51 protein-coding genes and 4 tRNA genes (1 of these 55 cut by a window edge) are annotated in these 57,671 nt (G+C 52.3%); 34 read left to right on the forward strand and 21 right to left on the reverse strand.

Features of this window, described 5'->3' with window-relative positions:
* Positions 1-150 precede the first annotated feature (150 nt).
* Positions 151-1,356, reverse strand: a complete 1,206-nt coding sequence (locus HY394_04635) for a hypothetical protein (protein ID MBI4053299.1) — start codon at positions 1,354-1,356, stop codon at positions 151-153.
* 302 nt (positions 1,357-1,658) lie between these two features.
* On the opposite strand from HY394_04635, the gene HY394_04640 reads away from it, so the two are divergent.
* Entirely contained in the window at positions 1,659-2,402 is a 744-nt protein-coding gene (locus HY394_04640; GenBank protein MBI4053300.1) for a class I SAM-dependent methyltransferase, read from the forward strand.
* Here HY394_04640 and HY394_04645 read toward each other — a convergent pair.
* Both HY394_04645 and HY394_04650 read right to left on the reverse strand, forming a co-directional pair.
* The gene (locus HY394_04645) at positions 2,392-2,964 is read right to left on the reverse strand and encodes a phosphotransferase (GenBank protein MBI4053301.1); all 573 of its coding nucleotides are present in this window, start codon (positions 2,962-2,964) and stop codon (positions 2,392-2,394) included. The genes HY394_04640 and HY394_04645 overlap by 11 nt on opposite strands.
* 6 nt (positions 2,965-2,970) lie before the next feature.
* A complete protein-coding gene (locus tag HY394_04650; GenBank protein MBI4053302.1) occupies positions 2,971-3,954 on the reverse strand; it encodes a sodium:calcium antiporter in 984 nt (327 codons plus the stop codon).
* Between the two features lie 240 nt (positions 3,955-4,194).
* Here HY394_04650 and HY394_04655 point away from each other — a divergent pair, with 240 nt between their 5' ends.
* From HY394_04655 to speD, 16 genes are all read left to right on the forward strand, one after another.
* A complete protein-coding gene (locus HY394_04655; GenBank protein ID MBI4053303.1) occupies positions 4,195-5,172 on the forward strand; it encodes a hypothetical protein in 978 nt (325 codons plus the stop codon).
* Positions 5,173-5,192: 20 nt separating this feature from the next.
* Positions 5,193-6,368 carry a hypothetical protein gene (locus HY394_04660; protein ID MBI4053304.1) on the forward strand — a complete coding sequence of 392 codons (1,176 nt, stop codon included), beginning with the start codon at positions 5,193-5,195 and terminating at the stop codon, positions 6,366-6,368.
* 118 nt (positions 6,369-6,486) lie between these two features.
* Positions 6,487-7,224, forward strand: coding sequence for an ABC transporter ATP-binding protein (locus HY394_04665; protein MBI4053305.1), 738 nt, complete (start codon positions 6,487-6,489; stop codon positions 7,222-7,224).
* The gene (locus HY394_04670; GenBank protein ID MBI4053306.1) at positions 7,221-8,459 is read left to right on the forward strand and encodes a hypothetical protein; all 1,239 of its coding nucleotides are present in this window, start codon (positions 7,221-7,223) and stop codon (positions 8,457-8,459) included. Before HY394_04665 ends, HY394_04670 begins: the two co-directional genes overlap by 4 nt.
* A 111-nt stretch (positions 8,460-8,570) precedes the next feature.
* A complete protein-coding gene (locus HY394_04675; protein MBI4053307.1) occupies positions 8,571-9,956 on the forward strand; it encodes an MFS transporter in 1,386 nt (461 codons plus the stop codon).
* Between the two features lie 125 nt (positions 9,957-10,081).
* Positions 10,082-10,366, forward strand: a complete 285-nt coding sequence (locus tag HY394_04680; protein MBI4053308.1) for a DUF4258 domain-containing protein — start codon at positions 10,082-10,084, stop codon at positions 10,364-10,366.
* Entirely contained in the window at positions 10,345-10,683 is a 339-nt protein-coding gene (locus HY394_04685) for a YgiT-type zinc finger protein (protein MBI4053309.1), read from the forward strand. The genes HY394_04680 and HY394_04685 overlap by 22 nt, the downstream gene beginning before the upstream one ends.
* 184 nt (positions 10,684-10,867) lie before the next feature.
* The gene (locus HY394_04690) at positions 10,868-12,508 is read left to right on the forward strand and encodes a TCP-1/cpn60 chaperonin family protein (protein ID MBI4053310.1); all 1,641 of its coding nucleotides are present in this window, start codon (positions 10,868-10,870) and stop codon (positions 12,506-12,508) included.
* Between the two features lie 87 nt (positions 12,509-12,595).
* The gene (locus tag HY394_04695) at positions 12,596-13,108 is read left to right on the forward strand and encodes a hypothetical protein (GenBank protein MBI4053311.1); all 513 of its coding nucleotides are present in this window, start codon (positions 12,596-12,598) and stop codon (positions 13,106-13,108) included.
* A 43-nt stretch (positions 13,109-13,151) separates the two neighbouring features.
* Positions 13,152-13,715, forward strand: coding sequence for an AAA family ATPase (locus HY394_04700; protein ID MBI4053312.1), 564 nt, complete (start codon positions 13,152-13,154; stop codon positions 13,713-13,715).
* A gap of 26 nt (positions 13,716-13,741) precedes the next feature.
* Positions 13,742-14,464, forward strand: coding sequence for a hypothetical protein (locus HY394_04705; protein ID MBI4053313.1), 723 nt, complete (start codon positions 13,742-13,744; stop codon positions 14,462-14,464).
* A gap of 67 nt (positions 14,465-14,531) precedes the next feature.
* Positions 14,532-14,897: a single-stranded DNA-binding protein gene (locus tag HY394_04710; protein MBI4053314.1), complete on the forward strand. Its 366-nt coding sequence runs from the start codon at positions 14,532-14,534 to the stop codon at positions 14,895-14,897.
* 115 nt (positions 14,898-15,012) lie between these two features.
* Positions 15,013-15,084 (forward strand) — tRNA-Ile (locus HY394_04715).
* 85 nt (positions 15,085-15,169) lie between these two features.
* Positions 15,170-18,049: an isoleucine--tRNA ligase gene (locus tag HY394_04720; protein MBI4053315.1), complete on the forward strand. Its 2,880-nt coding sequence runs from the start codon at positions 15,170-15,172 to the stop codon at positions 18,047-18,049.
* 46 nt (positions 18,050-18,095) lie between these two features.
* The gene (locus HY394_04725; protein MBI4053316.1) at positions 18,096-19,010 is read left to right on the forward strand and encodes a deoxyhypusine synthase; all 915 of its coding nucleotides are present in this window, start codon (positions 18,096-18,098) and stop codon (positions 19,008-19,010) included.
* Between the two features lie 7 nt (positions 19,011-19,017).
* Positions 19,018-19,947 carry an adenosylmethionine decarboxylase gene (gene speD / locus HY394_04730; protein ID MBI4053317.1) on the forward strand — a complete coding sequence of 310 codons (930 nt, stop codon included), beginning with the start codon at positions 19,018-19,020 and terminating at the stop codon, positions 19,945-19,947.
* A 298-nt stretch (positions 19,948-20,245) separates the two neighbouring features.
* On the opposite strand, the gene HY394_04735 is transcribed toward speD, so the two are convergent.
* Positions 20,246-20,356, reverse strand: a complete 111-nt coding sequence (locus HY394_04735) for a preprotein translocase subunit Sec61beta (GenBank protein ID MBI4053318.1) — start codon at positions 20,354-20,356, stop codon at positions 20,246-20,248.
* Between the two features lie 129 nt (positions 20,357-20,485).
* Between HY394_04735 and HY394_04740 the strand changes: the two genes are divergently transcribed.
* The 6 genes from HY394_04740 (at position 20,486) to HY394_04765 (ending at position 27,488) form a co-directional block, all read left to right on the forward strand.
* Positions 20,486-21,475, forward strand: a complete 990-nt coding sequence (locus tag HY394_04740; GenBank protein MBI4053319.1) for a hypothetical protein — start codon at positions 20,486-20,488, stop codon at positions 21,473-21,475.
* Positions 21,476-21,625: 150 nt separating this feature from the next.
* Positions 21,626-22,480: a hypothetical protein gene (locus HY394_04745; GenBank protein MBI4053320.1), complete on the forward strand. Its 855-nt coding sequence runs from the start codon at positions 21,626-21,628 to the stop codon at positions 22,478-22,480.
* Positions 22,481-22,678: 198 nt separating this feature from the next.
* Positions 22,679-23,488 (forward strand): mechanosensitive ion channel, encoded by an 810-nt coding sequence (locus HY394_04750; protein MBI4053321.1) that lies wholly within the window; start codon positions 22,679-22,681, stop codon positions 23,486-23,488.
* Positions 23,489-23,852: 364 nt separating this feature from the next.
* Entirely contained in the window at positions 23,853-24,332 is a 480-nt protein-coding gene (locus tag HY394_04755) for a hypothetical protein (protein MBI4053322.1), read from the forward strand.
* A gap of 319 nt (positions 24,333-24,651) precedes the next feature.
* Positions 24,652-25,947, forward strand: a complete 1,296-nt coding sequence (locus HY394_04760; GenBank protein MBI4053323.1) for an ATP-binding protein — start codon at positions 24,652-24,654, stop codon at positions 25,945-25,947.
* 44 nt (positions 25,948-25,991) lie between these two features.
* Positions 25,992-27,488 (forward strand): hypothetical protein, encoded by a 1,497-nt coding sequence (locus HY394_04765; GenBank protein ID MBI4053324.1) that lies wholly within the window; start codon positions 25,992-25,994, stop codon positions 27,486-27,488.
* Between the two features lie 118 nt (positions 27,489-27,606).
* Here HY394_04765 and HY394_04770 read toward each other — a convergent pair.
* A tRNA-Val gene (locus HY394_04770) sits at positions 27,607-27,679 on the reverse strand.
* 58 nt (positions 27,680-27,737) lie between these two features.
* On the opposite strand from HY394_04770, the gene HY394_04775 reads away from it, so the two are divergent.
* Positions 27,738-28,859, forward strand: a complete 1,122-nt coding sequence (locus HY394_04775; protein MBI4053325.1) for a hypothetical protein — start codon at positions 27,738-27,740, stop codon at positions 28,857-28,859.
* Between the two features lie 133 nt (positions 28,860-28,992).
* On the opposite strand, the gene HY394_04780 is transcribed toward HY394_04775, so the two are convergent.
* Positions 28,993-29,075, reverse strand: a tRNA-Leu gene (locus HY394_04780).
* Between the two features lie 73 nt (positions 29,076-29,148).
* Positions 29,149-29,766 (reverse strand): non-canonical purine NTP pyrophosphatase, encoded by a 618-nt coding sequence (locus tag HY394_04785; protein ID MBI4053326.1) that lies wholly within the window; start codon positions 29,764-29,766, stop codon positions 29,149-29,151.
* 93 nt (positions 29,767-29,859) lie between these two features.
* Between HY394_04785 and HY394_04790 the strand changes: the two genes are divergently transcribed.
* The gene (locus tag HY394_04790) at positions 29,860-30,255 is read left to right on the forward strand and encodes a DUF296 domain-containing protein (protein ID MBI4053327.1); all 396 of its coding nucleotides are present in this window, start codon (positions 29,860-29,862) and stop codon (positions 30,253-30,255) included.
* A 9-nt stretch (positions 30,256-30,264) separates the two neighbouring features.
* On the opposite strand, the gene HY394_04795 is transcribed toward HY394_04790, so the two are convergent.
* The 7 genes from HY394_04795 to HY394_04825 all read right to left on the reverse strand — a co-directional run bounded on the left by HY394_04795 (position 30,265) and on the right by HY394_04825 (position 42,765).
* Positions 30,265-30,963, reverse strand: coding sequence for a queuosine precursor transporter (locus HY394_04795; protein MBI4053328.1), 699 nt, complete (start codon positions 30,961-30,963; stop codon positions 30,265-30,267).
* 194 nt (positions 30,964-31,157) lie between these two features.
* A complete protein-coding gene (locus tag HY394_04800) occupies positions 31,158-35,765 on the reverse strand; it encodes a hypothetical protein (protein ID MBI4053329.1) in 4,608 nt (1,535 codons plus the stop codon).
* On the reverse strand, positions 35,765-38,422 hold the full coding sequence (locus HY394_04805; GenBank protein ID MBI4053330.1) for a hypothetical protein: 2,658 nt from the start codon (positions 38,420-38,422) through the stop codon (positions 35,765-35,767). Before HY394_04805 ends, HY394_04800 begins: the two co-directional genes overlap by 1 nt.
* A gap of 9 nt (positions 38,423-38,431) precedes the next feature.
* The gene (locus HY394_04810; GenBank protein MBI4053331.1) at positions 38,432-39,505 is read right to left on the reverse strand and encodes a hypothetical protein; all 1,074 of its coding nucleotides are present in this window, start codon (positions 39,503-39,505) and stop codon (positions 38,432-38,434) included.
* A gap of 46 nt (positions 39,506-39,551) precedes the next feature.
* On the reverse strand, positions 39,552-40,280 hold the full coding sequence (locus HY394_04815) for a fibronectin type III domain-containing protein (protein MBI4053332.1): 729 nt from the start codon (positions 40,278-40,280) through the stop codon (positions 39,552-39,554).
* A gap of 5 nt (positions 40,281-40,285) precedes the next feature.
* Entirely contained in the window at positions 40,286-41,659 is a 1,374-nt protein-coding gene (locus HY394_04820; protein ID MBI4053333.1) for a hypothetical protein, read from the reverse strand.
* A 353-nt stretch (positions 41,660-42,012) separates the two neighbouring features.
* Positions 42,013-42,765 carry a hypothetical protein gene (locus tag HY394_04825; GenBank protein ID MBI4053334.1) on the reverse strand — a complete coding sequence of 251 codons (753 nt, stop codon included), beginning with the start codon at positions 42,763-42,765 and terminating at the stop codon, positions 42,013-42,015.
* Positions 42,766-42,982: 217 nt separating this feature from the next.
* Here HY394_04825 and HY394_04830 point away from each other — a divergent pair, with 217 nt between their 5' ends.
* Complete coding sequence (locus HY394_04830) at positions 42,983-44,557, forward strand: hypothetical protein (protein ID MBI4053335.1); 1,575 nt, start codon at positions 42,983-42,985, stop codon at positions 44,555-44,557.
* 160 nt (positions 44,558-44,717) lie between these two features.
* Here HY394_04830 and HY394_04835 read toward each other — a convergent pair whose 3' ends face one another.
* Complete coding sequence (locus tag HY394_04835) at positions 44,718-45,473, reverse strand: GNAT family N-acetyltransferase (protein ID MBI4053336.1); 756 nt, start codon at positions 45,471-45,473, stop codon at positions 44,718-44,720.
* A gap of 108 nt (positions 45,474-45,581) precedes the next feature.
* On the opposite strand from HY394_04835, the gene HY394_04840 reads away from it, so the two are divergent.
* Positions 45,582-47,666: a diphthine--ammonia ligase gene (locus tag HY394_04840; GenBank protein MBI4053337.1), complete on the forward strand. Its 2,085-nt coding sequence runs from the start codon at positions 45,582-45,584 to the stop codon at positions 47,664-47,666.
* Between the two features lie 7 nt (positions 47,667-47,673).
* On the opposite strand, the gene HY394_04845 is transcribed toward HY394_04840, so the two are convergent.
* The 4 genes from HY394_04845 to HY394_04860 form a co-directional block, all read right to left on the reverse strand.
* Positions 47,674-48,291, reverse strand: a complete 618-nt coding sequence (locus tag HY394_04845) for a DedA family protein (GenBank protein ID MBI4053338.1) — start codon at positions 48,289-48,291, stop codon at positions 47,674-47,676.
* 79 nt (positions 48,292-48,370) lie between these two features.
* Positions 48,371-48,925 (reverse strand): ZPR1 zinc finger domain-containing protein, encoded by a 555-nt coding sequence (locus HY394_04850; protein MBI4053339.1) that lies wholly within the window; start codon positions 48,923-48,925, stop codon positions 48,371-48,373.
* A 53-nt stretch (positions 48,926-48,978) separates the two neighbouring features.
* On the reverse strand, positions 48,979-49,377 hold the full coding sequence (locus HY394_04855) for a hypothetical protein (GenBank protein MBI4053340.1): 399 nt from the start codon (positions 49,375-49,377) through the stop codon (positions 48,979-48,981).
* Between the two features lie 26 nt (positions 49,378-49,403).
* Positions 49,404-50,165, reverse strand: a complete 762-nt coding sequence (locus HY394_04860; GenBank protein ID MBI4053341.1) for a TatD family hydrolase — start codon at positions 50,163-50,165, stop codon at positions 49,404-49,406.
* 63 nt (positions 50,166-50,228) lie between these two features.
* On the opposite strand from HY394_04860, the gene HY394_04865 reads away from it, so the two are divergent.
* The 3 genes from HY394_04865 to HY394_04875 all read left to right on the forward strand — a co-directional run bounded on the left by HY394_04865 (position 50,229) and on the right by HY394_04875 (position 53,349).
* Entirely contained in the window at positions 50,229-51,452 is a 1,224-nt protein-coding gene (locus tag HY394_04865; protein MBI4053342.1) for a hypothetical protein, read from the forward strand.
* Between the two features lie 6 nt (positions 51,453-51,458).
* Complete coding sequence (locus tag HY394_04870; protein ID MBI4053343.1) at positions 51,459-52,079, forward strand: methyltransferase; 621 nt, start codon at positions 51,459-51,461, stop codon at positions 52,077-52,079.
* Positions 52,080-52,197: 118 nt separating this feature from the next.
* Positions 52,198-53,349 carry a 50S ribosome-binding GTPase gene (locus HY394_04875; protein MBI4053344.1) on the forward strand — a complete coding sequence of 384 codons (1,152 nt, stop codon included), beginning with the start codon at positions 52,198-52,200 and terminating at the stop codon, positions 53,347-53,349.
* Positions 53,350-53,454: 105 nt separating this feature from the next.
* On the opposite strand, the gene HY394_04880 is transcribed toward HY394_04875, so the two are convergent.
* On the reverse strand, positions 53,455-54,414 hold the full coding sequence (locus HY394_04880; protein ID MBI4053345.1) for a hypothetical protein: 960 nt from the start codon (positions 54,412-54,414) through the stop codon (positions 53,455-53,457).
* Entirely contained in the window at positions 54,392-55,720 is a 1,329-nt protein-coding gene (locus HY394_04885; protein ID MBI4053346.1) for a hypothetical protein, read from the reverse strand. Before HY394_04885 ends, HY394_04880 begins: the two co-directional genes overlap by 23 nt.
* Before the next feature lie 100 nt (positions 55,721-55,820).
* Here HY394_04885 and HY394_04890 point away from each other — a divergent pair.
* The 4 genes from HY394_04890 to HY394_04905 form a co-directional block, all read left to right on the forward strand.
* Positions 55,821-56,145 (forward strand) — tRNA-Trp (locus HY394_04890).
* A gap of 96 nt (positions 56,146-56,241) precedes the next feature.
* Positions 56,242-56,802, forward strand: a complete 561-nt coding sequence (locus HY394_04895; GenBank protein MBI4053347.1) for a hypothetical protein — start codon at positions 56,242-56,244, stop codon at positions 56,800-56,802.
* Positions 56,802-57,479 carry a hypothetical protein gene (locus HY394_04900; GenBank protein ID MBI4053348.1) on the forward strand — a complete coding sequence of 226 codons (678 nt, stop codon included), beginning with the start codon at positions 56,802-56,804 and terminating at the stop codon, positions 57,477-57,479. Before HY394_04895 ends, HY394_04900 begins: the two co-directional genes overlap by 1 nt.
* Positions 57,476-57,671: the beginning of a GNAT family N-acetyltransferase gene (locus HY394_04905; GenBank protein ID MBI4053349.1), read on the forward strand. 260 nt of this gene lie beyond the right edge of the window; the window shows 196 of its 456 coding nt (coding positions 1-196); it begins with the start codon at positions 57,476-57,478; its stop codon lies off the right edge, out of view. The genes HY394_04900 and HY394_04905 overlap by 4 nt, the downstream gene beginning before the upstream one ends.

Genomic DNA, 57,671 nt, shown 5'->3' on the forward strand with positions numbered 1-57,671 from the left:
GGCGAAATCGGTATATATACCTTTTTCCGCGTCCGGGGGCGTGTAAGTATTCTGGTTTCTGTGTAAGAAATAGCCCCTAACAAGGTTTACTTACACAAAGCTTCCGCGGCCTGCCGGCCCGATGCGGAATGCCCGCAGGCGGCGGGAAAGTCAGGCCTTTTTCAAGCCGAGCCCGTCGACAAAAAATTCCCCGGACGAATCCGGTTCCACCGACGAAAAGAATGGGACAAAATTCGTGGCATCGGCATCCGTTGTGAACACGGCGGATTTTTCAAGCCATGCGCCCCTCTGGCTGTTGGCGTCAACGGACAAATCGGATTTGACAAGCGAATGCCTGTGGCACCCCTTGTCCCCGCCACAGCCATCCGGGCCCAGCACGTGGAATGCCAGCTTGAAGTTTCCGGAAATATCCGCGCCTTCCGGGATGAATACCCTGCCTGAAAAAACATAGTTCGTGTCAGGCTCAACCGAAACCCTTGCAACGTTTGACATTGTAAGGCCGGAGTACAGCGGGTCGGCTCCGGTGACAACCACTTTCATTGAGTGCCTGCCCGAAAAAGCAGGGTTTTCCGCAACCAGAATCTTTCCGCCGCCGTTCACGGTCCAGGGAATTATGCCGTCCTCAAAATCCCGGTTCGGAATGTCAAAAAGCGTTTTTCCCGCAACACCAGCGAATTGCCTTGTCTCATCCCCAAGCAATTCAAGGTCCAGGCTGTCAACAAAAACGGGCCCAAACTGCCCTTTGCCCGGAGAAGTGACAAACGGAAAAACATGTTTTGCCTTAGAGCCTGTGCGGAACGTGACAAACCGTTCAACCCATTCGCCGCGGACGCCGCCGTCAACAGACGGGGCTGAATCAACCACTTCCGCATAGCAGGCCTGGCCTTCGCAGCCGTCCTCTCCCCTAACCTGAACTCCCATCCTCAAGCTGCCGCCGGTTTCCGCGCCATCCGGCACAAAAAAATGCGCCGAAAAACGGTAAACCGTGTCCGGCTCCACGGCAAGCCGCACGCCGTAGCCGAAAACCGCGCCGGAATAAGCCTTTGAACCCGGCTTGACCAGGACCTTGAGCGAATTTTTTCCCGAAAACGCGCGCTCCGATGACAGGGAAACCGCCGCATCCATTTGCGCAACCCATGGAACCGCGCCAAGCTCAAAATCCGGGTTGGGCAATTCAAGGACGTCCATGCCGGAAATCCTTGCCGAAAGGGCGCGCTCGGCACGCAAGCCTTCGGTCTGCACGAAAAAGGCGGCAAGCCAGCCGATTGCGATTCCCAGAACCATCACGGTTCCGAAAACCGCCGCTGCCGGCCACAAGCCCTTTGCAGTCGAATCCTCCGCCATCATGAATGCCATAACTATTTACAACCCGCTAATTAAATTATTTGCCTAGAGGGAAAGCGGCGGCATCCGCGCGCAAAATCCCGAAAACCTTTGCCACAACAGCCGACCGCACGCTTTTGAACAAAAACGATTCAAGCTGGGAGCGGTTGCAATGTCCATTGCGCTCGCGTTGTTCCTGGCGGGTTCAAAGGCGCTTGGAAAAAAAATCGTCATCACCCTGCACAACGTCGAACCCCGCTCCGGGTTTTTTTCACGCACGGAGAAAGCGAGTCACCGCGGAATAAAATATTAAGGTTACCACGCAAAATAAAATTATGAAAAAAGCCCCAACTATCGGCAAATTATTTTCCAGCATAGATTTGCGCGTGCACGGTGTTTTCGAATCCCTCAGCAACGAGATTGTTAAACCGTCCGTGCTGGCAGTTTTAGGCCTCAAAAGGCACGAACGATGGCAGTTGAAGCCGGAAAAATATTTGGCAGACGATTACCTGTCGGAAATACCGTCAAATTCGGTTACCAGAACCGCATTGTATGCCGCAATAAACAGGACAGCCGGCAGAAAAGTTCTTGATATTGGCTGCGGCCCGGGCATATTTTTTGACGGATTCAGAAAAAATTGCAAAACAAAAACCTACATCGGGATAGACATTACCCCTAAGATGGTCAAAATAGCAAAAAAAAGGTTTCCTGAAGCGGATTTCAGGAAAGGCGATATAACAAAACTAGATTTCAAGGACGCGGAATATTCAATCTGCATCATAAGCCATGTATTAGAGCACCTGGCACCGGAAACCTGCAAAAAAGCGATAAGGGAATCGGTCAGAGTGGCAAAAAGAAAGGTGATAATCGAGTTCTTCATCCCGCCAAGAGAGAAGGAAACCACAAGGCAGTTAGACTACTTTTACTACAACCAATACGATGGCAAAGAACTCAAAAAATTCATCAGAAGCCTCAATTGCAAAATCAAAATCACCAAAATAATCGACAAGGAACAACCAATAATAAAAAACAGGCACTACGAAATCTGGGAAATAGAAAAAAAAATAGTCAGCAAATAGTTTCAGAAATCCTTTTCACAACCGCCGATTTACTGCTTTTGAACAAAAACGATTCCAGTTGCGAGCGGTTGTGCGGTTTCCTTGCAATGGAAGCCTTCTCAAAATCAATTATTACCGGCCCGCCTTTCCTGACAAGAATGTTCCTGCCCTTGCCCGCAAGCTGGCCGTGGTCCAATCCGGCCGAGTCGAGCCTGTCCGCCTGCCCAAGCAAATCATTTATGAAAGCCCGGAGCTGCCTTTTTCCGGGATTGCCATCCAAAAGCCAGTCCGTGAAGCGTTCGCCTTCGACAAACTCCATGAGAACGCACCGGTTTTCTGAATCCTGGGCAAAAAGTTTGGGCCCTACGCAAACGGAATTCGCAAGCGCGAGATTGGCAGCTTCCCTTTCCGCCATTGCCTGCCTCGGCGAATCGTCGCGCTCGATTTTCAGGCAAAAGCTTTTCCTTGCCTTCCGCACCAAAAAAATTTTCGAGGAAAAGCCCTTTGACAGCTGCCTGTCAAGTTTCAGGCGGTTGGCCGAGAGAAACGCTTCCAGCCTGCTTTCAAGGGGCGCTCCAGGCATAATCTTTCACAGGCGCACAAGGAATTCCGCGGCAACGCTTGCAAGGTAAAGCAGCAGCAAAATCAGTCCTGCTTTCCTTGAAATCCTGCCGCGCAGGGAAAAAGCGAAAAAGGCGAGGCTCACAACCAAAATCGCGGGCGCAGTGACAAACGCGGTTTCGGAGTCAATCGAAACAGGCGCAATAAGCGATATGATTCCGAGAGTGACCAGCAAGGTGAAAATGTTCGAGCCGATTGTTTCGGATACCGCCAGATCGTCGTACTTTTTTCTCACGGCCTGGATTGCGGCTGCAAGGTTCGGCAGGCTCGGGCCGATCGCGCCAAGAGTTACGCCCACCAAAAGCTTGGGCAGTGCAAACGCGACCGCTATCCCCGACAGGCCCGAAGTGAAAAGCTCGGCGCCTGCCAACAGCAACAGGATGCCTGCGCAAAAAATTAATTTGGGGTCCTTTATGGAAGACGCGCCGTCAGCAAGGCGGCCGAAAAACATGAGGGTTTTCTCGATTTTTTCGGATTCGCGCTCGCGCTGCTCCTTTGCCAAAGCCCTTTCCTGCTCGACAACATTGATGATGTACGGCACGAACAACAGCAGGAAAACAATGCCGTTGCGCCGGGTTATGCCGAAATCGTCAAGCACAATCAATGAAACCACGATGGTTGCCACAACCATGAAGACCACGTCGCGCGAAATGATGTGCCTTGGAAAGACTATCGGGCGCAGCATCGCGGAAATCCCTATAACAAGGCCGAGGTTGACGACAATCGAACCGAGCACCACGCCTACTCCGATGCCGTTCTCGCCTTTGACAATCGCAAGAATCGCGACCAGAAGCTCGGGCAGGCTCAAAACAGCTGAAACCAAAAGTATTCCGACAGCAGTGTTAGTGGTGTGAAAGCGCTTTGCAAGAAAGGTTGCCGCCTCCGAAACCCAGTCCGAGCCCACCACAAGCAGGAAAGCGCCGAGCAAAAGCAAAAAAATTTCAAAAATCACGCCAAAAACCAATAAGCTAACGCAGGCAAACTATAAAAAAATAAGCTGAAAAACCCAAAACAGAATAAAAAACTTACAACAAAAAACAAATGCCTCGGTTCGCCCATCTATCTTCATTCCCTGAAGGGGTCGGTGTCATCGTCAGTTCTTCATCGGCAAAAAATATTGTCCGACAATAGCTTATAAAACATTTCACCGGCAACAAATAATCTGCTTTTTTGGAAAATCCGGTGTTCTGGCATGGCTTTTTTGGGCGCAACTCTGTCTGGCACCGTTACAAGGTCGCCTGAAACCATCAAATCGCACAGGCTTGTGCGCGACGGGCACGCAAAATACGATGAGTTCAAGGCACGCGTTGACAAGGACGCCGAAGAAATTCTTGCCGCACAGCAAAAAGGCTTTGCCTTTGTTTCCGGCGGACAGCTCGACTGGCTCGATTTGATGAGGCCGCTGGCGCATTCCTGGACGGGGTTTGCTAAAAGGCAGAGCGAAGGCGAGGACGCCATTGGACCGGTCACTCGCTGGTTCAGGACAAACACGTTTTACAGGAAGCCGAGCGTTTCCGGAAAACTTGAATGCGGGGGCAGCGAGATTGCCGACTGGCTGCCGAAAGTTGAAGGCAACGGCATTGTTTTTTTGCAGGGGCCTTACACGTTTTTCAGGCTCGCCGAGCACTCCCATTACAAAAGCGGGCAGGAATTTGCAGACGATTATGCCGAAGCAATCGTGAAAAGTTCCATGGCATTGAAGGCAAAAGGCTATTCGGCGGTTTTGTTCTCCGAAAATTCCGTGGGCTACGATTTGTCGCTGAAAAGGCTTGACGAAAAACTGTGGGCAGAGGATTTCGCGGAAAAGGCGAAAAAAGGCGGATTGAAGGTCGGAGTGAACTTTCCGCTTGCCGACGCCTCCAAGGTTTTGCATCTGGCTGAAGGCACGGCATTCGATTTTGCCGGCATCGACGCTTCGTTCACTGACTTTGCGCAGGTGAAAACCTCGAAGGACATACTGCTCGGCGCGGCCGACGGGCAGCGCATCGGCGTTGAAATGCCGGAGCACATGGCGAAGATTGCACGCGAGTTTGAAAAGTCCGCGAAGTTTTCCGGCGATTATTTCATCGGCCCCAACGACAGGCTGTTCGACGTGCCGTTCGAGCAGGGCATTGAAAAAATAAAATCGCTTGCCGGCGCGGCAAAAATTCTTGGCAGGGGCGGAAACTGAACAATTGGTTTGGGTTGTTTATGGCAAAGTCTTTCATAACGCAGGAAATCGGAAGCATCCAGCGCCCGATCTGGCGGCAGGAGCTTAACGCGAAGGCAAATCCGGCTTGGATAAAGGATGCGCTTTCATGGGGCCAAAGGCTGGGCGTCGAAAACGAAATTGTTGAAGAGTTGGAAACGCTTTTGTCAAAGGACGGCAAGGAGAGAAGCGGGGAAGAGAAGAAGCGCATTGTCGACATTTCAAGCATTTTTGTGATTCGCATGCAGGAGAAGGCCGGGCTGGACAGGGTTTTCAACGGCGAACAGCCGCGCACGGAAATGTACGACATGCTCGCACGCAAGATTCCCAACATTGAAAAGGCGGGTTTTGTGAATTCATTTGACGCGAATTATTTCAGGAAAGGCATTCTTGCCGGTGAACTCGAACTCGAGAAGGATGCCGTGCAGTGGTTTGTCGAAGAATTCGATTTTGTGAAAAAAAACACCGGCAGGATTGTCAAGCCATGCATTACCGGCGCTTACACAATGACGGACTGGAGTTACGTTGAATTCTTCCAGAAAAAGCACGAGAAAGCGGGGAAAAGCAGGACGGAAGCCTACATGGCGGGAAGGCGCGAAGCCATTCTTGCATTTGCGGAGCACGTGATCAGGCCTGTCGTTGATGCGCTGGTTGAAGCCGGCGCGGAAGTCGTGCAGATCGACGAGCCTGCCGCCGCGACAAACGAGCAGGAGTCAAGGGTTTTCACGGAATCCATAAACTCCTCTTTCGCCAACGCGCCGAAAAGCGTTGAAAAGGCCGTGCACCTGTGTTACAGCAATTATTCCGTGCTGTTCCCGGAGCTGTCCGAATCGGTTGCTGATTCCTACCAGATCGAATTCACGAACCACGCTTCGCCGGGAAAATTCGGCGCGAAAAGCGTGAACCCTGAAGCGTTCAAGGCAATCGAATTATTCAAGCAATACAAAATGCCCATCAGCGTCGGCGTGGGCGTAGTCGACATCCACTCTGACGTAATTGAATCGCCCCAGCTTGTCAAGGACCGCGTCCTGCTCGCTTCCGAGCTTCTGGGCGGACCGGAAAAAGTGCAGGTCAACCCTGACTGCGGCCTGAGGACGAGGACTTGGGAAGTTGCGTTCAAAAAACTGCAGAACATGGTCGAAGGCACGGCTCTTGCGAAAAAAGAACTCGGCATATGAACTTTTTCCGCATGAAAAAAATCCGAAAACCGCATCAAAACTAATTTAAATGCGGGGCCACTTATTTCATTCAACAGGAACCGGTTTCTTCCGATTTTTTTGCTGGAAGTGGAAAAGCATGCAGCACGCGCAGGCAATCATCAAGGCCGAGAACGTTTCAAAGGTCTACGACATGGGCCGCCAGGTGCAGGTTGCCGCGTTGAAGAAAATAAACCTTGAAATCGGAAAAGGCGAATTCGTTTCAATCATCGGCCAAAGCGGCTCGGGCAAGACGACACTGCTTGACATCCTGAGCGCATTGCTCCGACCGACGCATGGCGAGGTTTACATCAACGGGAAGCCAATTTCAAAAATGAGCGATTCCGAGCTGGCCGTGGTGAGGGGCAAAACCATCGGATTCATTTTCCAGAGCTTCAACCTCATTTCAAGGATGTCGGCGCTGGAAAACGTCATGCTGCCATTGTGGTTCCAGGGCGTTCCGGCGCAGGGGCGAAAGGAGATTGCCACAAAAATCCTGCAGGACGTGGGCTTGGGCGACAGGATGGACCACAAGCCCAACGAGCTTTCCGGCGGGCAGAAGCAGAGGGTTGCCATTGCACGCGCGCTTGCAGTCGACCCGGACATAATCGTGGCGGACGAGCCGACCGGCAACCTTGACTCCAAATCCGGCGCGACAATACTCCAACTCATCGAAAACCTCAACCGTGACAGGGGCAAAACCATTTTGATTGTTACGCATGAAAGATATGTTGCCGAAAGGGCGCAAAAAATAATAAACATCAAAGACGGTGAAATTATAAGCACCGAAATCAATGATTCAGAGAATTCCAGATCCGTTAGGAGGGACTACAAGTGAACAAAAAATTCGGTTTTGCGGCATTCATGGCATTTTTGGTCCTGTTCTGCCTGCCGGCCTTTGCAGCCAACCTTGAGGTTTCATCCGTAAGCTACAACCCATCGCCCGCCATTCCTGGGCAAAGCCTCAACCTGTTTGTGAACGTCACAAACAAGTCAACCTCCACCGCGGGCGTGGCGTTCTTCAACCTGAAGCTCAAATCCGACCAGTCCGAAACCACGTTCCCGTTCACCCTCGACCCGACCGACACTACAAGGCGCGACCTCGGCGACATTCCTCCGGGAAAAACCGCGCTCGTGAAATTCAAGATCCTGCTCGACCCGTCGGCAACAGACGGCACCTTTGACATATTCTTCGAGCTTGGCAGCGAGGGAAAAACCGAGAAGATAACGCCGTACAGCATTTCCGTGCTCAGCAGGAAACCCATAATAAAAATCGTTTCAGCCTCGCCTGACTCCGCGGAAATCGGGAAATCGTCAACGCTTGAGATTGTCGTCAGGAACATCGGCAGCAGCCGCGCCATAAACCTTTCAGTCGGCCTTGACGAGGAAAGGACCGTAACTTCCACCGGCGTTGTCGTTGAAAGGAACGTCGTGCCCCTGGGCGCCGGCTCGGTTTACATTCCCCAGCTGAACGCGAACGAAAGCGCTCCGGTTTCACTGCCGTTCATAATCAATCCGGGCGCGCAGGCCAACGCATATTACATTCCGATCAACGTGGAATTCTTCGACGAAAACAAGTCCAAGTATTCGGAAAAGGAATACGTGGGCATCAAGGCTTCAAACGAGCCGGAAATAGGGGCGACGCTCTCGGAATCAGAGCCCCTGCCTGTGCCGGGCGGAAAAACAAAACTGAGCCTTGAACTCTACAACGTCGGCATTGGTTCCGCGCAATTCCTCACTGTCAGGGTCGACTCTAATGACATGTTCCTTTCACAGAAGGAATTCTTCATCGGAACCCTTGAATCGGACGACTTCGACTCGGTCGCAATTGACACCATCGTGAACAAGGACTCTGCCACTGGCGAAAAGGATCTTCTGCTGACGTTCTCGTACAAGAACGGTTTCGGGGAAGAAGTGTCGGTGGAAAAAAAGGTTCCGTTCAAGATTTATTCTGCTGCGGAAATAGCCGCGCAGAACCCCGCACAGACGCCATGGCTTTTGTACATGGGCATAATCGTTGCTGCCGGCATTGCCTACTGGTGGTTCAAAAAGCGCGGGAAGAAAGCGCTGTAATTGAGTTGCGTTGAATTGTGCTTTTTGCCCGTTGTTTTTTCGGGCAAAAGCCAAAAACCCGGATTGCATTCAGCTTGAATTTTTTTCAAACCTGTTTTTTTCAGGGATGACATGCCGCTCTCCGACCTAGAAATTGTGAAGCAAGCAGAGAAAAGGAAAAGCGATTCGCTCAGGAACTCCATAGTCGACGGAATGGCTTTCTCCGTGATGGTGGGCTTCGGCGAATCGCTCGCAGTTCCATTCGCGCTGGCATTGCATGCAAACGCCTTCCAGGTCGGATTGCTCACGGCATTGCCCCTGCTGCTTGGGGCAGTCGTCCAGCTTGCGGGCGCAAAAATTCTTGGCATCACGAAAAACAGGCAGAAGATAATCCTGCCGTTCGTGTTCCTGCAGGCAGTCATGTGGGCGTTCATTGCACTGGTGCCCTTTGTTTTCAGGGAAAACGCTGTCTGGATCCTGATAGCATTCTACTGCATTTACATAATGTTCGGCCAGGTTGTCAGCCCCGCGTGGAACAGCCTCATGGCGGATTTGGTTTCGCCAAAGGAAAGGGGCGCATACTTCGGCAGGCGGAACGCCATGACCGGCCTCACTGCTTTGAGTGCGACTCTCGCGGCAGGCTATTTCCTCAACCTGTACTCGAAGGAAGCGCTCATGTTCGGCTTCGCGTCAATGTTTTTCATAGCCATGGCTTACAGGTTCATTTCGCTCGCATACCTCAAAAAAATGCACGAACCCGAATACATCTGGGACGAGGAAAAAGGCGACGGCTTAGGCCATTTCATCAAAACCGCGCGAAAAAGCAATTTCGGGTTGTTCGTATTGTTCATGGGGTTCATGAACTTCTCGGTTTTCCTTTCCGCGCCATACTTCACGCCTTACATGCTCGGCGCCCTGCGCTTCGACTACCTGACCTTCACGATAGTGAACTCGGCCGCGGCACTTGCGACAATCCTTGCAATGCGCAGGTGGGGCCTGACAGGCGACACTTTCGGCAACAGGAGAATAATCGCCATTACGGCATTTCTCATTTCAATCGTGCCCGTGCTCTGGCTGTTCTCCTCAAACCCCCTTTACCTGATTGCCGCGCAGTTGTTTTCAGGCCTCGTCTGGGCCGGATTCACTTTGGCTGCGGCAAACTTTTTGTACGATTCGGTCGAACCCGGAAAAATAGCGAAATACTTCGCGTACCAGAACATCGTGATTGGCGTCATGGCGGTGCTCGGCGCGCTCGCAGGCAGCTACATCCTCGACCATGCAACCCAGAAAATCTGGCCTTCAAACTATTTGTTCGTTTTCCTGGTTTCAACCATGCTGAGGCTTGCGGCCGCCGGCGTTTTCGTCACAAGGATAAAGGAAGTGCGCAAAGTCCAGCTTGTCTCGAAAAGGCAGCTGTTCTTCAAATTCGTGACAATCAGGCCGCCATACGGCCTGGTGCACGAAGCAGCAATCATAGGAAAAAAAATCTCCGGCCTGAAAAGCAGGATGAAAATCTGACAGCCTAAACCGGCGTTCAGATGGCCAAGCCAGTAAAAAGCCAGCCAACATAATACTCTACTTTTTCACTACAAAAAGCATCGTCTTAAATATTGTTTCTGGCACGCTTATTGCAGTGGTTTCCGGTGGAAGTATTCTGGACACGGCATGCACGGGAAAGATTCATAGAGCGGGCATTGCTCCATGGGTTCACAAGAGCCGAAATTGAAATGGTAATCAAAAAGCAACTGGTGCGATTAAACAAAGGTTTTGACGAAAAATACATGAAAAACAAGTTTGAAACTGTGGGAGTTGTGGCAGGCAAATTTTTCACTATTGAAAAAGCCGAGGACAAAAAGCGAATAATAGTAATAACTTTGTGGGAGTCAAGCAAAAAGGAGGTTGAATTATGGTTTTCAAAGCAAAAATAAAATGCCCGATATGCGAAGGGCACGCCAAGCTGTCAAAGTCAAGCGTTGAATTGTTCGGGGGCGCAATCAGCATCAAAGACAGCCCCATATATGAATGCCAAAAATGCGGGGAGCAATTCGGGACAGGAAACATGGTTGACAAAACTCTTGAAGAAGCAAGAAAACAGTTCGGCTTCAGCAGGCAAATAGTCTCAACCGGCGGCTCGCTGGCGATAACAATCCCGCCCGATTTGGCAAAATTCTACAAACTGCGCAAAGGCGAAAAAATAGAGCTTGTGCCGGCAGGCGAAAAAATGTTGAAAGTCAAAATCTGTTAAAAACATGATGAAATTGCGGCTTACCGGGAAGGCCGCCAAAGCTTTTTAAACATTTATATCCATCAATCTTGTCAGGCTTTTTTGATGGATATGCGCGCAAAAGGGCGCGTGAAATGGTCGGATTTTGAATCTTAAAAACTTGGGTTAAAAGCCAGGGTTTTGGTTTTTTTGGAGGTAATGGATTATGGCTGAAAACCAGCAGCAACCGGTAATGTTCCTGTCAGAGGGAACGAGGAGAACGCGCGGAAGGGACGCGCAGCGCATAAACATTCTCATCGGCAAGGCAGTCGCTAACGCAGTGAAAAGCACTCTCGGCCCCAAGGGAATGGACAAGATGATTGTCGACGAACTTGGTGACGTGACGATTTCAAACGACGGCGCGACTATCCTGACGGAAATGAGCTTGGACCACCCGATTGGAAAAATGATGGTTGAAGTTGCCAAGACCCAGGACGACGAGGTCGGCGATGGCACCACGACAGCGGTCATTCTGGCCGGCGGCCTGCTCGCAAAAGCCGAAGAGCTTCTGGATGATGAAATCCATCCAAGCATCATAATCAAGGGTTACAGGGAAGCCTCGAAAAAGGCGATTGAAGTCGTCAGGGAATTAGGCGAACCCGTTTCGTTTGATGACATGAGGGTGCTGAAAAACATTGCGCGCACTTCCATGACGGGCAAGAGCGCGGAAAGCGAGGAAACCCTCTCCGACTTGGTGGTTGAGGCGATAAAGCTTGTCGCGGACAAGGATGCGGACGGCAAAACAACGATTGACATCGACAACATCAAGGTTGAAAAGAAGGAAGGCGCTTCGATTGCCGACAGCCAGCTCATCAGGGGCATTGTAGTCGACAAGGAAGTCGTGCATTCCGGAATGCCGAAAAGCGTGAAAGGCGCGAAAATCGCATTGGTCGACGTTGCACTGGAAATAAAGGAAACCGAAACCGACGCGAAAATCGAAATCACTTCGCCCGACCAATTGCAGGCGTTCTTGGACCAGGAAGAGGGAATGCTGCGCAAGATGGTTGACAGGATTGCAGAGTCAGGCGCAAACATCGTCGTCTGCCAGAAGGGCATCGACGATCTGGCACAGCATTTCCTTGCAAAAAAAGGCATTCTTGCAGTGCGCCGCGTCAAACAGTCCGACATGACGGCGCTGTCAAGGGCGACCGGAGCGAAAGTCGTTTCAAGGCTCCAGGACATTTCAAAGGACGACCTCGGAAAAGCCGAAACGGTTTACGAAAAGAAAATCGCGGGCGACAACATGGTCTTCATCGAAGGCTGCAAGAACCCGAAAGCAGTTTCGCTCATCATAAGGGGCGGCACCGAGCACGTCATAGACGAAATCGAAAGGGCCGTGCACGACGCTTTGATGTCGACCGCAACGGCCGTCAGGGACGGCAAAATTGTCGTTGGCGGCGGCGCGGTTGAAGCCGAAATCGCATTCAAACTACGCGATTATGCTAAGACCATCGGCGGCAGGGAACAGCTTGCAATCGAGGCATTCGCTGAAACCCTCGAGGAGATTCCGAGAACCTTGGCGGAGACGGCCGGCATGAATCCGTTGGACACGCTTGTCAGTTTGCGCTCCGAGCACGGCTCTAAAGGCGGAAAATACATCGGCGTGAACGTGTTCACGGGAAAGCTCTCCGACATGAAAAAGGCCAACGTCATAGAGCCCTTGTCCGTGAAAGTGCAGGCAATCAGCTCGGCAACGGAAGTTGCGGAAATGATCCTGCGCATCGACGACATCATAGCGGGCAGCAGCAAGAATTCCGCTCCGCCAATGCCTGGCGGCATGGGCGGAATGCCGGGCATGGAAATGTGAAAACCACATTTCCTTTCTTTTTCTTTTTTTACAGGCGCGGCAAATCCCCAACAACCTTTATATATTACAAAAAACTAATTAGCAATCATGCGGGAAACAATTATGCGGGTTGCCGCGCTGTTGCTGCTGTGCTTGGCAATGCCGCAGGCGTTTGCTCAAACCGCGGACGTGTTGGCGGTTTCAATCAACTCCATAACCTTCGACCCGCAGACAGGGGTTGCCGCGCTCGCATTTACTGCCAGCAACGTGTCTGCGGCCAATGCCACTGCGACAATCACCTTCGACCTTCTTGACGCAACGACAAATGCGGTTGTGGCAGACAACATAGTGCCCCCCGACTCGAGGGCAATCGCCGCGCATTCGGAAATTCCGATTACCAGGAACATTGACCTTGCAGGAAAGACCACCGGAAGCAAAAACTATTACATCAAAATAACCGCTGCCGGATTCGGCGGAGAGACTGATCTTTCGGACAACACCGCAAAGGCGCTCGTAACCGTGCCCAAAAGCGTCCAAACCCTGAACGTCGACGAAACGAACGTTCTTTTGCTGCCGCTCGTCTTTTTAACGGTTTTAGGGTTAATCCTTTTCAGGAAATGAAAGCCGGAACTGCCGGGCACTAAAAAAAAGCGGTGGACTTTTTGTGATAATAATCGCGCTCACGGGCATGGCGAGAAGCGGCAAGGACACTGCCGCAAACGTTTTGGAGAAAAAATTCGGCTTCAAAAAACTGGTTTTCTCGGATTTCCTCAAAGCGGAAGTTGAAAGGCGCGGCCTTGAAATCAGCAAGGAAAACATGTCCAAAGTGGGGGACGAACTGCGCAAAGCCGAGGGCATGGACTGCGTCGCAAAACGGCTCTGGCTTGAAGCGAAAAAATCCGAAAAAGTCGTGGCGGTCGGCATGCGATCCGTAGAGGAAGCCGAATTCCTCAAAGGCAGGGCGGACTCCTTTTACCTGATTGCATTGAAGGCCGAGCCTTCAATGCGGTTTGAACGGAAATCCGAAGCCGACCCGCAGGCCGAAAAAGACTTTTTTGCAAGGGACGAGCGCGACGTTGCAAACAAGGGCCTTGGAAAAATAATCGGCCTGGCTGACATGATGATTGAAAACAATTCGACGCTTGATGCGCTGGAAAAAAAAGTTGAAATGGCCGCCCGGCTTGCCCAAAAAAAGCCCCGAAAACCTGCCGGGAAGACAAAGCCTTAAAAAGAAGAAAAACCCAATAAAAGCTGGTGGTTTTGAAAATGGCTGACCCGATAACGGATTTCATCAGCATTCTTGGCCTTGGCCTGGCAAGAATCGGCGAAAACCTTCTCAATGAAACAGCGAGAATTGTTCCAGGCCTGCTTGTCGCGGTAATACTCATAATCGTCGGCGTAATAGCCGCCAAAATCGCCAAGGAAATAGTCGTAAAGATACTGCAGGGCATAAGGATCGACCAGTGGATCGAGGAACAGAACCTGCATCCGGCCATAGGCAAAACCCCGATATCCGACATTCTTGGAAGCCTTTCCAAATGGTACATTCTCGGAGTGTTCCTGGCGGAGGCCGCAGTAAGAGTCGAGCTCAAAGTCGTGCAAACACTCATCAATTCCCTTGTCTACTACATTCCACTCGCGGTCTCCGCGATAATAGTGCTTCTGTTCGGGTTGCTTGCAGCGCGCTACGTCAGGAACAAAATCAGCGCAACCGAGCACAGGTACAGGAATGCCGCCGGACTGGCAGTCGAAGCCGCAATTCTGCTGTTTACTGTTCTTTTGTCATTGACATACGTTGTCGGCGACGCCAAAACCCAGATACTGCTGCAGGCCGTTTACTTCTTCCTCAACCCGTTCCTGTGGGCCGCCGCAATAATAACCGGCATAGTCGTAGGAATATCCTTTGGTGTAGCGTTCAAGGAAGACATCAAAAAGCTGGGCTTCGAGGCCAAAAAGTTCGCGAACAAGTTCAGATAGGCTGAAGGCAGGCAATTTTCCACGAAAAAAGGTGGCTTTAAATAAGCTTGCCAGCCGAATCTTACCGATGACTATGAAGGTAAGCGAAATAAGGCCGTACGGAAAAAAAATTGACCTGACAGTGAAGGCACTCAAAAAGAACGAGGAACGCGAAGTCAGCTCAAAACTCGACGGCTCAACGCACAAAGTAACGGAAGCGCTTGTCGGCGACGAAACAGGAACCGTGCTCCTGACGCTCTGGGATGACACGATTGCAAAAGTCGAGGAAGGCAAATCGTACAAGGTGACGAACGCCTATGCTTCTTTTTTCAAGAACTCCCTGAGAGTGAACATCGGCAGGTTCGGCACTATAGAGGAAAGCCCTGAAACCGTGGAAAACGCCAACGAAAAAAACAACCTCAGCGAAAAAGAGTTCTCCGGAAGACAGGCTTGAAACTGCCACAGGGCAAAAAAAAGCCAAAAAAAGCCGCCGGCATGGCAAAAAACTTTTTCAAAAAACCGGGAAGTTTAACTATTTAAAGACTACTTCAGTCATATCCTTAAAAGCCGGGCGCGTAGCTCAGCGGTAGAGCATTGGTCTTATACACCAACGGTCGGCGGTCCGAATCCGCCCGTGCCCAAACCCGCTTTCGCGCGGGTGAAACGACGACGGGTATTTCGCTCCGCTCAATACCCATCTGCGCGCCAAAAAAAGAGTGAAATCGCATGCAGGAAAAGAAATTGCTTGAGGCGTATTCGCCTGAAAAGGAAGCCGAAGTCAAAAGGCTGTGGAAGGAAAAGGGCATCCCCGGAAAGGCCAGGCGAAAGAACGCCAAGGCGAAGGAAAAATTCTATTTGATGGACGGCCCGCCATACGCGACCGGCCACATCCACATGGGAACCGCGCTCAACAAGATACTGAAAGACGTTGCAATCAGGTCAAAGCGCATGCAGGGATTCGAGGTTTTCGACCGCGCGGGATATGACACGCACGGCCTGCCAATCGAGCACGCAATCGAAAAAGAGCTGGGCTTCAAAAACAAGCAGGACATCGAAGCCTACGGCGTTGAAAACTTTGTCAAAAAATGCAGGCAGTTTGCAACGCAGTTCATCGGCACAATGAATTCCGAGTTCGAGGAGCTCGGGGTGTGGATGGACTGGGAAAACCCTTACAAGACGCTTGAAAACTCGTACATCGAGGCAATCTGGCATTCGTTCAAAAAAGCCGACGAAAAAGGCCTGCTGTACCTTGGAAAGTATTCCGTGCACGTCTGCCCGAGATGCGCGACGGCCGTTGCCTACAATGAAATAGAATACGCGAAGCAGACTGACACGAGCGTTTACGTGAAATTTCCAATCGAAGGCGAAAAAGGGAAATTCTTTGTCATCTGGACTACAACGCCCTGGACCCTGCCCGCAAACACGGGCATAATGGCGCACCCCGCATTCAAGTATTCTGAAGTCAGCCTGAGCAACGGCGAAACCTGGATTGTGGCGGAAGCTCTGGTGCAAAAACTCATGGCCGCGATTGAGGCAGGCTACACTGTAAAGCGCACGTTTTTTGGAAAAGAGCTTGAAGGGAAAAAATATTCCAATCCATTGTCAAAGAACCTCGCGTTGAAGCCGGAGGACACGAAAAACGCTTACCGCGTAATCCTGAGCGACAGGTACGTGAACCTCGACGAAGGCACGGGACTCGTGCACACTGCACCCGGCCACGGCAAGGAAGACTTCGACGCCGGTTCGAAAGCAGGCCTGCCGGTTCTGTCGCCGGTTGAAATCGACGGCACAATGACAAAAGAAGCGGGAAAGTATGCGGGCAAAAAGGCAAGGCAGGTCGACCCGGAAATAATCGATGATTTGGAAAGCCTCGGAGCATTGGTGTACAGGCACCCTTACACGCACGATTATCCGCTTTGCTGGAGATGCAAGACTCCATTGCTGATGATTGCGACTCCGCAGTGGTTCTTCCGCGTTTCGCAGATTCAGAAAAAAATGCTCGCGGAAAACGACAAGGTCAACTGGGTTCCGGCCTGGATGAAGGACAGGATGAAAAACTGGATTGAAAGCCTCGGCGACTGGCCGGTTTCAAGGAAACGCTACTGGGGCTCGCCCCTGCCGATCTGGGTGTGCGCAAAATGCAATAAAAGAAAGGTTGTCGGCTCGCTTGCGGAACTCAAAAGCCTTGCCAAGGTGCCGGAAGGAATTGACCTGCACAAACCCTACATTGACGCCATAACAATGAAATGCGATTGCGGCAATGAAATGAAAAGGGTCGAAGAGGTCTTGGACGTCTGGTTCGATTCCGGCGTTTCAAGCTGGGCAGCGCTCGGCTTTCCCGCTGAAAAAAAGCAGTTTGAAAGGTTCTGGCCCGCTGATTTGAACATCGAAGGAACAGACCAGGTCCGGGGCTGGTGGAACTCGCAGCTCATAACCTCGACAATCTGCTTCGGCAAAAAGCCGTTCGAAAGCATAATGGTGCACGGCATAGTGCTCGGCCCAGACAAGCAAAAAATGGCAAAAAGCAATCTAAAAAGCATGATAAGGCCGCAGGAGGTAATCGCAAAATACAACCGCGACTACCTGCGATATTACCTTATTTCCGCCTCGAAAGGCGAGGACTTCTCTTTCGACTGGAACGGGTTCAGCGACATTTCAAGGTTTTTCAACATTCTCTGGAACTGCCACAATTTCGCAAAACTCTATCTTGAGATAGACGCAGAAAAAGCGGATAAAATCGATGCCGCGCAGCTTGAGCCGGAGGACAACTGGATTCTTGCAAGGCTCAATTCAGTGACGGAGGAAACACTGCAGGCATACAACGGCTACGCGTTTTACAAGGCGTTGGCGTGCATAAGCGATTTCGTCATGGAGGATTTCAGCCGCACCTACATCAAGCTTGTCAGGGAACGCGTCGGCACAGGCACGGAAAAAGCGCTCGCGCGGACGGTGTCAAAAATCCTTTTCGACCTGCTTAGATTGCTTGCGCCGGTCACGCCGCACATAACCGAATACATTTACCAGGACATCCGCACTGGAAAAATGCCTGAAAGCATCCACCTGCTGGAACTGCCAAAGCCGGACAAAAAGCTTGAAAACAAGGCATTGGAAAAAGAAATGTCCTTGGTGAAAGAACTTGCACAGGCCTGCCTCGCTCTCAGGGAAGAGAACAAGCTGAGGCTCAGATGGCCGTTGAACAGGCTTGTTGTGGTGACCAAGACCGGAAAAGAGCTTGGAAAGGCAAAGGATATTCTCGCAAAAATGGCGAACGTGAAAAAGGTTTCCGAAGCAAAGGAAAAGCCTGCAGGAAAGTTCGCGGAAAAGCAGGCCGGAGAAACAACTCTTTGCCTTGACATCGCAACCACGAAAGAGCTTGAAGACGAATGGGAACTGCGGGAACTTGTCAGGCAGGTGCAGGCCATGAGAAAAGAGGCAAACCTCAACCCCAACGACACTGCCAGGCTGGGAATAAGCTGCGACGACAATGTTTTCCTCAAAAAATTCGCAAAGCAGATAGAGGAAGAAACGAACACGAAAATCGCCGGGGCGAAAGGCGAAATGAAAAAGCTGTTAAAGCGCGGATTCCATTTAGAGATAGGACAATGAAAAAAAAGAAAAAAACCGGCAAGCTGGAAAAACGGGTGACAAAACCATGCAGAAAATAGTTGACTTCGACTCGGACGCATTCTCCGCCAAGGGAATTTCAGGAGTGTTCGCAAACTCCGGCTTCCAGGCGACAAACATTGCCGGGGCTGTCGAGTTGATTGAAAAAATGAAAAAGGACAAGGCGACGATCATTCTCAGCTTCACCGCAAACATGGTGGCAACGGGAATGCGAGGCATCATCGCGGAACTGTGCAGGAAAAAATTCGTCGACGCGATCATAACAACTGCCGGCAGCACAGACCATGACATCATCAAAAGCTTCGTGCCATACTCCGTCGGAAGCTTTGACGCCGATGATTCCGAACTGCACGCCAAAGGCATCAACAGGATCGGCAACATTTTCGTGCCCACAAAAGGCTTCGAGGTTTTGGAACAGAAAATAAGGCCCGTTTACAAAAAAATGCTTGAAGGCAAAAAGCCTTTTTCGCCCAGCGAACTCAACTCCGAAATCGGCGGAATACTCGGAAAGGACTCGTTCCTTTACTGGTGCAGGAAAAACTCGATTCCTGTTTTCTGCCCCGGCATAACCGACGGCGCGATCGGGCTGCAAATGTACTTTTTCAGGCAGGACAACCCTGGTTTCATTGTTGACGTCACAAAGGACATGAAAGAGCTGGCTGACATTGTGCTGAACGCGGACAAAACCGGGGCAATCATTTTAGGCGGCGGAATCTCCAAGCACCATACAATCGGCGTGAACATTCTGCGAGAAGGCCTCGACTACGCGGTTTACGTTTCAACGGCAGGCGAGTTCGACGGCAGCCTCAGCGGCGCAAGGCCGAAAGAAGCGAAAAGCTGGGGCAAGCTCAAGGAAAAAGGTTCTTCCGTCCACGTTTTCTGCGAAGCCACAATCGCAGTGCCATTGATTGTCGCGTCGCTCAAGGAAAAAGGGCTGTTGTGAAAAGCGCATGATTCCGGAAGTCATTTTGTTCGGGTTGTCGGGCTTTTTCGCAAAGCTCACGGACAACCTTGTCGACGAAAGGTTCGTTTCAAGGGATAGCCTCAAGTACTTCACTGCAATAATGTACGGCGCGGTTGCCGGCTACCTTGCATCGACGAATTCGGATTTTGCAACGCTCATTTTCGGGATAATGGCGGGCAACATAGCGTTCGGCAGGATCGACCACAAGGCGCACCAGCTTGGCGTGGCAATCATAATAGCGGTTGTCGCGGTTTTCGGCTTAGCGCAAATCAACGCATTGCTGTTCATTGCGTTCGCACTGCTTGCATGGCTCGACGAGTTCCTGAACGACTTGGAAAAAAGCCCGGGCGTGCTCGGCGAAAGGCCGATGCTGCCATTGGCGTGCATTGCCATCGGCGCATTTTACGGCAATTGGATTTTCCTCATGGCAATCGTGGCATTTGACGCGAGCTACCGGCTGGCGGATTACGCCATGGAAAGGCTCATGAAAAAATTCAAGGCGGAGTTTGGGCCGCAGCTTGCAATCGACTGCTACAAGTGCAAAAGCAAAAACCTGTCAAGCGAAAGCTTTGTCAAAAAATTCCTCCTCGAACTCGCAAAAACAATCGGCATGAAACCCATCAGCGGGCCTGCCACAATAAACTATTCCGCGGAAAAACCCGACGACAACGGCATTTCAGGCTTCATTCTCATAGCCGAATCGCACATAAGCATCCACACCTATCCCGCGCGCGCACTCGCAAAAGTCGACATAGTCTCATGCAAGGAATTCGAACAGGCGCAGGCAGTGGAGTTCGTGCGGAAAAAGCTTGAAGCCGAAGACGTGGTGTGGAAAAGGATCGAGCGCGGAAAAGAATACCCGAAAGACGTCGAAGAAGCCAAAGGCATAATTGACAGGGAAAGAAAAAGCGCCTGAACAACGCGGACTTCAGGCCAGGCAAAAACCAGATTGCCATTGAAGAGGCGACAGCACAAAAGCAGATGGGTATTGCAACGGCAATGCTCCAAGATCCAAAGATTCCGGGCACGTCGCAAAATCTTGGATTTTACAAAGTACCCGTCGTCGGAACCGGCGTTGCGAGCAGGGCGAGCCAGCTACACTGCAGGGGTTGCACCCCTTGCAAACCCCGCAAAGCATGCGTGGTGTTCCGCAACAGCGTGAACACCACAAAACGTACCCGCCGGACGAGACGGCTGCGGACGAAACCGCCGAGTCAGAGGAACAGGTGCGCCGCAACAAGCACCACAATCGTTGCAACCGCAAAGCCAACCACAAACAACGGCGGGATTTTCGGCCCTTTAGTGTCCGAATCAAAAAAACGCATTATGCCCAGGCTGGAACTCGGCCCTGAAACGCCCGGACCCTTTGAAAACTTGACCAACAAAAACCACCCTCTGGAAAAACCAATGAAAGATTATTTAAGGGGGTTACCAATAAAAATAATTGGTTTGACATGCCGGGATTCGATTTCGGGCCGCCGATGCCCGCATACATGCCGAAAAAGGCCGCGCCGCCATCAAACCCGCTTGCGAACTTTCTCGTTCTGCTGGCGCTAATCGCAGTCCTGCTTTTTGTGGCAACCTGGACCGGCGTGATAAAATGCAACGCAGTTCCATTCTGGTGCGACACGTACTATGCCATAATGGGAAAACCGAAAGTGCTCATAGTTTACGGCAACGAAGGCCTGGGCGACCCGGAACTATTGCAGGAACTGCTCGCGGACCCGGCGTTTGTCGGAGTGAAGCCGACAATGCTGCACATCGACAGGGTCAACCTCGGAAACCTCAAACCATACGCGCTTGTAATAGTCGAAAGGGCGAAAAAAATTGAAACAAGAAAACTCCAGGACTTCATCGAATACGCCGCATCCGGCGGCAGGCTTGTTTGGACCGGGGATGCGGGCACTGAACTCGGAACAGGCGACGACTACTTGTTCGCGGATGAAAGCCCGGACGCAAACTCGAAAGAGCACAAGATAATCGGCCCCTGGACCAGGAAAGTGGGAGACACAATTGTGAGTTTCGACCAGCTCATATCAGTGAACTACAAGGCAAATTACTGTAAAATCAAAGCCTGCCAAAAAGACAATTCAACGTCGGTCGGCAGCCTCAGGCCCGAACCGACAAGGGAGCATCCGCTGATTGCAAACCTTTCCACAAACCTTGTGCTACGCGTGTTCGACGGCGAAGACTTTGCAATAGTCAACACAACCACAGGATACGTCACAACCGAAGTGCTGACAGTCGACTACGGCGGCCAGCTGTTTGACGCCGAAAACAAGCCCGCGGGAAGCACTTCGCCGATGATAGTGGTTTCAGGCGTCGGGGAAAGAGTCGCGTACTACGCCATGCCGCCCGAACTATTCGCAAACCCCAAGCTCGCGCAAAACCAGAAATACTTCAGCATAGTGCGCAACATGTACAACGGAATGCTCGGCAAATGAAACAGGCCCGCCAAAAAAATCTAACAAAAACATTTTTAAATAACAAAGAATATTATGATAGCAAATTTGGCCGAAGGAAAGATATTTAAAGACAAGAAACAAAGAAAGATATTGGTTAACAGGTTAATGGGAAAAAATTAAGGTGTTGGATTGTATCCTGAAGACGCTGGCACTGAACCTTTGCCTCCCGCGCCAGGCGGCGGGTCATTCCAATCGCATGCCGGAAGAAACCTTGAAGGCATCGTTCCGCTCATTCTAATCATAATCGTTGTCGGGTTTTTGGGCCAAAGATTCGGGTTCTGGCAGATTCCGTTTCTGGACCAGAATGTTCCAACGCAAATGCTTGTAATCGGCAGCCCGGGCGGCGAACTGAGAAGCGTGCTCGACGAAGCGAAAACCCTGAGGCTCATAAATTACAGGGAACGCGATGCTGCCTCTTTCACTGTCAACCCGCGTGACCAGCTTGCACAATACAAGATTGTCATGCTCGACCAGTCGAACCAGGCCGACAAAAGCATTTCAAGCAACTTGGGGGAAGCGCTGCGCTATTTCGTTTCAACCGGCGGAAAACTCATTGTAATAAAAAATTCCGCAATCTATTTGAGCTCTGAAAGCCAGGGCATTGCATCCGACGTTGTAGGATGGCGCGCGACAATGGGCGACGTTGTTCCGGCGGAATGCGCTCCCGGAAAAAACAGCATTCCGACGTGCCTGATGCCAATCACGATCAGGGGAATAATTTTCAGGCAGGACTTCGACCACGAAATAATGGAAGGAATCGAATTCGCGCCAGCCTTGCCGGACGTTCCGCCTTACCTGCTTGAAGTTTTTGACGTTACGCCTTCGGACAACGAAATCGCATTTGTCCGCGATGTCGTCACTGGCAAAAGCTATCCTGCGATAACCGAAAAAACGCTTGTCGTCGGAAAAGCAATCTACTTCAACTACGACCCCGGAAAGACTCCGGAAATATTCAAGAAAACTCTGAAATACCTGTCCAAGTAGCCGTCACGTCCGGCTGGTACGCTTTGTGGTGTTCACGCTGTTGCGGAACACCACGCATGCTTTGCTGTTCACAATAAGTGCAATCCTGCTTTCACCCGCATAAGCTGCCACGCCAACACTCGGAAACTTTTTAACGTTCAGCCGCAAAGCTGACTTGCGGAAAAAGGATTATTAACAGGGTAGCCCGTTTCTATTTCCATGGGCCTTTACACGCAAATATTCATTTTCATCGCCCTCATGCTATTGGCTTTCCTGCTCGGCCAGATTTCATACTTTGCGCTATTCAGGCTGTTCAAAAACCACAGGTCAACGGCAAAAAAAATCGGGAAAGCGCTCAACTACGCGTTTTTCATTGCATTCCTTTATGTCGGCATAACCTTCGTGCTCAACCAGAACATCGACTCCTTTGTCGCCGCGGCAGGAATAATCGGAATCGCAATTGCGCTTGCATCACAGCAGACCGCGTCAAACGTCCTTGCCGGCATAATAACCGGTTTCCAGAAAAGCCTGTCCGAAGGCGACATCATAGAATTGGACGGCAAAATGGGGCAGGTCAAGGACATAAACCTGCTTTCAGTTGAAATGAAAACCTTTGACGGAAAAATAATGGTTATTCCAAAAGCCTATTTCATGTCAAACCCGTTCACGAACTATTCGACCGGAAAAGTGCTGCGCCTCGCCCTGCCATTGCAGGTAAGCGCAAAAGCCGACGTCAAAAAAATAAACGCAATCCTCATGGACATCTGCCTCAAGGACCCCAACGTATTGCCCGAAATACCGTATGAAACCACGTTTTTCGAAAAAATCCTGCAAAAGGAAACCGAAAAAAAAACCTACAACCCCGACGTCGTAATAAAAGGCGTTTCAGCCGACTTCTACGCAATAGAACTCCGGGTCTGGATCCACGACATAAAAAACAAGGACAAAATCGCGTCAGACCTCAACCAGACGATTTTCGAAAAATTCAAGGAAAACAAAATCGAGCTCAGGCCGGGAGCAGGCATTTGAACGCAAAAAGCGCCAAGGTTGCACAAAAAACCCGGCAAGGCGCCCTTTTTTCTGCATGGAATGCTTTTATGCCCAAAAGGCACTATTGCTAGCACACGGGGGCACAAATATGTCAAAAGCAAGAAAACATTCAAGAAATGCGGCAAGTCATAAAAAAAGGCAAAAATCTCCAAAATCGAAGGCAAAGGACAAAGCCGGGCCTATAGGGCCCATCCCTTATGCCGAGGACAAATCTGAAGCTAAAAACTAGAAACACCGAAACTGCACAAAAACGAGGTATAAACCCCTAATTTCTGCCCCCTTTTTGTGCAAAACTCCGCGCCCCGCAAGGTTTAAATACATCATGACACAATCATGATAGTACATGAAGGGTCATGACTCATCCGACATGGAGAGGCTGCTTGCCGAGGCCAGGCTTTTGGCGGAAAAGCCCGAATTGGGCGCTTTTGCCTCGGACGCCGAAATGCTTGACGAAATCAGGCGGTTTGCCGACAATCCCGTCTTTCTGGCAACTTTGATGTTCAAGCTTGCCAAGGAACGCGAGAAAACCAACAGGCTTTTGGAACAGATTTTCGACAAGTTCGACAAAATCATGCTTTCAGTCAAATCAGAAAACCCTTCGCTCCCAACACGCGAGGGAAAGATAGAGCTCCTGCCCGGGCAGGACCAGAAAATCATCGAGGCCGTGCACAGAAATGGCCAGGTTGAAGCCAGGCAGATAAAAGAAGAGCTTGGCTACAGGGGCCTTAACGCGGCAAGCCAGCGCTTGAACAGATTGTTCAGGGAGGGATACCTTTCGAAAGTGCAGTCCGGAAAAAAAGTTTTGTTTTTGGCGAGGCTCTAGAAAGACTTTTTTCTAGAACACCAACCCCACCTCCTTTGCCGGAAATGACGCTTTTGTCGGGCTGCCTTTCAGGTCCCTCTTTCCTCCTTTGCCACGCCCGGCGGTTTCGTCCGCCGGGTCCGAAACCAAGGCGCCCCGCTTTGCGAGGCGCCGGGTAAACCGGTTTTGCGTAAAAGTGGGTCACTTGCCGACCCACGCAAAACCACTTAAATATTTCAGGGTTGCATGAATGCTCCCTGCTTCCGTCCCGGAGACTTTCACCACAACTAGCGTTTGCCATCCCCTACTTTTAAATACGGTTTTGCCCTATTATTTGCCGATGGCGTTTGAACTGAACGAGAAGCCTGCCATTATCGGCAGGAGCCTGTCCGACATTGAAAAGTACGGCGAGCAGGGCACGGCTTACATCGGAAAGGTTGTGATGTCTTCCGGCGAAAGGCCGGTGCTTGGAAGGAAAATCAGGATGGATGTTGCCAAGCCGCACCTAATACTGATTTGCGGCAAGCGCGGCGGGGGAAAGTCGTTCTCTATGGCCGTGCTCATCGAGGAAATGGCGCGCCTTCCAATGCAGGTGAGGAACCGGATTGCCGTCATTGTAATTGACACTGTCGGAATTTTCTGGAGCCTGAAAAAAGGCGATGAGCTGAATGCCGAGGAATTGTCGCAGTGGGATTTGAAGGCGCAGGCGACGGACATCAAGGTTTTGGTGCCGAAAGGCAAGCTTGACTTTTACAGGGAAAAAGAGATTCCGGTTGACGGCGCTTTTTCGATTAAGGCTTCGGAGCTTGAGGCAAATGAGTGGATGGCCTTGTTCAAGCTGACCTGGAGGGATCCGGAAGGCGTGCTTTTGACAAGGGTCATTGAAAGCGTGAGGGAAAAGCTCGGCACTTATTTTGGGGTTGACGAAATAATTGCCGCTGCGAAATCTGACGAGGAATCGGAGTCTAACACAAGGCAGGCTTTGGTGAACCGGCTTCGCGTTGCGAAAACCTGGGGCCTGATTGAAAAGCAGGCGCCCAAAATAACGGATTTGGCGCAGGCGGGAGCAATCACTATAATCGATGTTTCGGCTTACCGGCAGACAATCGGAGCGGAGGGCACCAAGGACATCATTGTCGCATTGGTCGGCAAAAAACTGTTCGAGGAGCGCATGCTTTTCAGGAAAGAAGAGGAAATCAGGCTGATTAAGGGGAAAAAGCGCGAGAGCGGCATGCCGATTGTCTGGATGTTCATTGACGAGGCGCACATGTTCATGCCAAAGGACGAGGAAAACATTGCGTTGAGGGTTTTGCTTGAATGGGTTCGTGTCGGAAGGCAGCCGGGCCTGTCACTGGTTTTGGCTACGCAGAGGCCGGACAAACTGCATCCGGACACGATAAGCCAGTGCGATTTGTTCATCAGCCACCGCATGACTTCGCGGCCGGATATCGACGCGGTTTCGGCTTTGCGGCCGAGCTATTTGCACAAGGATTTTGACAAGTATTATGAGGAAATGCCGCGCTCGAAGGGCTTTGCAATTATCCTGGATGACAATTCCGAAAAAATCTGGATGACGAAAATCAGGCCCCGCTATTCGTGGGATGCCGGCGTCACGGCAAGCGCGTTCACGGATTAAAAAGGCTTTCTTTAAGCAATTTTCTGGTCTGGTGGGATATTTTCTTGGACGGAAAGGCTGGGCAGTTGTCAAAGGCTTTGCTGGCAATAATTGCAATCGCGTTGCTTGCTTTCCTGAGCCAGACGATTCTGGAATTCGTGCACGGCCTGAACCAGGCCATTTTTGCGGGCAATTCAATCGGCAAGCTTGCCGTAACTTTTTCGTGGTATTCCCTTAACATCTTAATCAGCATTTGCGTGCTGAAAACAGGGATTCTTCAAAGGCTTGCAGGAAAGGAAAAATTGTTCCTGAAGCTTTTTCTGGCGTGCTTGGGAATAGCGTATTTTTTGGGCGTACTGCAATTTTACCTGTTTGCAGTGCACTACCAGACTTTGGGGCCGTTTGCGGCGCTTTCCAACGGCCAATACCTTCAATGGGAGGCCTCGATTGTTTCGCACAACCATTTTCCCAAGGCAAGCATATACTTTTTTGAAAAAATAACCGGATTGCATGCCGGGCCAAGCGTCGATGACGGGCGTCCATTCTATGAAATCTATCCGGACATTGACTTGTGGGCTTCGGCTTACCTTTTGCTGGGGCTTTTCGGCCTGGTTTTCGCGGTGCTGCACCTCAATGCAAGGATCCGTGAAATAAAACTGTTCGATTATTTCATTGCCTTGACAAGCTTCATAGGCCTGCTTATCGGAACGTTTGACGGCGGCATTGGTTCCACTACGACGGTCATTGCCTTGGTTTTTTTCCTGTTGTACTGGGCGAGGAACTATCTCAGGTCAACCGATTCGATGATTCTCATACTTTTCCCGCTGATCGGAATTTCCCTTGTCAGCTTTGTCGGCATTCTTTTGGGGTTGTCTTTCAACGACAGCCTTTTTTCGGTTCCCCTGATTGTGGCAATAAACCTGGCGTACTATTTTGCGGTCATGCGCCGGAAAAAAATCCTGCAGAAAAACGCGTTCACAAAGGGCCTTGCAGTGCTGTTCGGCATTTCACTTCTGCTGTCAGGCATCATAATCCTTGACCTGTCCTTCGGAAGGCTTGTGATGGAATACCCTGCGTGGATGACGATGAAGGAAACCGAGAAGGGCGGGGCAGTGTATTTTTACGGTTTGCCGGCTGAAATGACCAAGGCGGAGTTTGACTCGGAAGTTGAAAAGTTCGGCGGCATTCTCGAATCGCACAAGGAAGGCTGGGTGGGGTATGCGCGCATCACGCCAAACAGGCTTTTCAGGTCCGGCGAGCTGGAGGACAGGATAAGGGCCGATTTCAGGCCGAAACAGTATTTTTACGTCGAGGAAGGCCTGCCTTACAAAACAGTGCGGAAGCTTACCGTTTACTGGTTTGAAAATGCTGACGCGGAAAAGTTTTTGCCGGACAAGGAGTTCTTGGACGTCCGTATAATCGGAATGAAAAAAGGAGAAGCTGAAAATTCCACGGACATTGTCATCGAGGGCAAAACCGATTGGAGATGGCAGATGCTGTCCGTCCTCAACGAAATCAGGCAAAACGGCTTCAAGGGAAAGCTCATGGTGGCGGAGAAGTAGCCCGAAACAAAAAAAAGGCGGCATTGCTTACTCGGCGTGTCACCAGTGACACGCCTTGGTTTCGGACTCGCCGGACGAAACCGGCGCCTTGGTTTCGTCACAAGCGGGCGAAACCGCTTAGGGAAGGGGAGAATCGGACTCCCGGTCTCTGCCGTGTGAAGGCAGTGTCATAGCCACTAGACCACTTCCCTGTGCAAGAGAAAATTCTCTTCGGAAATGTTTAAAAAAAGCAGATACGTATGCTTATTGATGAGAAAGTTTTTTGCCATTGCCTTCGTGCTGTTTTTTGCCTCCGCTGTTTCGGCTTTGACTGTCGAGGCGCCTTCGCAGATTCCGGCTTATTCGAATTTCAGCGTAACCGCAAAGTTTGATTCCACGGACAATTTTGACCAGGCAGTCATACAATTGGATGGTCAGGCGGTTGCAACCGTTTTTCCGACGGCAAACGGTTCTGGCACGATAAGTGAAAGCGACACTGATAACAGTAAAGTTTTGGGTGCGGCGCTCGCTGATGACGACAAGGCCTCAAAGGACGGGCTCAAGATAGTGGTGTCGCTTGCCGGCTTGTCCGCGGGCAGCCATAACGTCAAGGCAGTCGAGTTGAAGGCCGGTTCAACTGTCCAGGAGCAGCAGGCCAATATAAACTCGTTCCAGCCGCTTGACGAGTCGTTCAGGGCCGATGCCTTGCAGAAAATCGATTCGCTTTCCCAGAGCCTTGACGAGCAGAAAAGCAAGAATGATGCGCTGGCAGGCGAAAATTCCTCGCTCAAGTCAAAGGTTTCCGAACTGGAAAACTCTTTGACCCAGAAGCAGGCCGAGGTTGAAAGCATTTCAGGCAGTTTGCGCAATTTGCAGTCAAGGGTTTCAAGCACGGAAAGCGCGGTCGAGGAACAGAAAACCCAGAACGAGGAGACAAGCGCAAAGGTCGGCGAGCTTGAAGCGCGCACTGCCGGGCCGCTTGAAAACGTCGTGAAATTCTTGTCCGGACAGAACGATCAGCCGCAGGCTGAAACATCGGCAGCACAAATGGAAAAGGCCCCGGATGAAAATGCGGTGCAGAACGAGAACATTTTAACCGGCCTGGTCGGGGCGGCTGAAGCGAATTCGATGACAATAATCGGCCTGGTCGTGCTCATTGTCGTGTCGGTGCTTGCAATAATGCATTTCACGAAAAGGGAATCCATTTACGCGGACTCCGCAAACAAGGAGTGGGCAAACGACGACAATTTGGAGGATGCCCTGGCGGCGAAGGACAAGGAACTTGAAAGCCAGAATGCGCCCAAGAAATGGCATGCAAAGGAAGCCCCGGCAGAAGACGAGCAGAAGAAAGGCACGCTTGTCAGGCTCAGCGACATGTTCAAGAAAAAATAACCGGCCGGAAACCTATTATTTGCCGCTCAAAAAGGATTGCCTGCAAACTCTTGAAATCTTTTAATGCGAGAGCATGCGTGGCATCCCGCAACAGCGCGGATGCCACAAACCGCACCAGCCGGGCGTGACGGCTTGCGGGAGGCAGGACTCGAACCTGCGGAGCCACTAAGGCACGGGCGCCTAAAGCCCGCGGAATTGCCGCTATCCCACTCCCGCGGAATGATATAGGATATTCGCCCGAAGGGCTTTTTATTGCTTTTCGCGGGAATGCCGTCCAAGAATTCGCGTTTTATTTTTTTGCCTTGCCGCTTTTGTTTTTCCCGCCATTTTTTGCCTGCGGGCTTTGCGTTTTTGCGAGGTATTCGCCGAGCTTTCCCGCTGCAATGGCGCGGTGCGAGAACGCGTTTTTTTCCTCGACCGAAAATTCGACTAGCGCTTTTTTCCCGCCGTCAGGCTCGAAGATTTTTTCGTATGGCAGGCGTTTGGCTTCCGGCATGACGACTTTTTCCAGGATCCTGCCTTCCAGTTCGCCGGCGAAAAACTTGTAGTCCTGCGGAGAATTCATGAGGCAGATAACCGACTTGAACCTTGCACTCCGGTCTTTTCCTTCGAGCTTTTTGAACAGCCCTTCAAAGCCCAGTTCGAGCCAGGCGCGCTTCGCCTTGGTGCCCGGAAAGCCCGGCAGGGCATCGAAGAAAACGCCAGTGTCCTCGACAATGAGCGGCTTTTTGACCAGGCTGTAGGCATGGCGTGCCTTTGCCAGCGCGATCTCTTCAAGCGATTTCAGGTCGGGCTCGTCAAGCTCGATTTTTTTCTGCTCAATTTTCACGCCGTAACCGCCGAGGATTTTTTTGATTTCGTCGAACTTGAAATCGTTTGTTGAAACCAGGAAAAGAGGATCAGGCATTAAGACAAGAGAAAAGAGGATTGTTTTTAAATCGTTGGGGAACCGGAAGCACCGGCAATCGCTTTTTAAAGCCTTTTTTGTTTCATTTCTTTCATGCCGATTTTTGATGCTGAACTGTACAAGGGCAGGGCCGAAAAAAAGCACCTGACGCTCGTGCTATCCGAGGGCGAGGGCATAATCAATTCCATCAAGGAGGGCATGAAAGAGCACGGCATAAAGGAGGCCTTTGTCGAGCAGGCCAACGGCCTCGTAAAAAGCGGCCAGATAACGTTCAATCAGGGCAACAGGCTCAAGTCAAAGGAACTGGCGGATGAAAAGATTTTCCGCGCCAGCGGCAAATTCTCATTGAGCTTTGACGAACTGTTCGGCAGCATGAGCATCACGGTAATGAATTCGCATCCCCTTTCCGGCACGCTTACAAAGGGCACTGCTTCGGAAGGCTTTCAGATAATCCTCAGTTTCCTGGAAATAAAGAACAAGGAAAACTGAGCCTGCTTTTCACTGTTCAAGCCTGAAAGGGTTGAAATCGGTTTTGTGGTCGTACACGTCCGTTTTTTCCATGCGTTTCAGGAAGGCCACGATTTTGTAGGTTATGGGCGTGAACAGCACTTCGATGCCGACCTTGAAAACGTAATTTGAGACTATTACCGCAATGAAAAGGCTTTGCGGGAGAACGCCGAAGAATGCGATTGTGACAAACAGCAGGGTATCCACGCCTTCCCCGACGATTGTCGAGCCGATTGTCCTCGCCCAAAGCCATTTTCCTTTTGTCCAGATTTTCATTTTGGCAAGTATGAATGAATTGGAGAACTCGCCGGCGAAATACGCGACCAGGCTTGCAATGACTATTCTGGGCACAACGCCAAGCACGGCCATGAACGCACCCTGGTTTTCCCAGCCCGGCGAGGGCGGCAGTATGCCGACAAGCCACAGGTAAGCGGACATGAAAGCCGTGGCAAAAAAACCCATCCAGATGACTTTCCTTGATTTCCTGTAACCGTAAACCTCGGTCAGGATGTCGCCGAAAATATAGCTCAAAGGAAACAGAAGCGTGCCGCCGTCAAAGTCGAAGAAAAAAAACGAGAGAATCTTGGATGACGCTATGTTGGAAATTATCAGGACTGCCACAAATGACGCCATTATGACGTCAAAGTACCTGAAATTTTTGGTCTGCGCCGGGTTTTCTGGTTTTTCCATAAAAATTCCCACACACCCTATCTATTGCACGCGCCCTTCTTGCCTGACACGCCGGGAGCACAACACCAATGCACTACGCTGCCGGCAGCTTACCTGAAAAAACATGCCAAAACGCGGCAAACAGCCAGTCCCATTATTCTTACTCCGCACATTAGGTTTAAAACCAAATTGCCGTTGCCAGGCAAAATGCGAATTCAGACCTTTACGCGGATAATCGCGCCTTTCTTTTTGAGGTAGTTGTCAACTATGAACAGTATTCCGAGTTCTAGTATCGCGGCCACTATTCCGAATAGTATGCCCAGAACCAGGTTCACTGCCAGCGGCGCAACAAAGAACACCAGCGCAAGCAGTGTCCTTATCAGCAGGCGCTTGTTTTCCTCGCGCCTGGATACAACCTTGAGCTCGAACAGGCGCTTGAACACAACGAATGCGAGAACCGTGTCAATGATGCTGAGCAGCAGCAACAGCAGTGCAAGCATCGGCGCTTCCGTTGTGGCCCTGCCTAAAATGATTTTCGCGGAATCCGAAATCGTGCCCACAAAAGAGGATAACAGCGCGATGCCGCTGAATTTGGGCCTTGCAATGAGGTCGTCCTTTTTCACTACAAGGCTGTACTCGCCCTCTTCCTTGACAATGAACCGGGCTTTTCCGTCAGCCGCGGTCGTGAAGGACAAAGACTGGCTGCTAGGCGAAACAACGCTGATTGAGGCGTCCTGCGCGGGCTGGCCTTTGACGAAAACCGTTATTTCCTGCGCCTCGCCCACGGGCACGGTATTCTTCAGGTCAACTGCCAGGCCCTCCGAAGCCGGAAGCTCGCCGCAATCCTTGTTTGACAGGCACTCGGCTTCGCCGAAACCGTTAACCAGAACGCATGCGTTTTGCTGGCAGGCCGCATGCTTTCCCTCGCATTCCGAGTCGGAAGAACACAAATCGTCGCCTATGCCTGCGGCCAAAATGCACGCATTGTTGCTGCAGACCGTGTGCGAGCCTTCCGAGCACTGCACGCTTGCGGAGCAGGACAGGCCGTCGGTATCAAAGTTGCTTACGCCGTCCCAGTTTGCCGGCGCAGGCAGAACGCAGTTGTTGGAGAGGCACATGCCGAACTTTTTGGCACAGCCCTCGTCGACCTGGCCGTTGCCGTTGTTGTCAACGCCGTCGCCGCAGATTTCGCCATTGTCCGCGATCACGCGTTCAAAGGAATTGTTGTTCTCGTTCAACTCCGCGACCTGGTTGTCCTTGTCAACAGTTATCAGCAGGATATGGGAATCCTCGAACTCGGGCGCCGCCTGGAACTGAATCACGCCGGAGAAATGCGCGGTTCCGTCATTCTGCCCGCCAGGAACCTCGACCGCTTCGGAGCCATAAATGCTTCCCAGGCCGTTGCCATAACCGCCATCATTGCCGCCGTCGCCCTGTGAACCCGCGCCCCAGCCAGCCCCCCAGCCGTTGCCTCCACCGCTCACAATGCGATTGCCGGAACCGGAAGTGTTGGTAGGGCCAACATTCAAAGCGCCGGACGCAGTGGCGTTACCGGGACCACCATTTTCGTTTGCAGGCCTGCATTCGCTGTTAGACCATTCGCCGCCTTGGGCTACGCACGCGGCTTTTTTGGCCTTCTTTTCCGGCGTTATCTCGTTTCTGAAATCGTCGCTTGTAAGAGTAATCTTTTCAAATCTTACCTCGGCATTCGGATCGGAAAGCTTTGTCCTCTCGTTGCCGGAAACCTTACGCTCTGTTACCACCCTTGGATTGAACTCACGCCTGTCAGTGTACAACCCGTTCGAGAAATCCGAAGTTATGGGCTTGCCATTATTTTTCACGGCAAACTCGACTGAGGCAGAAATTATTTTTCCATCCTCGAATTGCACATTGGTGACTTTTACATCGGAAATGAAGAGGTCGGGCGCATTCTCAGGCGCGCCGCAATCCGTGTCGGAAACGCAGGTCGCAGGCCCGGCGCCGTCAACCATGACACAGGCCTTTGTGACCACATCGCATGCCGCATGCTTGTTCACGCATTGGCTGTCGGCGGAGCACTGGTTCACGCCGGGGCCTATGCCTATCTGGCACGAGTCGTTGCTGCACACCGAATGCGTGTTGCTTGAACAATCGTCATTGGAATGGCAGGTCGCAGGCCCGGCGCCGTCAACCAGAACGCATGCCTGGTTGACGCATGCGGCATGCTTGTCCGTGCAATCATTGTTAGCGGAGCACTGGTTTGCGCCAGGGCCGAAAACCTGGACGCATGCATTGTTTGAGCAAACCGCATGTTTTTCCGTGGGGTCAGCGCACTGGGGATTCGACAGGCATTCGGCTTCGCCGGAACCATCAACCAAAACGCACGCGTTGCCCTGGCACGAGGCGTGCTTGCCCGTGCATTCGGCCCCGGAATCGCACTGGTTTCCGTCTTCGCCGATGACCCTGATGCAGGCATCATTGCTGCACACCGAATGCGAGTTTGAAGTGCAGGAGGAGTTTTGCATGCAAAGCTGGCCTTCTCCGGCAAGCTGGCAGGCGCTGAAGTCCGCGCTGCACCTTCCGACAGGAGCGGGCCCGCAGTCAGTGTCAGAATAGCATTCCGAAATGCCGGTGCCGGGAACAAGCGTGCAGGCATTGTTTTCACAGACTTGCTTCTTGCCTGTGCAGTCGGCGTCCCTGCTGCAAAGGTCTTCGCCTTCACCCGCAGCGACAATGCAGGCAGAATTCTGGCAGGCAAGGTGGGTCACGTCGACCTCGCAGGAAGCATTCGTTATGCAGGATGCGCCGGTGCCGCCGGCAACGCATGCTTTGGAATCCGGGTCGCATTTTGCGCCCGCGCACGCGTTGTTTGATTCGCAGTCGGAGTCCGCGCAGTCAATCCTGCCGTCTGCATCGTCGTCAACGCCGTTCGTGCACTTTTCCTGCACAACGCAGACATTGCCGCCGGCGGACCTTTCAAACACAATCTGCCCCGTGTTGTCCGTTTCAAGCAACTCGGATATTTTTTGCGTGTAGTCCGCGAAAACGCTGAAAATCGTCCTTGACACAACCGAGTTTGCGGCAACGCTGAACGAAATGCTGCCGGAGTTCGCAACGCATTTGCCGATGCAGCACAGGCCTGCGTTGCTTGACTGCACGGGCGTGCCGTCGCAGTTCTGCTTCGCGGAGCAGATTGTGCCGCCCTGCGTGGCGCACGGGTCAGGCAAAACCTTGACATTGATTTTAAGGAAATCCGCCAAAGAAGGGTCCTTGTCGGATTTGGATGCCACGAGATACGAATAATAGCCTGCCTTGCCGGGTGCCTTCACATTGACTGAAACACTTGAGTCCGATGCATATGCGCCGCACGTCGCGGCGGCCAGGGAAACGTTCGCCGAGGAAATCGAAAGATTCGGCGCGGAAGCGCTGAGCGAAAAGGACTGCGCGTCGAACGACGGGTTCGTAAGCAGCAATGGCACTGCCTGCCCCGCATTCCTTGCCATGGTCAAAAAGACCTCTTTAGAATTGTTGGAGGAAATTATTTTCGGAATTGGAAGGGCCATTGCACTCTTTGAAAAAGAATTCTGCAGGTAGCCGGTCATCTGCGGGCCCCTTACCGGCCAGTCGTATTTTGCGGAATCAAATTCAGCTGAAGCCACAATTGAAGTGGTGAAAAACAGGTCGGTTGTTGAAGGTTCGACAAACTGCACCGTCGTTTCCTGGCCTTTGGGCAGGGAAACGCTTTTTGTCCGCACCGCATTCATTGCGCCGCCCTTGAAGAAGTAAAGCTTTACCAGCAGGGGGAATGATTCAGTGAAATCCATGTCGCCGGTGTTCTTCACTTTGACGTTGAAAGTGAAGGGTTTGCCGGTGACGTACCAGAAATTGTCGGTTGGATGGGCCGCCACGATTATTGCAAAAGGCCCGCTTTTGACAGGAAAACCCTGGTTGCCGGCATAATAAACCGTGTTCTGCACCGGCAATTGAGTCGTGCAATCCTCGAAATATTCTAAATGCATGTCATACAGTCTCACTGTGCCCGGATTCTTTGCAACGAAATTTTCAGTGAAAGCCTTTGACTCATCAGGCTGGAGGGAAAAAAACTGCGACGGGTGGCCTTCAACAAAAGCCGCGTTTGTCTCAACGTCGAAATATGCGCTCGGAGTCCTTTTGATGCAGACCGGCATGTTGCCATTGTTCTTGTAGCTCATGGTGTATGAAACATTGCTTCCCAAATTGAGCGGGCTACCGGCGGCTACAACGCTGCCTCCGGAGGAAACAACCATGTTTTTTTGAATCAGGGCGTATTCCGCGCCCTGCGTCGTGGTGTTATAGCACAGATTTGCGCCAACCGCGCCGTTGTTGTTGCCGCTGAAAGAAGCATAGCTTATGGCCTTAATGGTCTTCGGATTCATCGAGGGCGCAAAATATTTTGAATAGACAATCGTGCATTCGAACGAATAGGTTTTAGTTTCAGCCGCGCAGAAGCGCTGGTTGGGAATGTCGCGCGTGTTTGGCTTCGAACAGTCAAGCAACAACGGGCCCGGCGACCCCCATGTAAAATAAATCCTCGCGTTTGCGGTGGGATCCGAACCAATGTTCTGGACCGTTTCATCAATCCTCACGCGCGTGTTTTCGCCTATTGCAAAACCAGACGGGCACAATGCCTTTCCCTGGCTTGGATTGCTTATGTCCGACAAGACAGTGCCGGCGAACGGCCCGTCCAAGGCGGTCATTTTGAGACCCAATATTTTCATTTGGGGGTCTGCAAAGGCAGTGCCCGCCATGAAAAGCGCGAATAAAAGGAACGATGCCATTGCAGCCTGCCCGCGATTCCAAGCCATCAGTTTCCGCCTCCGACTTTCAACTGCTTCGCCTGCTCTGGCGGACCGACAACGTCGCCGCGGTACAATCCCACGTCAACAAGCTGTTTTAGAACAGTCCTGCCGGCATTCGTTATCGTCGCGGTAATGGAAATGTTTTCATTCAGCGCATAGCACGTCCTTGGAGTGGAAGCCTTTGCAAGCAGGTCAGGCAGATCCGAAACATCAAGGCTTGCTTCATGCGAATTGTTGTATTCGTTGTTCTCTTCAATCGCCTTCGGCGCATCCGCCACAACCGAAACAATGACTGTGCCGAACCAGCTTGAAGTGTTCACTTCAAACCTCATGATTTTCTGTTCGCCCGGCGTCAGGGAAACGAATGCCTCGGACAGCATTGAACCGAAGCCGCTTTGCCCTTCGAACAAAACCACGCCAACGTTCTTTGCAGTGTCGGAACCGAGGTTTTTCACTGCGGCTTCAAGCGTCACCGTTGAATTCGATGGCACTGAAATCCTGCCGCTCACGGCCGGGAAATCCGGGGCATAAATGCTTGTCACGGTCAGGTCGGCGCATTCGTCTGTAACGCCGTCCTGGTCGTCGTCAACGCCGTTGCCGCAGATTTCCTTGAAAACAACGTTATTGCAGCCTTCGTCGACCTCGCCGTTGCCGTTGTTGTCGACTCCGTCGTCGCAAATTTCCGACAGGCAATCGGCAGAGCACGCCTCGCCAATGTTGCAGACGCCGTCGCCGCAGACCGGGACAGGGCAATCATCATTGACCACGCACTCGGGCGGCCCGGGACCCGCGGCAAGCGCGCAAGCGCCGCTCACGCACGCGGCGTGCTTCTTAATACAGTCGTTGTCAATAAAACACTGGTCTTCGCCAGGTCCTGCGGCTACAACGCACGCTTTATTGCCGCAAATAAAATGCGTGTCGCCCAGGCAGCCGGTTGCCGTGCTGCAAAGCTCGCCGTTTCCCGAGGTCGTGCACGCGCCCTGCGGATCGCATTTGCCGATCTGCACGGGATTGCACTGGCTGTCGGAAATGCATTTGGGTTCACCGGCGCCGCTGACGAGCTTGCACGCGTTGTTGACGCATTCCGTGTGGGTCTCAATGCAGTCGTTGTCAGAACCGCACAAGTCCGGACCGGGACCGGCCGCCTGGACACAAGTGCTGGGGCTTGTCGGACTGCACACCGCATGGGTTTCCGGGGGGTTGCACTGCAGGTTTATATGGCATTTTGCGGGCCCCGCGCCGTCGGCAAGCGCGCAGGCTCCGCCAATGCAATCCGCATGCTTTGCGGTGCAGTCGGCGTTCGAAGAGCACTGGTTTACGCCTTCACCGTCAACCTGAACGCACGCGCCGGAATCGCAAATTGCATGTTTGGGCACAACGCATTGTTCGTCGCCAAAGCAGGTCGAATCGCCTTTTCCGTCGACAAGCGCGCACGCATTGTTCTGGCACTCCATGTGCTTGTTCTTGCATTCTAAATCGGATGAGCACTTGTTCCCGCCGGTTCCCGCGACCTGCACGCAAGCATCATCAAGGCACACCGCGTGCGTTTCAGAACTGCGGCACTGTTCGCTGTTCTGGCATCTCGGATAGCCGGGCGCGCTTACAAGCACGCAGGCATTCCCGACGCAACCCGAATAGACTCCCGGGCCGCACGTCGAATTGGAAGAACAAAGGCTGTCATCCGAACCGGAAACTGACAGGCACGCCTCGCTCTGACATATCGCGTGATCCGCGGGTTTGCACTGCGCGTCAACCTGGCAGGTCGATGGACCGGGGCCGTCGACAAGCTCGCATGCATCGTTCACGCAGGCCATGTGCTTCTTTTTGCAGATTGGCGGGTTCGACGAGCATTCGTCGTCACCGGTTCCGAAAACCGGTATGCAAGCATCCCTGCTGCATGTGGAATGCATGGGCAGGATGCACGAACTTCCGGGAGTGCAGAGCACGTTGCCCTCGCCTGACAGGGAACAGGTCTGTGTCACGTAGTCGCAGGTGTACTCAACGGGCTTGCATTCGTTGTCGGAAAGGCACTTTGCGGGTCCCGTGCCATCAACCAGAGAGCACGTTTGGTTCACGCATTCGGCGTGCTTGCCCTTGCACTGGGCATCGGAAGTGCACTGCCATGGCGGGCCCGGTCCCGCGACAATCTCGCACTTGTCATCGGAGCAAACGGAATGGGTTGTGGGAATATCGCATTCCTCTGCCTTGCTGCAAAGCGCGCCCGTTCCCGTTGTCGAACAGGCTTTATTCTCAGCATCGCATCGTCCTGTCGCGCACGGCGGCAATTGTGCCGCCGCGGCCTCCGACTGGGCGCTTTCCCTGCCAAGCGAATCGACCGCGGACACATAATATGCATAGGAACCGCCCGCCTTGACATCCGTATCAATGAAGGAAGTTCCGGAAACCATTGACGCAATCTTGACCAGCGGCCCTTCCGCCACGGCCTTGTAAACGTTGAATGAAAGGCTTCCCGTAATGGCTCGTCCGCTGACGGTTTCCGTGGGCGCGGCCCAGAGAACTTCAACCGCCTTTGCTTCCCCGCAAAGGAAACCATAGTATGGCGGGCCCGCATCCGGGTTCACCGGTGCCAGCACGGACGGCAGAAGCGCAAGCAAAGCGAAAAGCGCAAAAACCGCGCGCGCGTCATGGAAAACGGATTTCATCCTGAAACCTTACTTTTTCTTTGTCGAAATAATGTCGTTAATCGTGCAGCCGCCGTACCTTTGCGCAATGCACGCGTTGTTGTAAACCTTGAGCTTGCAGAAAACCGGTGCGAAACCCGCAGAACAGCCCGTTTCGCCGATCTGGGCAGCTACAGACTGCTGGACCGGCCTTGTCTTGCCGCCGGCTTTCACAAGCGTTTCAAGCTCGAACCTGTAAAGGCCCAGTTGTTTGGAATCAAATGTGAAAGTGAAATTGTCGGATACCGGTGCAGCCTCGGTCTTGCCGTCCGGCAGGGTAACTTTCACGTTAAAGCCTTCAATGTCGCTGGCTGCCCTTGGGTCGGCTTCGCCAAGAAGCGGCCCGTAAGCGCCGACTTCGCTGAAGCCGGATGCAATGCAGCCGTTCTGGAGAATGACTTTCTTGAACAATGTGCAGGAGTCGGTTGAACCGCCCGCGCATTCCACAACGTTTGCATTCAAAGTGTCCTTCGGGGCCTCGGCAGCGGAACCCATGACTACAGCAGAGTATTTTCCGTTGATTTTGTAGAGGCCATTGGGCAAAGTCGAATAATACAGGTTTTGGGAAGCGGAATAATTGCACTTGCCGCCGAAATCCTCGAGAATCACGCCGGTCGGCGCCAATGCCGAATGCTTTGATTCTTCTGAAGTGGTGCAGGAAAGCCTGCCGCCGAAATCATAGCAGACGACACCCGCCACGCCCGCAAACACAAAGCCCTTGCCTGTAAGTTTTCCTTTCTGGCCCTGCTCCGCTCCAACAAGGATTGAGCCGCTGAAACTGCCGCAGCCGTTCTCGCAGGTCGAACTCCCGTCAGGGTTTGTTTTCTTGCCGTTGCAGAACATGCCTGCGGCCTCGCATTCGTTCGGCGGGGGATTTTCCTTGCATGTCACGCTGCAGGACTGCTCGTATTTCGCGCAATAGTCGCCGCCGTAACTGCCGGAAACGACTTGCGTGCATTGCGTTGTGCATTCAGTCTTGCATTCCCCGGTGCCCTGCGCTGAAACAGCGAAAAAAAGCGCGCCGAAAAAGCCTATTGTCAAAGCCAAAGCCAGTGTCCTTTTCATAAAGCCAACTCCAATTGTCCATTACATCGGATAAGCATTAAAAACCTCATCCGCTCCTCGGGGGAAAAACCGTTCCAACGTCTGTCGGCGGCTTGGGCGGGTCGGCGCAGCCTGAAGCATTAAATGTGCATGACGCATTGCATGCAAGGGTTCCGCCGCTGAAGCCGAGCGATGCGCAGGTCTTGCCGTTGAGGTTGCTGCCCTCGCATTCCTCGCCGGGTTCAAGCTTGTTGTTGCCGCATACATAGTTTGCGCAGCCGCTCTTGTCGAGTTTGCAGGAAGCCGAGCATTTGAGGGTTCCGCCGTCAAAGCCGAATCCTGTGCAGGTTTGCGTGCCAAAATCGGTTTTGTCGCATTCCTCCCCAATTTCTTTCACGCCATTGCCGCAGACCGCGTCGGTGCAGACATTGTTCTTGCACAGTTTTCCTGCCAGGCAGTCGGCATCGGAACTGCAGAATTTCACCGTGCCGGAGTCAAGGGCACAGCCTTCCGAAGATTTGTCGCTTTCAACGCCGCCGGAAAGGGCGGTTATCTGATAACAGTATTCCGTGCCGCTGGTTGTTGCAGTGTCAGCATAGCTTGTCTCAACAGTTGAACCGATCGGGGAACTGCCGACAGAGGGTTTTGACCGGTAAATGTTGTATGACAATGGGCCTGAAATCTGCGAGCCATCCGTGTTCTGCGTGGGCGCCTGCCATTGGATTATGACCGAAGCCGCGACAAGCGGCAGGACAAGCAGCAGGACAATTCCGATGAAAATTTTTTTACCCGCCATTGTTTTCACCCCGTGTTTTTGCAGCGCTCCGAAATTTTAAGGTTTTTGCAGTTCGGGGACGTGAGATTTGACTTGCAGGCATCCCACCACGTGTCACAGAATTCCTTCTGGCTTGTCGTGCCATCAAGCGTGGGCGGCCTCGGCTTGGGCGCGCCCTTGAAATTAAAATTATTTTCCGGCGAGAAGTTTGTCATGAAAGTGGTCAGTTTGCCTAATGACAGATAGGTCATCTGGCCTGCCGCCGACCATTTTGGCTTGGCGGAGGAAATCCCGAGGGGCGGCGAAGGTATGGGCGTGCTCGCATAGCAGCTGCCGTACAATGATGAAACACCGCCTGGCAGGCTGCATGAAACGGGCCAGAATTGCTCTTCGCCCGCCTGCCAGGAAAGGTTAAAATGGATTTTCAGGGTGTTTTGTGCCGGAATCCCGTCCGGATACGGGAATTCTGCTTGCAGTCTGCGCCCTCCCTGAATTTCACCCAAGGTTACCGTTGAACCGTTAGCCGGCCCCGGAAGGTTTGGCGCGGCGTAATACACTTGAACTGTTTTTTCGCTCCAAGGCCCGCAGTCCGAGAACGTTGAGCCGGTTTTTGTCTTGCATGCCCTGCCTTTGAAGGCGTAGGGGCCGATTGCCGGAAAGCCCCGTGAAAAAACCCCGGAACGCGGAATTGTTTCGGAGATGCTGGTTGTGGCGTTCACGCGCGAAACAGGATAAGTGTAGCCCGGATAAATGTAGTTCAGCGGAGTGAGCACGAATTCAAAATACTTTGCCGCCTGCGAAACCGTGGCGCTTATTTGGATGCCGTCGGAGAGGTCTTCGGTTGCGCCGGGCGAAGTCATGGTCAGGGCAGCTCCAGTGCAGTCCTTTGAACAGTTGGCCTGGGTTTCGCCTGATTCGCAGGCATTGTTGCCGCAGACCGAGGAAATGCAGGCGCCGTTTGAACAGCCGAGCGGGCAGACAGTCCCGATTTCCGAATAACACTGGGCGTCCGGCGGAAGGTAACATGACTTCAAATTCCCGTTCAGGCAGTAACTTGTGCCCGGAGTGCAGGCATCGGTGCAGGTCTTGCACTGCGCGTTCGCACAGCCTTTCGTGCATGTTTCGGTTGTGACCCATTTCTTGCAGCCGTTCACAATCCGGCATTCCTGGAGGTTGCTGCCGGAGCACTGGTAGGAAGTTGCAATGGAACACTCGTCAGTGCATGATTGCGGGACGCACGCGCCAGCGGAGCAGCCGTTGGAGCATTCTTCCACTTTTTCCGTGAGGCCGTATATGCTGACGCCCGGTGCCCGCGGCGGATTGTAATTCTTGTGGCATGCGTACAGGTCTCCGCTAACGCACGCCTTTTCCCCTTCAACATTGCAGCGATTGCCAACCAAAGCCCCGTCTTCACACCACCAGTCTAATGCGCCGATCGCAAACTGCAGTGCCCTTCCATCCGGCGCGCAAAAACCTTCTTCAATCGAATGCGCATTCTGACAACGATCATTAACATTACCATTAAACGGCGGATTGATCTGGCCTTTGGTAAAAAGGCTCGGCCCAAAAGGGTCGTAATACCACGTAACCGGTGCCCCGCTGGCGTCAATCGCGTTAAAAGGTTCAAATTCAGACGCGGTCCGCGTGGCGGATACAACAGTGTTATCGCTGTCAGTGCATGTCGCGGCGGCGGCTTCCGCCACAAAAAAGGACAGTAACAGGATAGCAATCGCCCAAACAACATTTCTGCAATTCATTTCCTTTTACCCCGTTTAATTTGTGCTTTTCCCTTAATTTCTTTTTTTGCTTTCGGCTTTGCCCCCGGCTTCAATGGTTTTGCAGCCGGCCCGGGCTTTTGCGCCTGGCTTTGCGTGAAAGGCATTGCCATGGACGGCTGAGGCTCCGTTGCCGGCAGCAGGCGCGAATCGCCTTGCATTGTTTTTTCGCTTCCGCCGCCTGCGTGGGTTTTGGGTTTCCTGCTTATCATGAACAGGAAGCCGACCGCAGCCATAAACAGCGCGCCGAGCACGGCGATGGTCAGGTAGAATTCAAGCTGGCTCACCATTGGTTTCGGGAAAGGCGACGGCTTGGGCGCCTGCACCGGGCCCGGAGCAGGAGCCTGCGGCACTGCAGAACGCGGCCTTTCCGCTGGCAGCGGGGGTTCGGAGAATTGGTTGAAGTAGTTCACGATTGCGGGAACAGTGTTTTTTGCCGTGATTTTTATTTCATAGTTTTTTTGCGGTTCCGCCGCGATTTCAACCGTGTACGTTTCCTGTTCGGGCGTGAATTCCGGTATGCGCAGCAATACTGTGCCGTTGACGGAAATTTTGACGTCCAAGAGCTTTTTGACCGAAGTGTCAACCGAAAATTGGAGCACCAGCACCGCGCCATTCGAACCGTCTTTCGGCGCGACTGAAACAATGGTTATCGGCTGTTGCGGAACGGAATTTTGCGCCGGCGCATTCGCGTCCGGGGAGGATTGCGCGAACACGGCGGAAGCAAGCATGGCAAAAAACAGCACTGCTATGGTTTTACCCCATCGCAAAAATTACCCCCGCCTGCAAACCACTTATATGTTAATTCATTTTCGTATTTAAATGTTCCATCCGCCAAAACCGCCGGCATTGTTTTGGCGTGGGCGGAAAAAAACGGGAAAACATGGAATACGATTTTAATCAAAACAGGGAATACCATTTTAATCTAGTTTTGCGTTTTTGTATGCTATGGACCGGAGCTTTCAGGCGCTTGTTGCATTGTCATTTTTGCTTGCCGGCATTGCCACAAGCGGCTTCATTTACATTGCCAATCCGCTTGCTTTGCACCAGGACTCGTTCGACCATCTGGCGCTCGCAAAAATAATCAGGGACGACGGAAAGCTCGTATACCGGTACCCTTACGGCGATGGCTACAGGGATGAGAATCCCCTGCTTAACCCTGAACCGGGTTTCCATGTCTGGCTCGCCTCGCTTCTTGTCGTGACAAACCTGCATGAAACCCTGCTGGGCGCAATCCTGCCGTCAATCATCACTTTTCTCCTGGCAACCGGCACTTTTGTTTTCGCGAGAAGGCTTTTCGGAAGCGGTTTGGCGGGCGTTTTCTGCGCAATTGCGGTTGTCGGCATGAGGAGCAGCAGGCTTTTTTTGGGTCCCCAGTTCCTGGTGCCCATGGCAGTCGGCACGGCGTTGATTCCGTTCAACCTGTTTTTTTTCATTAAAGCCTGGAAGCAGAAACGCTTCATTGTCCTTTCAGGCATCACTTTTTTTGCCAGCGCCCTTATCCACCCGGTTTATGCGATAATCCTTTTGCCGGCGTTTGCATTGCTGATGCTGTCCGACCTGAAAAAAGTGAAGCGGAATGCCGTGATTTTTCTGGGCGGGGGCGCAATCCTGCTTTACCTGTCAAGGTTTTTCGCCACGTTTCTGAAAATCAATCCAAACCAGGAATGGGTTCCGTTCCTTTTGGATTTGCTGTCAAGGCTGCGGATTCCGCCCTGGAGGCCGGAGGAAAGGCTGCTTGAAATTTCAGGGTATTCAAACCTGCTTGTCGTGGGCCTGGCCGGGGCCGGCGTTTGCGCAGTTGCCCTGATTGTCCTGGCAAAAGTGCTGGCCGCATTGTCAAAAAAGGGCAACAGGCTTGCCGGGCTGTACAATGAAAAGATGCCCGCCATTTGCCTGTATGCTGTTTTCATGGCGGCATTGTTTTTGGAGTTCAGGTTGAGCGGCTTCTCTTTCCTTGCGCCGGGAGCGCGCGTCTACCAGGCCGTGGGGTATTTCGTGATGCTTTTCGCAGGGTTTGGGCTGTATGCTTTGTTCAGGTTTGCCGAAAGCTTCGGCAGCATGAAAGAGGAGGGCCCTGCACTGAGCCTTGTTTCCGTGGCATTTGCCATAGTCCTCGCGTTCGCGGTTTTTTCAACCGCTATTTCAATGGATGCGGAAAAGCTTGGCTCGAAACCGGGGCCAATCGACCTGGAATTTTTCAGCTGGGTTGACAAAAACGTGCCGAAAGAAGGGAACATTTACGTCTTTCCCGTGCTCGGCAAGGCGTTTTACCTTGAAACCCTGCGCAGGCCAAGCATAACCGAGGCCTCAAGGATGGGCCAGCCGCCGGAAACGATCCCCGAACTGTTCGATTTCCCGAAAGCGGATTGCGCGCAAAAGGAAAAGACCATGAAAAAATATTCGCTTGCGTTCGCGCATTCCTATGAGGAAATAGACTGCGAAAATTTCGGAAAGGTTTATTCCTACCTCAACCAGGGCCTTGAACAGAACTTCTTTTACCAGCTGCAGGCACAGGGCTGAGAAAACCGGCCGGAAATCATGGGCGCAATAAAATAAACCAGGCAATAAAATGGCTCAGAGTTGAGTTGAATCAACATTTGCTTCCGCTTCAGAAGGTGTTAACCTCATCATCGCCGCTAATAGGGGCTGCCGGACAGGTTAAAAAAATATGCAGGCCAGCCTAGTCGGTTGCCTCGAACTTTTTCAAGCCGAGCTCTCCCGCGAGTTTGGCGGGCATTTTGGCGAAATATTTCGACTTTCTTTCAATGACGCCCCACTGTTTTTTGTATGGCTCGTCCCCGACGCCAAGGTCGTAAAACTTTTTGCCGGCGCTGATGGCGTTGGCGATGTCTTTTGCGAGCAGGAAGGTTGCAATCGACCTGCTTTTGTGCTTTCTGTTCCACCAGCAGCCCAAGTAATAGGTTGTGCCGGCATCGCCCCCAAAACCGTCAAGGCAGATGTGCACGCCCAGAAGTTCCTTGCCGTCGTACGCGCTGAGCGTGCGCGCATGTTTTTCCCAGAGCAAAAGCCTGCGCTCAAAATCCGCTTTTTCTTCCTTCCAGAATTCCAAAAACCATTCTGCGCTTTTGCGGAGGCAGCCTTTCTCGTTTTCAACGAGCTTGACGTTTTCGTTTTTCCTTTCAAGCCTGCGCAGATCCGTTCTCAAATCCGAGTCCATGCCGAGGGCGTCAAAGCTTTGCGCAAGCGCGATTATGTTCGTCAGGGCGTCGGCGGCATCGGATTCAAAGCCGACCGGCGAGTCGGGATGCATGTCCCAGACAAAAAACGGCGCCGGCAGCGCCGCAACATCTTTTTTTTCAAGCCAGAAGTATGGCAAAAAATGCACGTCTTTCCAGTTCCAGTAAAAGTCGCCGTCGACGGGCAGCTCTTCAAATTCCGGTTTTTCACACCAGTGTTTGAGGCTTGAAGGATACATGACACAAGATTGAGGGCTTGCAGTTTAAAAGTTTTCGGAATGCCGGAGGGCACAGGGCCTGAATGCCGCCAATCCGCTTTTTATTGCCTTTTTTTGACAAATCCCTTTATGTGCGGCATCGCCGGATTTTTCGGTTTTCCTGACGCAAAAGCGAGGGCGGAAAAGGCGCTTGACTGCATGCAGGACAGGGGTTTGGACTGCCGCAAAGTCGTGGCTGAAAAGGAAAACGCCTTTGGCCATCTGCTTCACAGCGTCGTCGGCTCGGTTGAACAGCCATTGCGCGGAAAAGGCGTTTTCGCGTCAAACTGCGAAATCTACAACTGGAAAGAGCTTGCGAAAAGGCACAAAGCCGGGGCGCGCAACGATTCGGAGCTTGTGTTCAGGCTGCTGGAACGCGAAAACGGAACCGGAAAAACTTCGCTGGAAAAAACCCTCGCAGAACTGGACGGCATCTGGGCCTTCTCATACTGGCGCAGCGGAAAAGTTTTTCTGTCACGCGATTTGTTCGGCGTGAAACCGCTGTTCTATTCCATTGAAGGCGGGTTCTGCTTTGCATCCGAAAAAAAGGCCCTGGAGGCTGCAGGCGCTGTTTCGGGAATACGCGAACTCGACCCGAGGCACGTGCTTGTTTTCGACCTGAAAACGAAAAAGGCGGAATTCCTGAAGCGGCCTTTTTTGAAAATAAAAAAACTGCGGCTGGATGATGAGGGCGCGGAAAACCGGCTGATTGCCCTTCTATCAGATGCCGTGGAAAAGCGCGTGCCGGAAAAAAGCTTCGGCCTGCTTTTCAGCGGCGGCGTGGATTCGCTTGTGCTTGCAGTGCTGTTCAAAAAAATGAATCTGAAATTCAAGTGCTTTTTCGCTTTTGCCGAAGGCGCAGGCGAGCCGAAGGATTTGGCGTTCGCGCAAAAAGCCGCGCGTCGGTTGGACCTGGACCTTGAGACCGTTCCGGTCAAGCTGGATGAAGTGCCGGGCCTGCTTGAAAAAGTCGTGCCGCTCATCGAGTCAAGCGACCCCGTGCGCGCCGGCGTCGCGCTTCCGGTTTTTGCCGCCTGCCGAGAGGCGAAAAGGCACGGCGTGAAAGTCATTTTTTCCGGCCTCGGCGCTGACGAGATTTTCTGCGGCTATGCGCGCTTCAGGCAGTCGAACAGCCTGCAAAAAGACTCGCTGAACCTCCTGCTGCAGATGCACGAAAACGATTTGTACCGAGACGACGTGGTTTCAATGAACAACAGCATCGAATTGCGCCTCCCGTTCCTCGACAAAAGGCTCGCGGAATTCGCATTGTCGCTTCCGGACAGACAGAAGATTGAAGGCGAAAGGAACAAGGCCATCCTGAGAAACGCTGCGCTTGCACTCGGCATTCCGGCGGAATTTGCGGAGAGGGGGAAAATTGCGGCGCAATACGGCAGCAATTTCGACAAGGCCCTGGAACGGCTTGCCAAAAAAAGCGGCTCGCATGGAAAGGCGGCATTTCTCCAAAGGTTCGCGGCGCGCAAAAACATGAAGCTTGCCGCGCTGTTTTCCGGCGGCAAGGATTCGTGCCTCGCATTGTGGACAATGCAGCGCATGAACTATGAAATTTCCTGCCTTGTTTCAATCATTCCGGAAAACCCCGATTCGTTCATGTACCACAGGCCGGACGAAAGAATACTCGCATTGCAGGCCGAAGCGCTCGGCATCCCGCTTGTCGTGAAAAGGACAAAAGGCGAAAAGGAAAAGGAACTCGTTGAATTGAAGTCTGCTTTGGCGGAAGCCAAAAAAAAATTCGGAACCGAGGGCGCGGTTTCCGGCGCATTGTACAGCAACTACCAGCGCGACCGCATCCAGGAAATCTGCAACGATTTGCATTTGCGCCTGTTTTCGCCGCTGTGGCACAAAAAACAGGAAGAGGAACTGCTGGAGCTTGTTGACGCGGGCTTTGAATTTGTCATGATAAAAATCGCCGCGTATGGCCTTGACGAAAGCTGGTTGGGAAAGCCGGTCGGGAAAAAAGAAATTGAAAAGCTCGCGGCACTGGGCAGTAAAATCGGCTTCAATTGCGCGGGCGAGGGCGGCGAATTCGAATCATTGGTTTTGGACGCGCCCAACTTCAAAAAACGCCTGAAAATCGTTTCATCGGAAAAGAAAATGCGGAACGCGTTTTCCGGCGAACTCGAAATAAGGGAAATCGGGCTTGAAGCAAAGCCATGACAAAAAGCTATTTTGCGCGGTTTTTCCGTTTCATGTGAGAGAAAACGAAAAAAGCCGCGGCCGCAAGAATTGCAATGACGACAATCGCGTCAATGGCTGTTGTGAATTGCAGGATTACCTGCCAGTTTTCCTTCAATTGCATGCCCAGGAAAGTCAGAAATGCGCACCACACAAACGCGCCCGCGAAAGTGTAAGCGGAAAATTCCGCCAGATTCATTTTGCCGAGGCCGGCCGGAATCGAAATTATGTGCCTTACTGCCGGCAGGAGCCTGCCTATAAAAATGGTTTTCGCGCCGTGTTTTTGGAACCATTGTTCCGTCCACTTAAGGTGATGCTCATTCAGGAAAACGTATTTGCCGAATCGCAGGATAACCGGCCTGCCGAGTTTCATCCCGGCATAATAGGAGATAAGCGAGCCGAACAGGCTGCCGAGCGCGCCGACGAATGCGACAAGCCAGAAGTCCATTGCGCCGTTTGAAACAAGGAATCCCGCGAAAGGCATCACGAGTTCTGAAGGCAATGGCGTTATCATGCTTTCCAGGGCCATGAGAAGGAATATTCCCGGATAGCCGGCCGCCGAAATCAGGGCCGTGACGTGTTCCGCGATAAGTTCGACAAAAACCATGATTAACCCGCAGGAAACAAGCTAAACCGAAAAAGCATTTAAAGCGATTGCGGGCATGCAAATGCAACGAAAAGGCGGGTTATGCGCCAAGGCCGGTTTTCAGGCCTTTCAATTCCTTTTCGGAAAGCCTTCCCGATTTGACGTGCTTTCCGAGCAAAGCCGAATTGCCGAAAGGGTCCAGAAGTTCTATCGTGAAAGTAAGCTTTCCGTTTTCGGCCAGAGCAATTTTTTCCAGGAGCTTTTGCGCGTTCGCCTTTGTTTTCGGGTTCCCGGAGGAATTCTTTGCGGACTCCACCGCGCCCCTGAACCTTTCAAGCACGCCTTCGGCGTTTGAAACGAAGCCTTCGGACATCGGGCCCGGCTCGAGAGACAGGCCCAGTTCCGGAATCCTGATTGTTGCGGAGCTTGACCTCACGATTTTAGTCGGAATCTGGCCAGCGGATGAAATTTCCACCCAGAATTTTTTTGGTGCGTGGGTTTCAACTGAAAAGACATCGCTCAGCCTGAAACCGCATTTTCCGCAGGTTATCGTGGTGAAAAGCGCTTCGCCGAACAATGGTATTTTTTTTGCGATCTGCACGGACGAGGCTTTTCCGCCGCACTGCGGGCATTGCGTGAAAAGGTTCGCGGACAAGTCAAAGCACCTGAAAAAAATTGGTCGGCCCGGATTCAAACCATGCGGTTTTTTCAGCCGGACTCTCCGGCGTGGTAGACAAGCTCGTTTATTTTCCTGCGCAATTCTTCCTCGTCATCGTCGGCCTTCACGGTTTCATTCTGCATTGAAACCGTATTTCCAAGGACAGGACTGCCGGGGCGCTGCAATCTCAGCAGTTTCATTTCAAGCGAGTCAACCCTGCCCGAAAGCTCGGACTGCAGCCTTGAAATGCTTTCAACCTGCTGTTCAAGCGCCGCGGCAGCATTGAAATAAACCTCTCCCGGCTTGGCAGGCTGGGTGCTTGCGCCGGCCGCTTTTGCTTCCACCCATTCAGGCTTTTTTTTCGGCTTTGCCGCGGAAAGCAGTGCATTGCCGATTACAAGCGCCACGATCAGAACCACTAGAAAAGTGTTGACTGCCAAACCCCTCACCTGAAATAATTCGCAGCTATGTTCTTTTAACCTTTTTTTGAAGCCCTGAAGCGGAAAAGCCGTTCAGCGTTGGCGGTCGTCTGCTCTTCCACGCGGGAAATGGATTGGGAGTGGAGTTCCGCGATTTTTTCCGCGACCAGCGGAATCCACGCGGGAGAAGACTGCTTTCCTGAAAATGCGACGGGCGCGTCGGTTTCAAGCAGCAGGAGTTCCGGCGGAATTTCCTTCGCAACGGATGAAGCCTTTTTGCCCGAAATTATTGCCGGGCCGGCGCTCATGAAATATCCGAGGGCGGAGGCCCGCTTCACGGTTTCGGCGGAATTCGTGCACCAGTGCAGCAAAACCTTTCTGCAGCCCAGGCCTTCAAGCATGCTTAGGCATTCGCTGTCAGAATTGCGCGAATGCACGACAACCGGCTTTGAAGCCTTTTTCGCGAGGGCGGCGAAAAACCCGAAGGCTTCGGCCTGCAGTTTTTTTTCGGTTCCGCTTTTTGCACGCATGAAATCCAGGCCTACTTCGCCGATGCCGGCTGCGTTTCCAATGTTCTGCGAAACAAGCGCCCTGGCTTTTTCGATTTCGGCGGGCGGCATCGACAGCAAATCGGCGGGATGAATGCCGAGGCAAATCTCTATTTCGCTGAATTCCTGCGCAAGCAAAATGTGCTTTTGAATCGACAGAAGGTTTGTTGAGCAGGAAACGATTTTTTTTACGCGAGTCGCGCCGGCCTCACGCACCGCCGCTTCCGGCTCATTGAACCAGTCCAAGTGGCAGTGCGCGTCAACGAACATTCGCAAAAACGATTGCGGGAAAGGTTATAAAGCTTTTTTTGCAAGGAGTTGTTGGGAAAAACGATGCCTGAAAAAGAAAACCAGCCGGAGGAAACCGCTGAAGCTGGACCGGAAAAAAATCCGGAGCCGCAGAAAAATCCGGCGAAAAATTCCGCACAGCAAAAGCCGCCCGCGTATTTCTGGGCCCTGCTTGTAATCGCACTGCTTGTCGCGTTCGGCCTCATTGCAAAGCTTTCCGTGCCCGAACAGCAGTTGAAGCTCAAATCCCAGGATTCCGGGCCGCAACCGGAATATCTGCGCATCATTCTCATAACCTCGAAGGATTGCGTGGCGTGCGACAAGGAGCACTCGTTCATGGTTTTGCTGAAGCAGAACAAGATTCCGACGCAATTGCAGCAGTTCGACGCGAACAGCGCTGACGGAAGCAAGATATTGCGCGATTTCGGCATAAAGGATGTTCCGGTCGTGCTGGTCGGAAAGCCAACTATCAGCGACAAGTTCCTTGTGAAGACCAAGTCAAGCGGCTTCGCCAAGCTGGAGGACGTCATAAAGTTTTACCAGAAAACCAATCCAGGCATAGTCTTCACGGACAACACGATTGTGATTCCAGAGATCGGTTTTGACTCCGTGCCTAGGACGACTTTCCTGCAGGACAACGCGTCCTGCGGCAGCGCCAGCCAGGCGCAGGTTTTCGTCTTCACCGACCCGTACTGCGAAACATGCATTGTCTCGGAAGCCCTGCTCGACAAGTTCAGGCTCGACTTCAACTCCGATAACTCGAATGTTTCAATGGACTATTATTTCATTCCCACCACTTCCGCGGAGCTTGACGCCAAAAACAAGTCCACCGACGCAGCGCTTGCGGTCAACTACCTGCAATGCGCGCAAACCGCCCGCGGCCTTGACGCATTCAGGAAAAGCTTTTACACAACCTACTGCGGCTACATAGGCAAAGTCGAGGACAACAACCCCGATTACCTCACGTGCCGCATGCTGAACAACCGCTGGATGCAGCCGTTAACGCAGGAAGAGCTCGGCAAAAGGCTTGACGAGGCGAAAGTCAACAGGGACGTTTTCGACCAGTGCATTCCGCATGCCGGCGATGACATAGAATCGAACAAGGCATTGGCGGTCAAGGACAACATCGACGTGACCCCGCTTGCGGTGGTTGACTGCCAGTACAAGACGCCGGTGGAAAACCTCGCCTCGACTGTCTGCGCACTGCACCCGGAATTCCTGGCGTGCAAAAAATTCTCAGATTCAAATTCAACGTCCACGGCGCAGTGAACAAATTTGCCGACAAAGGCCTTTTTCCGCGATCTCGAACTGGTTGTGCTGGACAAAGTCTTCGACCCGCAGGAGGACTCTTTCCTGCTGGCTGAAACAATCGCGGGCCAGCCTTCCCTTGAAGGCAAACTCTGCATGGATATAGGCACGGGCTGCGGCATCCAGGCAATCGTCTGCGCAAAAAAAGGCGGAAACGTCCTCGCCGCAGACCTGGACGGAAAATGCGTTGAAAACGCCTTGCTCAACGCAAAACTTCTTGGGCTGCAGGAAAAAGTGAATGCAAAAAAAAGCGACCTTTTTTCGGCGGTTCCAAAAGGCAAAAAATTTGACCTCATTGTCTTCAACCCGCCTTACCTTCCCAGCAAAAAGCCGGAAATACTTGCATTGGATGGCGGAAAAAACGGCAGGGAAATCCTCGACAGGTTTTTGGCCGGACTCCCGCAAAGGCTTGCCCCGCGCGGCACTGCACTGTTCCTGCAGAGCTCTCTGAACGGCCTGCAAAAAACCAAAAAAAAGCTCAGGGAAAACGGCCTAGCCGGAAAAATCGTCGCAAGGCAAAAACTTTTTTTCGAGGAACTCGTGGTGTTCGAGGCAAACCACATGCCGCGCCATACTGCAAGCCCCTGAAATTTAAAAAAGAACCGGCATACTCGGCTTATTGCATCAGCAATAAGCCTTAGTTTCGCACCCGCCGGGCGAAACCGGCGAAAGAAGGCATAAAAGTTTTTGCGCACAATCTCTTTGCATGCCGGCAAATGTCACAGTTGAATTCGGGCTCGCGCAGTTGAAATACGAGCAGGCGAAGTCTCCGCAGGCGAAGCTTGAGGCCCTGCAGGAAATGTGGAAAAGCGCGCCCAGCCACAAGGGCGCCGAAAAACTGCGCGCGGAAATATCCAAAAAAATCGCGCAGGCGCGCCATGAAATAGAGAAGCAGCGCGACCAGCAGAAAAAGACCGCTTCAAAACAGGATCTGCACATAAAAAAGGAGGGCTGCGGGCAGATCGCGCTTGTCGGGTTTCCGAACAGCGGGAAAAGCTTCCTGCTCAAGGCGCTCACGAACGCCGACGTGGAAGTGGCGCCCTACCCTTTCACTACAAAAAAGCCCCAGGTCGGAATGGCCCCTTTCAGCGGAACCAAGCTCCAGATAGTTGAAGTGCCGGGCATAATCGAGGGCAGCTCGGAGGGCAGGGCTTCCGGCACGCAGTTTTTGGGCGCCGTGAGGAATGCCGACGCCATCGCGATAATCGTGACCGGAGGCAACGCACTGCACGAGCTTGCGGTCATAGAAAACGAGCTGAAGGCGGTGTACATTTTTGCAAACCGCGAAAAGCCCAAAATAGCCATAAAGCAGTCCGGCTTCAAGGGCATAACCGTTTCAGGGAAAACGTTTTTGAAAATCCCGGAAAAGGAATTCACCGAATTCCTGAAAAGCCACGGAATAAAAAACGCGTCCGTCATTCTCGGCGAGGAAACCACGATCGACAAGATTTCTGAAACCCTCAACGAAAAAATCGCATACAAAAAGGCGCTTGTGCTGGTGAACGTTTTTTCCGGGATGCCGGAAGAAAAAGCGCTTGCCGCCATAAGGAAAAAATGGAACACAATCGTTTATTCCGGGCCTTCGCCGGAATTCCTGGGAAACGTGAAAAACAGGATGTTCTCGATGCTTGGAAAAATACTTGTCTTCACGAAAAGGCCGGGGCAGGAACCGGACATGGATGAGCCGCTCATTTTGAAGGAAGGCGCGACAGCCAAAGACGTTGTCACTACCCTGCACAAGGACTTCGCGCAAAACCTCAAATTCGTCAGGGTATGGGGTTCGACGAGGTTTCCGGGCCAGAAGGTTTCAAAAAACTATAAAATGAAAAACATGGATGTCGTGGAAATCAGTTCCTAGCCGGTTTCGTCCGGCTGGTTCGACGACGGGTACGCCGCTACGCGCCGTACCCATCTGCTTTATTTTTTCTATTAAAAATTTCGGCGGCCATTCAATTGAGAGTACCTATTTGAACTTGTTCAGCTTTTCTCCGTCAGCCGGCGGTTTTGGCGGGGCGGGAGGCGCTTTTGCCGCGGCCCTCTTGGCGGCCAGGCCGGGATTGAACCATTTCGGGTCGGAAATTTTTTGGAATGCGAAAAACAGGAAAACCGCCGCGACCACCAGGAAAATGGCGATGTTGAAGTCGAGGCCTATGACCGGCAGGCCGATGGCGAAAGAGCTGTCCGCCTTGAGCGGCAATTCAATCGTCCGCATTGTTCCGTCAGCCATTGAAAAGCCTGCATCCAGCAGGACTTCGGCTTTGCCTTTTGGTTCAGGCTCGGAATTGAACGCAATCGAAAAATCTTTTCCTTCGCCTGCCGCGAGCGTGCCGATGAAAACATCCGGCTTTGCCGAAAACAGGCCGCTTGCGAGAACCGCTTTGGCTGAAACATTCCGGAGGGTTTCCTTTGAAACGTTTTTTGTGGAAACGCTTATTTTCGCGTCGTTTCCGGATGAAAGGCCGGAAGCGTCAACCGAAACCGAGATTTGCAGGGGGCTTTTCACGACAGGAAAGCCGAATGACTGCAGGGGAATGAGCTTTTGCGTTCCTGCAAAGGCGGCCATTGAAACATTGGAGTCGGCAGGGGCGTTTTCCGCCACAACGATTTCCGCCAAAAACTTTTTTTTCTCCCTGGGATTCAGGTTTTCCTGGCCGAAAAAAAACCTGCTGCGCCCGAAGCCCTGTGAAAAAAAGAGGTTGTCGGAAGCCTCAAGCCGGACGCCGAAGCCTTGCAGAGAAACATCCGAATCGTTTGAAACCGTTATTTCAATCCGCGTTTTTTCCCCGGCGAAAAGCGGCGTTCCATCCGGCAGGCCGAACAATTTCACGGAAACCCCTGCCTGCGCAACAGCGGAAGCCGCGGCAAAAAAGCAGGAAAGCAGCAAGGCCGTTGCCGCAAGCCTAATAATGCGGGTTGCCTTCATTCAAATCAACCTCTTCTGGCCCCTGTGACAGGGCCGCGGCAATCTTTTTGCGTTTTCCGAAAACGAACAGCAGTACAAGCAGGGCTGCAAGGATTGCCGCAATGCCGAGCAGAATGCCGTTGTCGAAAGGCGCCGGCGCTTCGGAAATGCCCGCGGAATAAACGTCGGCAACGTCTTTTTTGGATTTTTCAGCGTACGCCAATGCGAGATCGTATTTTCCGCTTTTCAGGAAAACCTGGGTTTTCGCCCAGTCATCCTTCAATTGCGCCACCCCTGCTTGGTCCGCCCACAAAAACTCGTTTTCTTCTGCCAGGACTATTGCAATGGCGCCTGAAAGCGAGGAAAATTCCGGCCGCGTTTTTTTCACCAAAGCGTCGTCCCTGCCGTTTATGGCCTTGAGCGCGGAGCTTTTCTTCACCCTGGTTTCAAGCTTCGATGCGAAAAGCAGTGACTTGGAGTCCGCGTCGTCAAAAGAATCCGAAATCCTCTGCTTCAAAGAAACCGCGATATTTGAAAACGACGGCAGCCTGCGCGTCTCGTCCGGTGCCTGCAAAAGATTGCTTATGCTCGTCTTTTCCTCGATTGACAGGCCGGTCGAGGCGACGGCCTGCTTGAGCTTGTCGGCATCATCAAGGTACGCCTGGACCGCGTCATTGAACGCGAAAAAACCGGAAAACGACGAGTCAAAATTTTCGCGCAATTTGTCAATGGAATTCGTGTCGGGCGATTCGAAGAATTCGCGGCGCCTCTGTTCCGTTTCAAAAAAGCCGCTGCCCGTCGAGGAAGCCAGGGAAACAAGCGAGTCAAGCCTGCCCGCAAGCCTGCCCGCGTCGGCCTCCACTGCAGGATAGCCTGCCAAAACTGATTTGGCGGTGAGAATGTCGGATTTCTCGTTCCTGAGCGAATCGGCGAAAGAATCGAAAAACTTGACGTTGATGTCGTCAAAAAGCCAGCCGCTTGACTGCGCGTCAAAAGACTGCTTTGTCTCAAGGACCGACCTCAAAACGAATGCGGTGCGCAGAAGCTCCCTGCGCAGGAAACCGCTTTCAGGGATTTTCGGATCCTTTTCATCGGACAACGGAATGAAATCCGAAACCGAGCCGTTCTCCAAAACCGCGGCAACCCAGTAATTGCGCCCCGCGCTTGCAACCGTGGTTTCAGGCAGTATCTGTGCCTGCTCGCCAGAATCCAGGAGACTCTCCGACCGGACAAAATTCAGCACGTCCTTGGATGAAAGCACGGAAGCCGAGGCGAAAACTGCAAAGCCCAGGACAAGCAAAAACGCCAATGCAACGCGTGAGCGCATGAAATACAAGAAAGGCAATTTGTATTAATAAAGGTTTATTGGCGCCCTTGCACTGCCGGAAAAACCAATAAAAACCCAACCGCGCACTCTTTTACCTGTCGGGGTCATGGGGTAATGGCAGCCCGATAGGCTCCAGAGGGCCCTTTTTCTTTCTTGCGAAGAAAGAAAAAGTGCTCCAGCCCAAAAAGAAAGAAAACTTTTCTTTTATGGTTGGGGTTTTTGTCTTTGGAGCGACGAGTCCGCGATGCGGGCGATGACGAGCTACAGGTACTACGAGTTTTGCAGAAGCGAAACGATGACAACAAAAAAAGCGTGATTCGGCCGGCAGAGGGTTCGAGCATTGCGAGGACCCTCAACTTCGCACTCGCCGGGCGATGACGGCGCGGGGTGACCTGTAGGTCTGGGTTCGATTCCCAGTGATCCCAAAGGCGGAGGGGGCTCCGCCCCCCAATTTTTTGCGAAACCAAGGTTTTGGAAAATTTGAAAACAATTTTATACCTCTTAAGCCCTAATGTCTTTTTATGTCACGGCATCTCGCCAAGCGCGTTGAGGAAATTTCGAAAGAGTTTGCGCGCAAGAATGAGGTCAAGCTCAGGATGATTGCGAACCGCACATTGAGCCAGGCCGTGCTGTCCAACGACATGATTTTGGCGGAAATCGCGCTCATCGCCTATTGTTTGCACAAGCTTTCGGTCAAGGAGCATGTCGTGAAGAACCCTAAATGGAAGATTGCGCGCCAGCAGATTCTTTCAAACCTTTCCTCCGCGGCGTATGCGGTGAAAGGCGAGGACCTCAGGCCGTTTGTGCGGCAGCTTGACTTCACGGTAACGCGCATTGAGGCCATTGACACCAGGCTCGGCCATTTTGCGGTGAACCTTTTCGATCGGGCCAGGGTCAAGCTTGCGTCCGATGCCTATTCGCTGGGGCTGTCATTGAGCAGGGCGGCCGAGCTCACGGGCTGTGACAAGCGCAAATTGCAGGAATACATCGGCATCACGAAAATGCATGACGAGGAAGGCGAAACTTTCGGCATTGGCGAAAGGCTTGACTCGCTTGAAACTGCATTGGCAGGTGCACAATAATGGCAAAACCGGAAATCGTCTTCGATTCAAGCACAATCATCGCGGTTTCGAACAGCTGCATAATAAACATCCTCGGCGCGCTCAGAAAAAGCACTGGTGCCGGTTTTGTCATTCCGTCTGGAGTCGAATATGAGACCGTCACAAGGCCGGTTGCAATAAAAAAATTCGAGCTCAACGCCGTGCGGATAAGGCGTGCCATCGGCTCCGGCGTCTTCGAGGTCGACCGGCAGAACCTTTCCAGCCTGAACGAAAAAATCGCCGGGCTGGCGAACAACTCGTTTTTTGCGGGAAGCAATCCTATTGAGCTCATCCAGCTTGGGGAGATTGAAAGCCTGTCGCTGATCCTTAAAAGGAAGGCGAAGGCGCTTGCCATAGACGAAAGGACCGCGAGGATGCTTGTCGAAGACCCGAAAGGCCTGAAGTCCCTGATGGAAAAAAGGCACGGCGTCAGGCTCAGCGCCGACTGGCAGAAACTCGACGAGCTGCGCGAAATGTTTTCCGGCATAACCATTGTTAGGTCAACCGAGCTTGTGGCAATGGCTTTCAGGCGCGGCCTGTTCCAGCCGGAACTGGAGCAGTCGCGGCAGGGCCTTGAAGCCGCATTGTTTGCCGTGAAATTCAACGGCTGCGCAGTTACGACGCCGGAAATAGAAAAGTTTGTGGCTGGTGCAAAATGATTTTCGGAAAGGCAAGGAAAGAGGATCTGCAGGAAATCCTGCGGATGGTGGAAAAGGATTTCGCATACACGGGCTTCGACCTGAAAAAGCTTGAAAAGCGCCTGTCGGATTCAACGCTCACCATGTTCAGGTTGTCCCTCGACAAACGGCTTGCGGGCTTTTCCGAAATAGAGTTTTTCCCGGATGGCTACG

The sequence above is a fragment of the Candidatus Diapherotrites archaeon genome, assembly GCA_016205145.1.
In the GTDB taxonomy this organism is placed as follows: domain Archaea; phylum Iainarchaeota; class Iainarchaeia; order Iainarchaeales; family JACQJH01; genus JACQJH01.

Excerpts from the sequence above, each read along its gene's own strand:
- HY394_04740 (MBI4053319.1), top strand. The coding sequence starts at position 20,486 with ATGCCGGGATTCGATTTCGGGCCGCCGATGCCCGCATACATGCCGAAA.
- HY394_04640 (MBI4053300.1), top strand. The coding sequence starts at position 1,659 with ATGAAAAAAGCCCCAACTATCGGCAAATTATTTTCCAGCATAGATTTG.
- HY394_04805 (MBI4053330.1), bottom strand. The coding sequence starts at position 38,422 with ATGAAATCCGTTTTCCATGACGCGCGCGCGGTTTTTGCGCTTTTCGCT.
- HY394_04725 (MBI4053316.1), top strand. The coding sequence starts at position 18,096 with ATGCAGAAAATAGTTGACTTCGACTCGGACGCATTCTCCGCCAAGGGA.
- HY394_04710 (MBI4053314.1), top strand. The coding sequence starts at position 14,532 with ATGACTATGAAGGTAAGCGAAATAAGGCCGTACGGAAAAAAAATTGAC.
- HY394_04655 (MBI4053303.1), top strand. The coding sequence starts at position 4,195 with ATGGCTTTTTTGGGCGCAACTCTGTCTGGCACCGTTACAAGGTCGCCT.
- HY394_04825 (MBI4053334.1), bottom strand. The coding sequence starts at position 42,765 with ATGCTTGCTTCCGCCGTGTTCGCGCAATCCTCCCCGGACGCGAATGCG.
- HY394_04690 (MBI4053310.1), top strand. The coding sequence starts at position 10,868 with ATGGCTGAAAACCAGCAGCAACCGGTAATGTTCCTGTCAGAGGGAACG.
- HY394_04675 (MBI4053307.1), top strand. The coding sequence starts at position 8,571 with ATGCCGCTCTCCGACCTAGAAATTGTGAAGCAAGCAGAGAAAAGGAAA.
- HY394_04660 (MBI4053304.1), top strand. The coding sequence starts at position 5,193 with ATGGCAAAGTCTTTCATAACGCAGGAAATCGGAAGCATCCAGCGCCCG.
- HY394_04760 (MBI4053323.1), top strand. The coding sequence starts at position 24,652 with ATGGCGTTTGAACTGAACGAGAAGCCTGCCATTATCGGCAGGAGCCTG.
- HY394_04685 (MBI4053309.1), top strand. The coding sequence starts at position 10,345 with ATGGTTTTCAAAGCAAAAATAAAATGCCCGATATGCGAAGGGCACGCC.
- speD (MBI4053317.1), top strand. The coding sequence starts at position 19,018 with ATGATTCCGGAAGTCATTTTGTTCGGGTTGTCGGGCTTTTTCGCAAAG.
- HY394_04720 (MBI4053315.1), top strand. The coding sequence starts at position 15,170 with ATGCAGGAAAAGAAATTGCTTGAGGCGTATTCGCCTGAAAAGGAAGCC.
- HY394_04895 (MBI4053347.1), top strand. The coding sequence starts at position 56,242 with ATGTCACGGCATCTCGCCAAGCGCGTTGAGGAAATTTCGAAAGAGTTT.
- HY394_04785 (MBI4053326.1), bottom strand. The coding sequence starts at position 29,766 with ATGCCTGATCCTCTTTTCCTGGTTTCAACAAACGATTTCAAGTTCGAC.
- HY394_04735 (MBI4053318.1), bottom strand. The coding sequence starts at position 20,356 with ATGCGTTTTTTTGATTCGGACACTAAAGGGCCGAAAATCCCGCCGTTG.
- HY394_04795 (MBI4053328.1), bottom strand. The coding sequence starts at position 30,963 with ATGGAAAAACCAGAAAACCCGGCGCAGACCAAAAATTTCAGGTACTTT.
- HY394_04865 (MBI4053342.1), top strand. The coding sequence starts at position 50,229 with ATGCCTGAAAAAGAAAACCAGCCGGAGGAAACCGCTGAAGCTGGACCG.
- HY394_04645 (MBI4053301.1), bottom strand. The coding sequence starts at position 2,964 with ATGCCTGGAGCGCCCCTTGAAAGCAGGCTGGAAGCGTTTCTCTCGGCC.
- HY394_04695 (MBI4053311.1), top strand. The coding sequence starts at position 12,596 with ATGCGGGAAACAATTATGCGGGTTGCCGCGCTGTTGCTGCTGTGCTTG.
- HY394_04840 (MBI4053337.1), top strand. The coding sequence starts at position 45,582 with ATGTGCGGCATCGCCGGATTTTTCGGTTTTCCTGACGCAAAAGCGAGG.
- HY394_04875 (MBI4053344.1), top strand. The coding sequence starts at position 52,198 with ATGCCGGCAAATGTCACAGTTGAATTCGGGCTCGCGCAGTTGAAATAC.
- HY394_04810 (MBI4053331.1), bottom strand. The coding sequence starts at position 39,505 with ATGAAAAGGACACTGGCTTTGGCTTTGACAATAGGCTTTTTCGGCGCG.
- HY394_04665 (MBI4053305.1), top strand. The coding sequence starts at position 6,487 with ATGCAGCACGCGCAGGCAATCATCAAGGCCGAGAACGTTTCAAAGGTC.
- HY394_04885 (MBI4053346.1), bottom strand. The coding sequence starts at position 55,720 with ATGCGCTCACGCGTTGCATTGGCGTTTTTGCTTGTCCTGGGCTTTGCA.
- HY394_04845 (MBI4053338.1), bottom strand. The coding sequence starts at position 48,291 with ATGGTTTTTGTCGAACTTATCGCGGAACACGTCACGGCCCTGATTTCG.
- HY394_04830 (MBI4053335.1), top strand. The coding sequence starts at position 42,983 with ATGGACCGGAGCTTTCAGGCGCTTGTTGCATTGTCATTTTTGCTTGCC.
- HY394_04880 (MBI4053345.1), bottom strand. The coding sequence starts at position 54,414 with ATGAAGGCAACCCGCATTATTAGGCTTGCGGCAACGGCCTTGCTGCTT.
- HY394_04800 (MBI4053329.1), bottom strand. The coding sequence starts at position 35,765 with ATGGCTTGGAATCGCGGGCAGGCTGCAATGGCATCGTTCCTTTTATTC.
- HY394_04755 (MBI4053322.1), top strand. The coding sequence starts at position 23,853 with ATGAAGGGTCATGACTCATCCGACATGGAGAGGCTGCTTGCCGAGGCC.
- HY394_04900 (MBI4053348.1), top strand. The coding sequence starts at position 56,802 with ATGGCAAAACCGGAAATCGTCTTCGATTCAAGCACAATCATCGCGGTT.
- HY394_04815 (MBI4053332.1), bottom strand. The coding sequence starts at position 40,280 with ATGGCGGGTAAAAAAATTTTCATCGGAATTGTCCTGCTGCTTGTCCTG.
- HY394_04790 (MBI4053327.1), top strand. The coding sequence starts at position 29,860 with ATGCCGATTTTTGATGCTGAACTGTACAAGGGCAGGGCCGAAAAAAAG.
- HY394_04635 (MBI4053299.1), bottom strand. The coding sequence starts at position 1,356 with ATGGCATTCATGATGGCGGAGGATTCGACTGCAAAGGGCTTGTGGCCG.
- HY394_04835 (MBI4053336.1), bottom strand. The coding sequence starts at position 45,473 with ATGTATCCTTCAAGCCTCAAACACTGGTGTGAAAAACCGGAATTTGAA.
- HY394_04775 (MBI4053325.1), top strand. The coding sequence starts at position 27,738 with ATGAGAAAGTTTTTTGCCATTGCCTTCGTGCTGTTTTTTGCCTCCGCT.
- HY394_04860 (MBI4053341.1), bottom strand. The coding sequence starts at position 50,165 with ATGTTCGTTGACGCGCACTGCCACTTGGACTGGTTCAATGAGCCGGAA.
- HY394_04750 (MBI4053321.1), top strand. The coding sequence starts at position 22,679 with ATGGGCCTTTACACGCAAATATTCATTTTCATCGCCCTCATGCTATTG.